The organism is Acidiferrobacteraceae bacterium (assembly GCA_037388825.1).
In the GTDB taxonomy this organism is placed as follows: domain Bacteria; phylum Pseudomonadota; class Gammaproteobacteria; order Acidiferrobacterales; family JAJDNE01; genus JARRJV01.
The window spans coordinates 1-49048 of the sequence record JARRJV010000018.1; the positions used below are offsets into that span (position 1 = coordinate 1).

52 protein-coding genes and 3 pseudogenes are annotated in these 49048 nt (G+C 60.4%); 45 read left to right on the forward strand and 10 right to left on the reverse strand.

The window, feature by feature from the left end; all coding sequences use genetic code 11:
• The first annotated feature begins 146 nt into the window (after nt 1-146).
• From P8X48_04695 to P8X48_04820, 26 genes and pseudogenes are all read left to right on the forward strand, one after another.
• The gene (locus P8X48_04695; GenBank protein MEJ2106616.1) at nt 147-650 is read left to right on the forward strand and encodes a DUF3305 domain-containing protein; all 504 of its coding nucleotides are present in this window, start codon (nt 147-149) and stop codon (nt 648-650) included.
• Nucleotides 647-1213: a DUF3306 domain-containing protein gene (locus tag P8X48_04700; GenBank protein MEJ2106617.1), complete on the forward strand. Its 567-nt coding sequence runs from the start codon at nt 647-649 to the stop codon at nt 1211-1213. Before P8X48_04695 ends, P8X48_04700 begins: the two co-directional genes overlap by 4 nt.
• Nucleotides 1210-2907, forward strand: a complete 1698-nt coding sequence (locus tag P8X48_04705) for a 4Fe-4S binding protein (GenBank protein MEJ2106618.1) — start codon at nt 1210-1212, stop codon at nt 2905-2907. Before P8X48_04700 ends, P8X48_04705 begins: the two co-directional genes overlap by 4 nt.
• Nucleotides 2908-3084: 177 nt before the next feature.
• Complete coding sequence (locus tag P8X48_04710; GenBank protein MEJ2106619.1) at nt 3085-3729, forward strand: molecular chaperone TorD family protein; 645 nt, start codon at nt 3085-3087, stop codon at nt 3727-3729.
• Between the two features lie 62 nt (nt 3730-3791).
• Complete coding sequence (locus P8X48_04715; GenBank protein ID MEJ2106620.1) at nt 3792-4007, forward strand: hypothetical protein; 216 nt, start codon at nt 3792-3794, stop codon at nt 4005-4007.
• Between the two features lie 60 nt (nt 4008-4067).
• Nucleotides 4068-6989: a formate dehydrogenase subunit alpha gene (locus tag P8X48_04720; protein MEJ2106621.1), complete on the forward strand. Its 2922-nt coding sequence runs from the start codon at nt 4068-4070 to the stop codon at nt 6987-6989.
• Between the two features lie 20 nt (nt 6990-7009).
• On the forward strand, nt 7010-7594 hold the full coding sequence (fdh3B, locus tag P8X48_04725; GenBank protein MEJ2106622.1) for a formate dehydrogenase FDH3 subunit beta: 585 nt from the start codon (nt 7010-7012) through the stop codon (nt 7592-7594).
• Nucleotides 7591-7833 (forward strand): hypothetical protein, encoded by a 243-nt coding sequence (locus P8X48_04730; GenBank protein ID MEJ2106623.1) that lies wholly within the window; start codon nt 7591-7593, stop codon nt 7831-7833. The genes fdh3B and P8X48_04730 overlap by 4 nt, the downstream gene beginning before the upstream one ends.
• A 51-nt stretch (nt 7834-7884) precedes the next feature.
• Nucleotides 7885-8070 carry a hypothetical protein gene (locus P8X48_04735; protein ID MEJ2106624.1) on the forward strand — a complete coding sequence of 62 codons (186 nt, stop codon included), beginning with the start codon at nt 7885-7887 and terminating at the stop codon, nt 8068-8070.
• A gap of 8 nt (nt 8071-8078) precedes the next feature.
• Nucleotides 8079-9176, forward strand: a complete 1098-nt coding sequence (locus P8X48_04740) for a formate dehydrogenase subunit gamma (GenBank protein MEJ2106625.1) — start codon at nt 8079-8081, stop codon at nt 9174-9176.
• 42 nt (nt 9177-9218) lie between these two features.
• The gene (locus P8X48_04745) at nt 9219-9452 is read left to right on the forward strand and encodes a MoaD/ThiS family protein (GenBank protein MEJ2106626.1); all 234 of its coding nucleotides are present in this window, start codon (nt 9219-9221) and stop codon (nt 9450-9452) included.
• Nucleotide 9453: 1 nt separating this feature from the next.
• The gene (locus P8X48_04750; GenBank protein ID MEJ2106627.1) at nt 9454-9915 is read left to right on the forward strand and encodes a molybdenum cofactor biosynthesis protein MoaE; all 462 of its coding nucleotides are present in this window, start codon (nt 9454-9456) and stop codon (nt 9913-9915) included.
• Between the two features lie 137 nt (nt 9916-10052).
• Nucleotides 10053-11411: a sigma 54-interacting transcriptional regulator gene (locus tag P8X48_04755; protein MEJ2106628.1), complete on the forward strand. Its 1359-nt coding sequence runs from the start codon at nt 10053-10055 to the stop codon at nt 11409-11411.
• A 285-nt stretch (nt 11412-11696) separates the two neighbouring features.
• A complete protein-coding gene (locus tag P8X48_04760; protein ID MEJ2106629.1) occupies nt 11697-12095 on the forward strand; it encodes a DsrE family protein in 399 nt (132 codons plus the stop codon).
• Nucleotides 12096-12118: 23 nt separating this feature from the next.
• Nucleotides 12119-12349, forward strand: a complete 231-nt coding sequence (locus P8X48_04765; GenBank protein ID MEJ2106630.1) for a sulfurtransferase TusA family protein — start codon at nt 12119-12121, stop codon at nt 12347-12349.
• A 92-nt stretch (nt 12350-12441) separates the two neighbouring features.
• Nucleotides 12442-13581: an FAD/NAD(P)-binding oxidoreductase gene (locus tag P8X48_04770; GenBank protein ID MEJ2106631.1), complete on the forward strand. Its 1140-nt coding sequence runs from the start codon at nt 12442-12444 to the stop codon at nt 13579-13581.
• Nucleotides 13582-13590: 9 nt separating this feature from the next.
• Complete coding sequence (locus tag P8X48_04775) at nt 13591-14100, forward strand: hypothetical protein (GenBank protein MEJ2106632.1); 510 nt, start codon at nt 13591-13593, stop codon at nt 14098-14100.
• A gap of 139 nt (nt 14101-14239) precedes the next feature.
• Complete coding sequence (locus tag P8X48_04780) at nt 14240-15454, forward strand: efflux RND transporter periplasmic adaptor subunit (GenBank protein ID MEJ2106633.1); 1215 nt, start codon at nt 14240-14242, stop codon at nt 15452-15454.
• On the forward strand, nt 15451-16173 hold the full coding sequence (locus tag P8X48_04785; protein ID MEJ2106634.1) for an ABC transporter ATP-binding protein: 723 nt from the start codon (nt 15451-15453) through the stop codon (nt 16171-16173). The genes P8X48_04780 and P8X48_04785 overlap by 4 nt, the downstream gene beginning before the upstream one ends.
• Before the next feature lie 50 nt (nt 16174-16223).
• Nucleotides 16224-16784: pseudogene (locus P8X48_04790) on the forward strand (ABC transporter permease).
• A gap of 183 nt (nt 16785-16967) precedes the next feature.
• On the forward strand, nt 16968-17282 hold the full coding sequence (locus P8X48_04795) for an FtsX-like permease family protein (protein ID MEJ2106635.1): 315 nt from the start codon (nt 16968-16970) through the stop codon (nt 17280-17282).
• A gap of 122 nt (nt 17283-17404) precedes the next feature.
• Nucleotides 17405-18313, forward strand: a complete 909-nt coding sequence (locus P8X48_04800; GenBank protein ID MEJ2106636.1) for a mechanosensitive ion channel family protein — start codon at nt 17405-17407, stop codon at nt 18311-18313.
• Nucleotides 18314-18320: 7 nt separating this feature from the next.
• Nucleotides 18321-18659 carry a hypothetical protein gene (locus tag P8X48_04805; GenBank protein ID MEJ2106637.1) on the forward strand — a complete coding sequence of 113 codons (339 nt, stop codon included), beginning with the start codon at nt 18321-18323 and terminating at the stop codon, nt 18657-18659.
• Between the two features lie 31 nt (nt 18660-18690).
• Nucleotides 18691-18972 carry a DUF202 domain-containing protein gene (locus P8X48_04810; GenBank protein MEJ2106638.1) on the forward strand — a complete coding sequence of 94 codons (282 nt, stop codon included), beginning with the start codon at nt 18691-18693 and terminating at the stop codon, nt 18970-18972.
• Nucleotides 18973-19018: 46 nt separating this feature from the next.
• On the forward strand, nt 19019-19444 hold the full coding sequence (locus tag P8X48_04815; protein ID MEJ2106639.1) for an MAPEG family protein: 426 nt from the start codon (nt 19019-19021) through the stop codon (nt 19442-19444).
• Nucleotides 19445-19560: 116 nt separating this feature from the next.
• A complete protein-coding gene (locus P8X48_04820; protein MEJ2106640.1) occupies nt 19561-19758 on the forward strand; it encodes a hypothetical protein in 198 nt (65 codons plus the stop codon).
• 147 nt (nt 19759-19905) lie between these two features.
• On the opposite strand, the gene P8X48_04825 is transcribed toward P8X48_04820, so the two are convergent.
• The 4 genes from P8X48_04825 to modA all read right to left on the reverse strand — a co-directional run bounded on the left by P8X48_04825 (nt 19906) and on the right by modA (nt 23113).
• Nucleotides 19906-20517, reverse strand: coding sequence for a peroxiredoxin-like family protein (locus tag P8X48_04825; protein ID MEJ2106641.1), 612 nt, complete (start codon nt 20515-20517; stop codon nt 19906-19908).
• 117 nt (nt 20518-20634) lie between these two features.
• Nucleotides 20635-21702, reverse strand: coding sequence for a molybdenum ABC transporter ATP-binding protein (gene modC, locus P8X48_04830; GenBank protein MEJ2106642.1), 1068 nt, complete (start codon nt 21700-21702; stop codon nt 20635-20637).
• Nucleotides 21699-22370, reverse strand: coding sequence for a molybdate ABC transporter permease subunit (gene modB, locus P8X48_04835; GenBank protein ID MEJ2106643.1), 672 nt, complete (start codon nt 22368-22370; stop codon nt 21699-21701). The genes modC and modB overlap by 4 nt, the downstream gene beginning before the upstream one ends.
• Entirely contained in the window at nt 22367-23113 is a 747-nt protein-coding gene (modA, locus tag P8X48_04840; GenBank protein MEJ2106644.1) for a molybdate ABC transporter substrate-binding protein, read from the reverse strand. Before modA ends, modB begins: the two co-directional genes overlap by 4 nt.
• A gap of 149 nt (nt 23114-23262) precedes the next feature.
• Here modA and P8X48_04845 point away from each other — a divergent pair, with 149 nt between their 5' ends.
• Entirely contained in the window at nt 23263-24045 is a 783-nt protein-coding gene (locus P8X48_04845; protein ID MEJ2106645.1) for an SDR family NAD(P)-dependent oxidoreductase, read from the forward strand.
• A 3-nt stretch (nt 24046-24048) separates the two neighbouring features.
• Here P8X48_04845 and P8X48_04850 read toward each other — a convergent pair whose 3' ends face one another.
• Genes P8X48_04850 through P8X48_04860 form a run of 3 tightly spaced genes read right to left on the reverse strand, consistent with a single transcriptional unit; the run spans nt 24049 to nt 25974 of the window.
• On the reverse strand, nt 24049-24396 hold the full coding sequence (locus tag P8X48_04850; GenBank protein ID MEJ2106646.1) for a 4a-hydroxytetrahydrobiopterin dehydratase: 348 nt from the start codon (nt 24394-24396) through the stop codon (nt 24049-24051).
• A gap of 8 nt (nt 24397-24404) precedes the next feature.
• Nucleotides 24405-24695 (reverse strand): hypothetical protein, encoded by a 291-nt coding sequence (locus P8X48_04855; protein MEJ2106647.1) that lies wholly within the window; start codon nt 24693-24695, stop codon nt 24405-24407.
• 28 nt (nt 24696-24723) lie between these two features.
• Nucleotides 24724-25974 (reverse strand): M48 family metallopeptidase, encoded by a 1251-nt coding sequence (locus P8X48_04860; GenBank protein ID MEJ2106648.1) that lies wholly within the window; start codon nt 25972-25974, stop codon nt 24724-24726.
• Between the two features lie 82 nt (nt 25975-26056).
• Between P8X48_04860 and orn the strand changes: the two genes are divergently transcribed.
• Together orn and P8X48_04870 are read left to right on the forward strand one after the other, a co-directional pair.
• The gene (gene orn, locus P8X48_04865) at nt 26057-26605 is read left to right on the forward strand and encodes an oligoribonuclease (GenBank protein ID MEJ2106649.1); all 549 of its coding nucleotides are present in this window, start codon (nt 26057-26059) and stop codon (nt 26603-26605) included.
• Nucleotides 26606-26743: 138 nt separating this feature from the next.
• Complete coding sequence (locus P8X48_04870) at nt 26744-27718, forward strand: LPP20 family lipoprotein (GenBank protein ID MEJ2106650.1); 975 nt, start codon at nt 26744-26746, stop codon at nt 27716-27718.
• Here the strand turns inward: P8X48_04870 and queG are convergent.
• The gene (gene queG, locus P8X48_04875; protein ID MEJ2106651.1) at nt 27715-28782 is read right to left on the reverse strand and encodes a tRNA epoxyqueuosine(34) reductase QueG; all 1068 of its coding nucleotides are present in this window, start codon (nt 28780-28782) and stop codon (nt 27715-27717) included. The two genes, P8X48_04870 and queG, sit on opposite strands and share 4 nt — an antisense overlap.
• Before the next feature lie 19 nt (nt 28783-28801).
• On the opposite strand from queG, the gene P8X48_04880 reads away from it, so the two are divergent.
• From P8X48_04880 to P8X48_04895, 4 genes are all read left to right on the forward strand, one after another.
• A complete protein-coding gene (locus P8X48_04880) occupies nt 28802-30316 on the forward strand; it encodes an NAD(P)H-hydrate dehydratase (GenBank protein ID MEJ2106652.1) in 1515 nt (504 codons plus the stop codon).
• Entirely contained in the window at nt 30309-30797 is a 489-nt protein-coding gene (tsaE, locus tag P8X48_04885; protein ID MEJ2106653.1) for a tRNA (adenosine(37)-N6)-threonylcarbamoyltransferase complex ATPase subunit type 1 TsaE, read from the forward strand. The genes P8X48_04880 and tsaE overlap by 8 nt, the downstream gene beginning before the upstream one ends.
• Entirely contained in the window at nt 30794-32125 is a 1332-nt protein-coding gene (locus P8X48_04890) for an N-acetylmuramoyl-L-alanine amidase (GenBank protein ID MEJ2106654.1), read from the forward strand. The genes tsaE and P8X48_04890 overlap by 4 nt, the downstream gene beginning before the upstream one ends.
• A gap of 87 nt (nt 32126-32212) precedes the next feature.
• The gene (locus tag P8X48_04895) at nt 32213-33574 is read left to right on the forward strand and encodes a sodium-dependent transporter (GenBank protein MEJ2106655.1); all 1362 of its coding nucleotides are present in this window, start codon (nt 32213-32215) and stop codon (nt 33572-33574) included.
• Between the two features lie 7 nt (nt 33575-33581).
• Here P8X48_04895 and glnD read toward each other — a convergent pair whose 3' ends face one another.
• Both glnD and map read right to left on the reverse strand, forming a co-directional pair.
• A complete protein-coding gene (gene glnD, locus P8X48_04900) occupies nt 33582-36236 on the reverse strand; it encodes a [protein-PII] uridylyltransferase (protein MEJ2106656.1) in 2655 nt (884 codons plus the stop codon).
• 61 nt (nt 36237-36297) lie between these two features.
• Nucleotides 36298-37068 carry a type I methionyl aminopeptidase gene (gene map / locus P8X48_04905; protein ID MEJ2106657.1) on the reverse strand — a complete coding sequence of 257 codons (771 nt, stop codon included), beginning with the start codon at nt 37066-37068 and terminating at the stop codon, nt 36298-36300.
• 262 nt (nt 37069-37330) lie between these two features.
• Here map and rpsB point away from each other — a divergent pair.
• The 12 genes and pseudogenes from rpsB to P8X48_04965 form a co-directional block, all read left to right on the forward strand.
• Nucleotides 37331-38005: pseudogene (gene rpsB, locus P8X48_04910) on the forward strand (30S ribosomal protein S2).
• 260 nt (nt 38006-38265) lie between these two features.
• Nucleotides 38266-39141, forward strand: coding sequence for a translation elongation factor Ts (gene tsf, locus P8X48_04915; GenBank protein MEJ2106658.1), 876 nt, complete (start codon nt 38266-38268; stop codon nt 39139-39141).
• Between the two features lie 2 nt (nt 39142-39143).
• The gene (locus P8X48_04920; GenBank protein MEJ2106659.1) at nt 39144-39731 is read left to right on the forward strand and encodes a uridine monophosphate kinase; all 588 of its coding nucleotides are present in this window, start codon (nt 39144-39146) and stop codon (nt 39729-39731) included.
• Nucleotides 39728-40294 (forward strand): ribosome recycling factor, encoded by a 567-nt coding sequence (gene frr, locus P8X48_04925; GenBank protein MEJ2106660.1) that lies wholly within the window; start codon nt 39728-39730, stop codon nt 40292-40294. Before P8X48_04920 ends, frr begins: the two co-directional genes overlap by 4 nt.
• A 50-nt stretch (nt 40295-40344) precedes the next feature.
• The gene (gene uppS, locus P8X48_04930; protein MEJ2106661.1) at nt 40345-41958 is read left to right on the forward strand and encodes a polyprenyl diphosphate synthase; all 1614 of its coding nucleotides are present in this window, start codon (nt 40345-40347) and stop codon (nt 41956-41958) included.
• Nucleotides 41955-43187, forward strand: coding sequence for a 1-deoxy-D-xylulose-5-phosphate reductoisomerase (gene ispC / locus P8X48_04935; protein MEJ2106662.1), 1233 nt, complete (start codon nt 41955-41957; stop codon nt 43185-43187). The genes uppS and ispC overlap by 4 nt, the downstream gene beginning before the upstream one ends.
• Nucleotides 43184-44095, forward strand: a complete 912-nt coding sequence (gene rseP / locus P8X48_04940; GenBank protein MEJ2106663.1) for an RIP metalloprotease RseP — start codon at nt 43184-43186, stop codon at nt 44093-44095. The genes ispC and rseP overlap by 4 nt, the downstream gene beginning before the upstream one ends.
• Nucleotides 44016-44513, forward strand: coding sequence for an RIP metalloprotease (locus tag P8X48_04945; GenBank protein ID MEJ2106664.1), 498 nt, complete (start codon nt 44016-44018; stop codon nt 44511-44513). Before rseP ends, P8X48_04945 begins: the two co-directional genes overlap by 80 nt.
• Complete coding sequence (gene bamA, locus P8X48_04950; protein ID MEJ2106665.1) at nt 44513-46846, forward strand: outer membrane protein assembly factor BamA; 2334 nt, start codon at nt 44513-44515, stop codon at nt 46844-46846. The genes P8X48_04945 and bamA overlap by 1 nt, the downstream gene beginning before the upstream one ends.
• A gap of 446 nt (nt 46847-47292) precedes the next feature.
• Nucleotides 47293-48180 (forward strand): annotated as a pseudogene (gene lpxD / locus P8X48_04955) (UDP-3-O-(3-hydroxymyristoyl)glucosamine N-acyltransferase).
• A gap of 5 nt (nt 48181-48185) precedes the next feature.
• Complete coding sequence (gene fabZ / locus P8X48_04960) at nt 48186-48638, forward strand: 3-hydroxyacyl-ACP dehydratase FabZ (protein ID MEJ2106666.1); 453 nt, start codon at nt 48186-48188, stop codon at nt 48636-48638.
• 4 nt (nt 48639-48642) lie between these two features.
• Nucleotides 48643-49048: acyl-[acyl-carrier-protein]--UDP-N-acetylglucosamine O-acyltransferase (locus P8X48_04965; GenBank protein MEJ2106667.1), on the forward strand; the 406-nt coding region annotated here is incomplete at its 3' end.

Consider the following 49048-nt stretch of genomic DNA (forward strand, 5'->3'; position numbering starts at 1 on the left):
CTGAGCAATATTGTCCCAGCGACGGCGGTGTCGGGTCGGCTCCAGCCGTGATTCGGCAGGGAAACCGAGCGAATATCCCGTGGTACGTAAATTGCTGTTTCATGGGCGAGCAGAATTCGTCCCGTACTACAACCGGGCATATCCGTATGAACCAGACAAGCGGCAGCGAGCGGGAGAGCTTTCCCGTTTCGGTGATCCTCGAGCGGCGCGAGATCGAACGCGGCCCGCTGACCGTGCCCCAGTGGGGAATTGTGGGTGTGGTGGCGGGCGATGAAGTCGCGGCGTCGGGCCCGCGGTGTACGATCGTCCATTCCGACTCCGAACGGACGGAGTACCTGTGGCCCGGTTTTCAGGTAGTGCTGTACAAGGATTGCGCCGACAGCTACTGGTACAACCTTACCGCGGCCGCGCCCTCTCTGTTCGTCATTTGCCATGAAGACGATGAATGCGAGTTGGCCCCGGTTCTGGTGAGTGCGAACTACGACGAGGCCGGGGCCTACATGGAGGCGGACGACCTTGTGTTGTCTGCGCCCATGCCGCCGGAGGTATACCAGTGGATCGAGCGCTACGTGGTCGAGAACTACGTTCCGCAGGCGCCGCGCAAACGGAAACGGGAACGATGGGCCATGAAGGAAAAGGGTGCACCATGAAGGACCATGGACAAAAGTCCCGGCCAACGGACGAACGCGGACCGCGCACGGACACCGCGAGCAACGGCCCGCTGGCCCGCTGGTCCCGACGCAAGGCGATGTCGCGGGCCCGGGCGGCGGGTCCCGCGACACAGGTCCAATCGCCGCACCCGCCATCCGATGAGGTCGCGAGTTCCGCGCCTTTGCCTTCGGACGCCGACATGCCGCCCGTGGAACAACTGGATGAACGGAGTGACTACGCCAGATTCCTTTCCCCAAGGGTGAGCGAGCGTCTACGGCGCCAGGCCCTGCGAAAACTATTTCATCTGCCACAGTTCAATCTCCCCGACGGACTCGACGACTATGCCGAGGACTACACGAAGTTCGCTCCGCTGGGCGATGCCTTGACCGCGGAATTGCGTTTGCAGAAGGAGCGCGTGCAAAAGCGCATGCGCGAGAGGCCTGCCCCGGCCAACCCGGAACCGGAGTCGGCGGCCGGGCAGCCGAATGGCGGCGCCAAGGTCGGATCGCCAGAGGATACTGCAGATGACACCGCCAGTGGCGACGGGGAGACGGCCGTATGAGTTCGATTGTGGAAAATTCGTCGGCGGTGCAGTCGGGCAATGCGCGCGCACGTTCCCTCGCCCTGGAAAAAGTCCGTTCGCTGGGCGCCACGGCCACATCGCCCGTCGACTATCATTCCGCCGGTCGTCTACTGATTCTTGGGGATGCATCCCGGGCGGTGCCGCTCGCCAAGCGCCTGCGCGAATCCCTGCAATGCACCTACCTGAACTCGCACGAGCCGGAGGCGGAGGGTGTCATCGTGCACGGCGATGCCGACGGGATTCGGGTGGTGGTTGCCGATCTGACCGGGCTGGACGGCTACCTGGGTGCATTCACGGCGACCGTGCGTGAACGGGAACAGGAAGCGAATCTCGCACAGTTACTCGGTGCGGGTGATGAATATTTCGACCTGGTACTGGATCTCGGTATGCCGCCACGTGTCGACCGGGAGATTCTCCCCCCAGGGTACTTTGCGCCCGGCGAAGACGAGGCCGCCGTCACGCGCGCCGTGGAAGATCTGCCCGGCCTGATCGGCGAGTTCGAGAAGCCAAAATATTTCCAGTACAACCCGGATATCTGTGCCCACGGCGCCAGCGGCATGGAGGCCTGCAGCCGCTGCCTCGATGCCTGTCCGACGGAGGCGATTGCGTCTGTCGGCGACAGGGTTGCTGTCGATCCCTACCTGTGCCAGGGCGGCGGCAGTTGCGCCACCGTTTGTCCTTCCGGTGCCATGAGTTTCACCTATCCGGCCGTCCGAGACCTGTTGGAGAAGGTTCGCGCGGTGTCGCGACACTTCCATGAGGCGGGCGGACGCGATCCCGTCATCCTGTTCCACGATCCCACGACCGCACGATCTTTGCCGGACGACGTGGGCCGAGTTCCCGGTCACATCATCCCGATCGAGGTGGAGGAGATCGGTGCCGTGGGCATAGACGCCTGGCTGGCCTCGCTTGCCTATGGATTCTGTCAGGTCTTGTTGTTGGTGCCACCGGCGATTCCACCACGGATACGCCATGCCTTGCAGGAACAGATGCTTTACGCCGGTGCGGTTCTGGAAGGCATCGGGTATTCCGCCAACCGCATCCGCCTGGTCGAGTCGCCGGTTGATAAAGACTTGTTGGCGCAATTGCAAAGCCTGACACCGGAACCCGGCATCCAGCCGGCAAGCTTCGCGCCTATGGATGAGAAACGAACCATCCTGCGTCTGGCGATCGATCATCTTTACCGGCATGCGCCCGCCCCGGTTTCCGTGGCTCCGGTACCGGCGGGCGCTTCTTTCGGAGAGATACTGGTGGACCAGGATGCGTGCACCTTGTGCATGGCCTGTGTCGGTGTCTGTCCAACCATGGCACTTTCCGATGGTCACGATGTACCCCAATTGCGTTTTGACGAATGGAACTGTGTGCAATGCGGCTTGTGCGAGAGTGCCTGCCCGGAAGAGGCGATCACGCGCAATCCGCGATTCATCTACGACCCGGAGTTGCGTCGCCGTACCCGGGTGCTGAACGAAGACGAGCCATTCTTCTGTGTGTCATGCGGCAAGCCTTTTGCCACGCGCAGCGTCATGGACAAGATGGCGAAGAAACTGAAGGATCACTACATGTTCCAGACGTTGGAAGCGAAGCGACGCATGCGCATGTGCGAGGACTGCCGGGTACGCGATCTGTTCCGGAAGGAAGCCGGGGGAGCAGGTCCGAAGCTGGGGGCACATTGACGCGGGACAGAATGGTCCCCGGTGCGACATTCTGACGCAGCACATCTTTCGGTGCACCCCGGACGGCGGTGCGAGCAACCATAACCCTCCCTCATTTCCGCTCTATTTCCGATTTCTGTGGCCTGGTTCTTGCTCCCTTTTGGCCATCGTTCATACGCAGGACAGGTGCGCGCAACGATGGAAACGCAAGGCGATCTCGCTAAGTCGGCCACTGAATACAGTCCGGCGCCGCAGACAGAAGGTGGTGACGACACCATGCGCGCGAACATGTACCGCCTGCTCGCAACATTGACATCGGCACCCGCCGCGGCGGAATTGCTCGAACGGCTGCGTCGAATCGCTGGCGAGGGAGTCTCGGGCAACGAAGACATGGGCACTGCATGGCGAACCCTCGGTCTCGCGAGTGCCCACGCCACGGTGGCGTCCGTTGACGACGAATACCACGATCTTTTTGTCGGCATTGGCCGTGGCGAAATCGTTCCCTATGGGTCCTGGTATCAAACCGGCTTTCTCATGGACCGGCCGCTTGCCTTTCTGCGCCGCGACCTTGCGATGCTCGGGATCCTGCGCCAGGACGGCAACCATGAACCCGAAGACCACATCAGTGCCCTGTGTGAAACCATGAGTCTGATGGCGGACGAAGATACCGGTTTCGCCATCAACGTACAGCGTAGATTTTTCCATGATCATCTGGAACCCTGGGTGGGCCGATTCTTCGCAGACATGCAGCGCGCGAAATCGGCCCGCTTCTATGCTGCGGTCGGCCAGTTGGGCGAACGGTTTTTCGATATCGAGCGGCGCTACCTTGAGATGCTGGCCTGAGCAAGGCACGGCCGGTGCGGATGGCGCCACCAAATCCATATAGCTCCGAGGAGGACGGCAACATGAAGACAAGATCAGGACACCGTAGCTTTGGCCGTCGGCAATTCCTGACTAATGGCATCGCCGCCATCGCGGGTGCCACCGCCCTCGCGTTGTTCAGCCGCGAAGATCCCGTGCGGGTAGTGGATGCATCCACGGCCGCCCCGGCACCGCCCTCGAACCAGGGATACCGGGTAACCCCGCACGTTCGGCACTACTACGAAAAGGCGCGATTCTAGAGCGTGGCCACCGATTCATAGGGCGACCGCGGAAAATTCGACGGAACAGGAGAAGACGCGATGAAGTTGATCAAGAAAGATGGAGCGGCCACGGCCCGCACAACGGGCGAATCCGGTCATCTGTTTGGCGAGATCATCGATCGACGCGCGTTTCTGAAGCGCTCGGGTCTTGCCGTTGGCGGGGCAGCACTGTCTACGGCCTTGCCGGTGGCAATGATGCGACGCGCGGAAGCGGAAGAAATGAATGCACCAAAGGCCGGGGTCAAGACCGAGGTCCGGCATTCGGTATGCACCCATTGTTCCGTCGGGTGCGGTGTTGTTGCCGAAATCCAGAACGGGGTGTGGACCGGCCAGGAGCCGGATTTCGATTCCCCGTTCAACCTTGGTGCCCACTGCGCCAAGGGCGCGTCGGTGCGTGAGCACGGATTCGGCGACAAGCGGATCAAATATCCGATGAAGTTGGTGGACGGCAAGTGGAAGCGCATCAGTTGGGACGACGCCATCAAGGAGATCGGTGACAAACTTTTGGATATCCGCAAGAAATCGGGACCCGATTCCTTGTGGATGGCCGGTTCCTCCAAGGCGAGCAACGAAGGCTCCTATCTGCAACGCAAGTTCGCAGCTTTCTGGGGGTCCAACAACATCGATCACCAGGCGCGCATCTGTCATTCGACCACGGTCGCCGGGGTGGCCAACACCTGGGGCTACGGCGCGATGACCAACTCGTTCAATGACATCCACAACGCCAAGTCCATGATCTTCATCGGCAGCAACGCCGCCGAGGCCCACCCGGTCGGTATGCAGCACATCCTGCGTGGTAAGGAGAACGGAGGCAAGGTGATCGTCGTTGATCCACGCTTCACGCGCACTGCGGCGCACGCGGATCAGTACATCCGCATCCGCCCGGGTACGGACGTGCCTTTCACCTGGGGCATTCTGTACCACATCTTCAAGAACGGCTGGCAGGACAAGAAGTACATCCGTGAGCGTGTCTACGGCATGGACGAAATCCAGGCCGAAGTGGCGAAATGGTCGCCGGACGTGATTGAGAACGTGGTCGGTGTTCCGGAAAAGGAAATGTACCAGGCGGCGAAGACCCTGGCCGAAAACCGGCCGGGAACGCTGGTGTGGTGTATGGGCGGTACGCAGCACCACATCGGCAACAACAATACGCGCGCTTACTGCATCCTGCAGCTGGCCCTGGGGAACATCGGGGTGACTGGTGGCGGCGCCAATATCTTCCGTGGCCACGACAACGTGCAGGGGGCAACGGACATTGGTCCCAACTGTCACACGCTGCCCGGATACTACGGCCTGTCCGAAGGCGCATGGAAGCACTGGGCGCGGGTATGGGACGTGGACTACGAATACCTGAAGGGTCGTTTCGACATGTCGCGCAAATACGATGCCGGCGGCGGAAAGATGGCCTACACCATGAATATTCCCGGCATGCCGGTATCGCGCTGGTTTGATGGCATCATGGAGGACACAAAGCACCTGCAGCAAAAGGATAATGTCCACGCGATTCTGTTCCAGGGTCATGCCATCAACAGCCAGACCCGTGCCCCGGATCAGAAGGCGGCGCTGGAGAAGGTCGACCTGGTCGTTGTTTCCGATCCGTACCCGACCGTTCTCAGTGTGCTCAGCGACCGCAAGAACGACACCTACCTGCTTCCCACGTGCACGCAGTTTGAGCAGTCCGGTTCGGTTACCGCGTCGAACCGTTCGCTGCAGTGGCGCGAGAAGGTGATCGACCCGCTGTTCGAGTCCAAGGTCGACGCCGAGATTCTCTATCTTCTGGCGAAGAAGCTGGGTTTTGCCGACCAGATGTTCAAGCACATCAAGGTGGAGAACAATGTACCTGTTGTCGAAGACGTGCTGCGGGAAGTGAACCGTGGCACGTGGACCATCGGCTATACCGGCCAGAGCCCGGAACGACTGAAGAAGCAGCTGGCGAACAAGCACACCTTCAACACGACAACGCTGAAGGCTGAAGGCGGACCGTGCGATGGCGAGTTCTACGGGCTGCCCTGGCCGAGCTGGGGTACGCCGGAAATGAACCATCCTGGAACCCCGATCCTGTACGACACCAGCAAACCGGTGGCGGAAGGCGGCCTCACGTTTCGCGCCCGCTTCGGCGTCGAACACAACGGGGTCAGCCTGTTGGCCAATGGCAGCTACAGCAAGGGGTCGCAGATCCGGGACGGATACCCGGAATTTACCTACGGCATCCTGCGCAAGTTGGGCTGGGACAAGGATCTGACCGCGAAGGAACTGGCGGTCATCCGCAAGATCGGCGGTGCCACTCCCGACAAGGTGAACTGGAAGGTCGATTTGTCCGGCGGCATCCAGCGGGTAGCCGTCAAGCATGGGTGCGCTCCCTTTGGCAACGCCAAGGCGCGCAGCATCGTGTGGCAGTTCCCGGATCCGGTGCCGATTCATCGCGAACCGCTCTATACCCCGCGCTACGATCTGGTCAAGAAATACCCGACCTATGCCGACCGCAAGGCGTTCTGGCGTTTGCCAACTCGCTATGCCTCCATCCAGGCCAAGGACTACTCGAAGGATTTCCCGCTGGTATTCATCAGCGGCCGCCTGACCGAATACGAAGGCGGCGGGGCAGAGACCCGGTCCAACAAGTGGCTGGCGGAGCTTCAACAGCACATGTTTGTCGAGATCAACCCCAGGGATGCGAACGACCGCAAGATCAAGGATGGGCAGATGGTATGGCTGGAGGGTCCTGAGGGCGGAAGGATTCTGATCATGGCCATGGTCACTCCGCGCGTCGCCAGTGGTGTGATCTGGACTCCGTTCCACTTCGGCGGCTGGTACGAAGGCAAGGATCTGTTCGACAAATATCCCGAGGGAACCGCCCCCTACGTCCGGGGAGAGGCGTGCAATACCGCCACTACCTACGGCTATGACTCGGTAACACAGATGCAGGAAACCAAGGCCACGCTCTGCCAGATCAAGGCGGCCTGACCGCAAAAGGAGAGAACCCTATGGCACGAATGAAATTTCTCTGCGATGCGGAACGCTGCATTGAATGCAATGGCTGCGTGACTGCATGCAAGAACGAAAACGAGGTTCCCTGGGGCGTCAATCGGCGGCGCGTTGTGACCCTGGATGACGGTGTTCCGGGGGAAAAATCCGTTTCGGTCGCGTGCATGCATTGCACCGATGCGCCCTGCGCGGCGGTCTGTCCGGTGGACTGCTTCTACACCACCGACGACGGTATCGTCCTGCACGACAAGGACCTGTGCATCGGCTGCGGCTATTGCTTCTACGCCTGCCCATTCGGTGCCCCGCAGTATCCACAGCAATCGGCCTTTGGGGTGCGCGGCAAGATGGACAAGTGCACCTTCTGCGCCGGTGGACCGGAAGCGGACAATTCCGACGCGGAGTACGAGAAGTACGGTTCCAATCGCATCGCCCAGGGCAAACTCCCCGCGTGCGCGGAGATGTGCGCCACCAAGGCCCTGCTGGCCGGTGACGGCGACATGGTCGCCGATATCTATCGCGAACGCGTGCTGAAGCGCGGCGGCCGGCCGAAGACCTGGGGCTGGGAAACGGCGTACAAGTCATGAGGACCAGGGCCACGCAATTGGGGACGGGTCCTCGCGGCGGGGGTGCGCCCTTGTTCCGCACGGCCATGCTGGCACTCCTGTGTCTGGGGCTGTCGGCATGTTACGAGTCACCGGGCGCGACGCATTTTCAGCCCGGTGTCTACAAAGGGGCATCGGATCCGTTGCTGGAAAAAGAGCGCATGCCCAAGCAACAGGAAGCATTGCGCGAGCGTTTCCGGATGGCATCGAAAGATCGCTAGGTGCGGCCTGACCCGATCGGGACGCGCAGGACGGCATAGAGAGGAATACAGATGAACGGCAAGAAGGTTAGCGGTCTGATTGCTGCGTTTCTCCTGGTCGGCGGGCTGACCGCCTGTAGCCGCGTCCGGGATCCGTGGGTCCCGAATGCGGGATACCTCAAGCAGGAGCGGCAGCGCCCGGCTCCACTCGCCATGCACCTGCGGGAGCGGGTGATGGAGACGCAGATCGATCGATAGGAGGCACGATGACCATATCCGCATCACAAGAGGGGATCGTTCGCACGCGACGGGCGGCCCGGCTGCGCACCCTGGGTCTATGGTCCTTCTTGCTGGTCATGGCCTTATCCCTGGCAGCTCCACTCGCGGTCTATGTCTCCGGCGGCCCGGTGCTGCAGGCGCAGGCGGCGGAACAGGCGAGCAATCCCCGGGCCAATTTCTGGCGCGTGGTGCGAGAGGGCCGGGCCGGGTATACCTCGGAAAGCGGTCCGTACACCACGAATACCCTGATTCAGAACGGGGGCCAGAACTGGCGCGGCCTGCGCAACGGACCGGTTGCCGGGTTCTCGCCGTGGGTGCTGGCGCTGATCGTGCTGGCCATTGGTCTGTACCACTTCATTCACGGTCCGCAACGGATCGAGGAATCCCTGTCCGGCCGGAAAATCGCCCGCTGGTCCCTGGGCGAGCGGGTAATGCACTGGTATGTGGCGACCCTGTTCGTGTTGCTGGCCCTGAGCGGGCTGAGTCTACTGTTCGGGCGCGCGGTGCTGATTCCGGTGATCGGCATACACGCATTCTCCGCCTACGCGGACTTCTCCAAGTTCATCCATAACTATCTGGGCCCGTTTTTCATCGTCGGCGTCGTGCTCGAGTTCTTTGCCTGGGTGCGATACAACATTTTCACCCGGGACGATATCGACTGGCTAAAGAGTCTGGGCGGCAACCTCGGTGGCGGCACCCATCCCCATGCCGGTCGCACCAACGGCGGCGAGAAGGTCTGGTTCTGGATCATCGCCACCATCGGCCTGATCGGGGTTTGTGTCACCGGATTGATCCTGGACTTCCCCAACTTCGGCCAGTCGCGGGAAACCATGCAGCTTTCCAGCATTCTTCATGCCGTGTTTTCGGTGATCTGGGTCGCGGTCGCCCTGGGGCACATCTATCTTGCAGTCTGGGGCGCGCCGGGCACGCTGGAGGGAATGGTGACCGGCGAGGTGAGTGAGGAATGGATGAAGAAGCACCATGACCTGTGGTACGAGCAGACGCGCGCAGGGGGCGGCGAAACCTCCAGCGCGTCATCCGGTGCAGGAAAGCCGCGTCCGGCGCCGCGCGGATCGCCGGGATAGCGAGCGTCCGCCGGGAGCGGAAAAGTTCGACGGAGGGGGTCTATGTCGTTGCAAGTGAAGTACTTCGCATCCCTGCGCGAAATGATGGGCCGCGACGGGGATACCCTCGATGATGTGGAAGTCGTATCCGTCGCCGAGATCTGGTCACGGATTGCGGGCGATCGCCCACAACCGGCGAATATGCTGGTGGCGGGGAACCAGGAGATCGCTGACCTGCGTGGCCTGGTGCGGGACGGTGACGAGGTCGCGTTCCTGCCGCCGGTCACGGGAGGTTGAGGTGACTGTACGGATCCTGTCCAACTCATTTCATCCCTGTGACGAGATGGAGCGGTATCAGGAACGGTTTCGCGGTCGTCGTGGCAGATACGGCGCGGCGGTCAGCTTCGTCGGGACGATGCGCGATTTCAACGCAGGCGCCACAGTTGAGTCCATGACCCTGGAACACTACCCGGGAATGACCGAGAAGCAGCTCCTGCGCTTGTGCGATGAGGCCCGGGCGCGTTGGCACATTGTTGACGTGCTGATCGTCCACCGAGTGGGGGTCGTTGTTCCGGGGGACCCCATCGTTCTGGTCGCAGTGTGGTCGGCCCATCGGGCGGAGGCCTTCGATGGCTGTCGCTACCTCATCGAGGAACTCAAAACCCGGGCTCCGTTCTGGAAGCGCGAGCAGATCGGCAAGACGGGGCATTGGGTGGCGCATAACACGCCACGATCGGATTCCGCTCGCAAGCTGTCCTGACCTGATTCCGCGATAGAGTCCCGCGTTCCCCCGCGGTGGACCCTCCCTGCCTATGCCCTGGCGATTGCCACCGGACGCAAACCCTGACAACATGACACCCCTGTCATTGCTGACAGGGTACGGTTGGAGGGGAGAGTATGAGCGATCACGAGACCAAACCCAGCTGCGAGCAGATCATCGATATTCTGCCTGACCCGTTTGTGGTCATTGACCGCAACTACCGCATCGTCGCGGCCAATCGTAACTACGTGGAACGCTTTGGTATGACCGCGGACGAGGTCATTGGCCAACGCTGCCACCGGGTATCCCACCATTCCGACGTACCCTGCAGCCAACACGGTGAGCACTGTCCCCTGGAAATGGTCTTCGAGTCCGGCGAACCGACCCAGGTCATGCACATCCACTACGACAAGGACGGCCGCGAGGAATACGTACAGCTGCAGGCAAACCCCATCCGCGACGAAGCGGGGGATGTGCTGTACATGGGCGAATACATCAACCCGGTGCAGCGCTACGACGATCGCGATACGATCCTTGCCGGCCGTTCGCGACCCATGCTGCGCATGATCAGCATGTTGCAGCGAGTGGCGCCGACCCAGACCACCGTGCTCCTGCTCGGTGAGAGCGGGGTCGGAAAGGAATGTGTCGCCCAGTATGTTCATCAGTATTCGGGCCGGCACACGGGTCCGTTCGTCGTGGTCGATTGCGCAAGCTTCGGTGAGACGCTGATCGAAAGCGAGTTGTTCGGTTACGAGAAAGGCGCGTTCACCGGGGCGACCTACAGGCGCAAAGGCTTGTTTGAGGCCGCCCACGGGGGCACCCTGTTCATTGACGAGGTGGGCGAGTTGCCCTTGTCGCTGCAAACCAAGCTGCTGCGGGTACTGGAAACCGGAACCGTGCGCCGGGTTGGCGGAACGGATTATATAAAAGTCGACGTGCGCGTGGTCGTGGCGACGCACCGGAATCTGCGCAAGATGGTGCAGGAAGGCGCCTTCCGGGAAGATCTGTATTATCGCCTGTCGGCGTTTCCCGTAAGCATCCCGGCGCTGCGCGATCGCAAGGACGATATCCCCTTGCTTGCCGAACACTTCCTGCACGGAATGGAGGAGGGAGTTCAATACATACCGCTGCCACCGGCGGTGATCGAGACACTGCTGGCCTATGACTATCCGGGCAACGTGCGCGAACTGCGCAATATCATTGAGCGCGCTGTTATCCTGGCAGCGGGCGGCGCGATGACGCCGGAGCACATCGTGCTGGAAGTTGGTGGTTCCATGGAGTCGGTTCCGCTGGCCGATGTTGCCCATCCGGTGGATCGCGATCCCGCCGTTCCGACGGGCGATCCGATACATCTTCTTCAGCGACGGAACATGCTTAGCGAGCAGACGGTGCTGGATGCCTTGCAGCGCGCCGGTGGACACCGGCGAGAGGCGGCACGGCTGCTCGGCGTGAGTGAGCGCACGGTCTATCGGTACATGCAAAAGCTCCGCGACTGACCGGTTTTCGCCCGGTACGCGAAGCCGGGTTCCCTTGCTTCTCGTCTGGCCATTCCTGCCACATCTGTCGTCGTTCCGTCAAAGTCTGCCATTTATGTCGCAGGCAGGCACGGCACTACGGAAATTTCACGCGGTTTCCCCCGGTTTTGTCCTGACCCGGGTATGGCAAGGACTTTGCTATCCATTTCCCCGGGAAGAAGCGTCTTGATGCCAGTCAACACGTTTTAGCCTCAATGGCTCTATAAAGGGCACTCCTGAAACACAAGTTTGTCTCAAGGGGTATGCATGACAGACAAGACCCTGTTCGTCGTCCTGTGTTCCGGCGAACACGAAAAGATACACATGGCTGCCATGATGGCGTCCGTGGCCGCGGTGTCGAATCGCAAGGTGGAGCTGTTCGTAAGCATGAACGCGATCTATGCCTTCGGTCGCGACACCGCGCCGGAAGAACGTTACCAGGGTGGCAGGTTTTCGAAACAGATGCTGGAAAAGAACGCCCCCGACACCATGACCCTGCTTGGGCAGGGCCGGATGTTGGGCGATATGAAGGCCTGGGCCTGTTCGATGGCGCTCGACGTTCTGGGCTGGACACCGGACAACCTGGTGGAAGACCTGTTTGACGGCGAGTTGGGCCTGACGAAATTCCTCTCCGACGCGGAAGAGGGTGACCTGATTGTTGTTTAGATAACAGATGCCGGGAGAACGAAATGGCTGAACGCCGCAAGATCGATGCCCGCGGGGCTTTCTGCCCCGGGCCGTTGATGGAACTGATCGCGACGTTGAAACTGTGCGAAGTCGGCGACGAGGTCGAAGTCTGGTCCTCGGATCGTGGCTCGGCCAAGGACATACCCGAGTGGGTCGCCAAGGTCGGACACGAAATGGTTTCCAACGAGGAACAGGACGGTTACTGGAGCATCGTCGTCAGGAAGGCGAAGTAGAACGAGACCGGGCAGACCGACGACCCGGCACTGAACGATATTGCGGAGGAAGAAGTAGTACACCATCACCAGATACGAGGAGGATGAGACATATGGCAACAAACATACTGATCGTCGGCGGAGGCCTTGCCGGCACCATTGTGGCAAATGGCCTTTGTCGCCAATTGTCGGAAGAAATGAAGTCGGGGCAAGTGGGCATCACCATCTTGGGCACCACTGACAAGCATATGTATCAGCCCGGTCTGCTCTACGTTCCCTTCGGTCGCATTCGTGAGACCGAACTGTTCCGTGATCAGCGCAAGGTGCTGAACCGACGCGTTGCCTTCTTTGTCGATCCGGCGAAGAACATCGACGTGGATGCCAAGCAGGTCACCACGGAATCGGGCAAGACCTTCAAGTATGACTACCTGGTCATCGCCACCGGTTCCCAGATCATGCCGCAGAACATTCCCGGCATGGAGGAAGGCGGTCACTGGTTCTACGATCTGGATGGCGCGCGCAAGATGCGCGAGGACCTGGCCAAGTTCGAGGGGGGCAAGGTCGTGGTCAACGTCAACGCCCCGCACAAGTGCCCGGTGGCGCCGCTGGAAATCACTTTCATGCTGTACGACTACTTCAAGGACAAGGGCATCCTCGACAAGTGCGAGATCACCTATACCTACCCCATCGGCCGCATTCACGCGCTCGAGCCCGTGGCCAACTGGGCGAAACCTGAGATGGACAGGCTTGGCATCAAGTACGAGACCTTCTTCAATACAAAGGAAGTCGACCCCAAGGGCAAGACCATTTCCTCCGAGGAAGGCACCTCGCTGCCGTACGATTTCCTGGTCACGATACCGCCGCACAACGGGCAGCAGGTAATCAAGGACTCCGGTCTTGGCGACGGCGGCTGGGTACCTACCAACACGAAGACGCTGCACAGGGAGGGTTCCACGGATGTCTTCGTCTGCGGCGATACGACCAATATCCCGATCTCCAAGGCCGGTTCCACCGCGCACTTCGAGGCCGACACCATCATCGACAACCTGACATCCCTTGTTCAGGAAGGTCGCATGGCGCGGGACTACGATGGCAAGGTGTTCTGCTTCGTGGAGACCGGGACCCGCACAGGGACCTATGTTTGGTTCAACTACACCACGCCGCCGAACCCCGGTCCGCCCTCGCAGATGATTCACTGGTTCAAGCTGGCCTACAACCGGCTGTACTGGTTGTCTGCACGCGGCTTGCTCTAGGAGGGAGACATGGACGATACGACTGCAACCAAAGCACCCGCGGAGATGGAACGCCTGTTCGGCGTGGTATCCGATGCCCTCACCGACGGCATGGTCGAGCGTGCGGCCACCACCTACGGCAGCGTGCTGGAGGTGGTGGACCATCTCGCCGAGCCCGACACCCTGGCGGCGGTGCACACTGTTCTCGATGAACTCACTACGCTACACCAGACGGGCGGGTTGACCTCGTTGTTCGAGATGATTCATTTCCTCAATGCGATGCGCAACGCGAGCACCGACGGCATCGTCGAACGGGGTGCAATCTTCATCGAACACATGGTCAACAACCTCGCCACCGAGGACATCGCCAACCTGGCCTCCAACGCCTCGGAGGCCATGCACGAGGCGCAGGAGGAAACCGCGAAGGTTCGCCATTCCGGCGGTGTGTTCTCTACCCTCGGTATGATCTCCAAACCGGAGACCCAGGCCTCGCTGCATTTCCTGCTGACATTTGCGCAGAAGCTGCAGGCAAAAACCTAGGCAGACTCCCCAAGGAAGACCCCCTCGGCCGACCGGACCCCATCCGGTCGGCCAATCTTTTTGCAGGTTCGACGCCCATTTACCTAGCTTTACCTGATTGACCTGTCCCTGCCCGGTTCGTGGGCATAAAATGCATTGCATGGACGAGCCTCGACCGCGCAGAATCCCGGATATCCGCCAGGTGCTGGCCGGCGGCGGCGCGACGGTGTGGAAGCAGCGGCCACCCTGGCTACTCCCCGCGGCGGCGCTGGCGATTATCCTTGTTGCCGGTGTGATCTGGTATGCCAATCGCAACGGCAGCGACTCTCAATACAAGAGTGCCGAAGTGTCCCGCGGAGATCTCACGGTGATGGTTACGGCAACGGGAACCCTGGAGCCGGTCAATCAGGTGGACGTGGGCAGCGAACTGTCCGGCACCATCCGCAGTGTCGAAGCGGATGTCAACGACCACGTGAAGCAGGGGCAGGTCCTTGCGCGCCTGGATACCGAACGGCTGAAGGCACGTGTTCACGAATCGCAGTCAGCCCTGGACGCAGCCAGGGCGAAGCTCGCGGAGAGCAAGGCAACCCTGGCCGAAAACCAGAAGAAGTACGAACGGCTCAAGGCCCTCGCCGAGAAACAGCTGTATTCCCAGCAGGAACTCGAGACGGCCCACGCGGCGAATCAGACGGACTTGTCCAAGGCCGTGATTGTCTCACCCGTGGACGGCATCGTGCTCAAGCGCAACGTGGAGCCGGGCCAAACCGTGGCTGCGTCGTTTCAGACACCGGTACTGTTTACCCTGGCTGAAGACCTGAGCAAGATGGAACTGCATGTGGACGTAGACGAGGCCGATGTCGGACAGGTGAAGGAGGGGCAGAAGGCCAGCTTCACGGTGGATGCCTATCCCGATCGCCATTTCCAGGCGCAGATTGTCAAGGTTCATTATGCGCCGAGTGTGGAGCAGGACGTGGTGACGTGTGAAGCCCTGCTCAGCGTGGACAACTCTGACCTGGTACTTCGGCCGGGAATGACCGCCACCGCCGAGATCGTGACCCGTGTTATTCACGACGCACTGCTGGTGCCTAACGGCGCATTGCGCTTCACACCGCCAGCTCCCGAGACAAAATCGCAAGGCAGTGGAATGCGTGGTCTGCTACCCCGTCCACATCGCCGGACGCCGGCGCAGCAGCAGGCGGCGAACGCCAAACCGGGCGCAAAGAAACAGCAGGTCTGGATTCTGCGCGATCACAAGCCGGTGCCGATCGCGGTCACGGTGGGCGCGACCGACGGCCGTATGACCGAAATCACCGGTGGCGAGTTGCAGGCCGGGATGAAGGTCCTCGTGGATGTAATCAAGACGTCGGACAAATGAGCGCCGATCCGCTCGAGTCACCACTAATCCAGCTCAGCGGCGTGACCAAGGTTTATGGCAGCGGGCACGCCGCCGTTCACGCCCTGCGAGGCATCGATTTGCAGGTGCGGGACGGAGAGTTCGTGGCCGTCATGGGTGCCAGCGGCTCGGGCAAGTCCACGTGCATGAACATACTCGGCTGTCTCGATACCCCGACGTCGGGAGTCTATCAGTTCCGGGACGTGGAGGTCGGGACGCTAAATCGCGATCAGCGTGCGCTTCTGAGGCGCAATTTCATTGGCTTCATCTTTCAGACGTATAACCTGCTTGCACGTACCACCGCACTGGAGAACGTGGAATTACCACTGGTCTATCGCGGTGTTTCGCCGACGGAAAGGCACCGGCTGGCGCAAGAGGCCCTGGAGTCCGTGGGACTGGGGAACTGGATCCATCACAAACCCAACGAGCTATCCGGGGGACAGCAGCAGCGAGTGGCCATTGCCCGCGCCATCGTGACCGATCCCCTGTTGTTGCTTGCGGATGAGCCCACGGGAAATCTGGATTCGACCAACAGCAACGAGATCATGAAGCTGTTAACCGGCTTCAACCGGGATCGTGGTCTGACCATCGTTATGGTTACTCATGAAAAGGACGTCGCCGCCTACGCCCAACGGATCGTGCACTTTCACGACGGCCACATCGCCTCCGACAGCCTCAAGGCACCCGGGGAGGTGCGCTGATGTTTGGCAATATCCTCTTGCTGGCCTTCCGCGAATTGCGCCGCAACGTGATGCGGTCCGCCCTGACCATCCTGGGAATTGTCATTGGCGTGGCGGCGGTCATTGTTATGGTGACTCTGGGCCGCGGTACGACACGACAGGTGGCGGCGGAGATCGCCAGCCTGGGCAGCAATCAGTTGCAGGTGCGTCCCGGTGAGCGCTCTCGTCCGGGCGGCGTGCATGCCACCGCGGAACAGTTTGTACTTGCGGACGCGGAGGCGATCGAACGGGATATCGCCGGGATTCGGGCCGTGGCGCCGATCGCGTCCACAACCCTGCTTGCAGTATACGGGAATGCCAACTGAAAGCTGGTCTGCGTCATCGGCAAGACCGTGCGGGAAAATCTCTTCGGTGGGCAGAATCCCCTGGACGCCTCGATTCGTCTCGGCAAGCTTTCGTGTGAGGTGGTCGGTGTTCTGTCGGCCAAGGGGCAGAGCACCTTCGGTCAGGATCAGGATGATCTTGTGGTGGTGCCGATCCGGGGATTTCAGCGGCGCATCGCCGGCAACCGGGATGTGAACACCATTTACATCACAGCGCAGTCCGGGGGTCTGATCCCCAAGGTGAAACAGGATGTTGAGGCGCTGATGCGTCAACGGCGGCACATCAAGTCCGGAGAAGAGGATGACTTCTATGTGCGGGATATCCAGGAGATTGCGGAGCGCGTGACCAGCACCACCGAAACCCTGACCGCACTGCTGGGTGCGGTTGCGGCCGTGAGCCTGCTGGTTGGCGGTATCGGCATCATGAACATTATGTTGGTATCAGTAACCGAACGAACCCGTGAAATCGGCATTCGGCTCGCCATCGGTGCCCTGGAGAGGGACGTGCTTCGCCAGTTTCTGGTCGAGGCAGTGGTCCTGGCCAGTATCGGCGGAATCACGGGAATTGTCCTTGGCCTTACCGGCAGTGCCGTGGCTTCACCCATGCTGGGCGTCCCATTCGTCTTCGATCCGATGATTACCCTCGTCGCCTTTCTGTTCTCGGCCGGCGTCGGCGTTGTCTTCGGCTATTTTCCGGCGCGCAAGGCGGCGCGCCTGAATCCCATCGACGCCCTGCGGCACGAGTAGGCCCGGTAGCGGGGTGTCTGGACGCGTTTGCCGGGTTCATCCGGTCCTGACACGACACGACCGCGGCAGTCCGTTAGAATCGTTGCGAACCCTACGAACAGATAAGGCGCGCAGGAGGACACATGCAGAAGATATTGGTCCGCTATATCGAGAACATCAACTGGGAAAACGTGATGCTGACCAGTTTCCGTATCCTCCTCGTGCTGGTCCTGCTGTGGATTGCCATGGGCGTGGCCAAAATCCTGCTCAAGCGCCTGAAGAAACTGCTCGTGTCCCGGGGTCAGGCGGGCGAGGAGCTGGCGAGCGAGACCGAGAAACGTGCCGAGACCCTGGTGCGCCTGCTGCAACGAGGTGTGGCCATCATGCTCTGGGTCGTTGGTGGCCTGGTGGTATTGCGCGAACTGGGGGTGGAGATTGGGCCGGTACTGGCCAGTGCCGGGATCGCCGGCCTGGCAGTGGGTTTCGGCGCCCAGAATCTCGTGCGCGACGTGATCTCGGGGTTCTTCGTGATCCTGGAGAACCAGGTTCGTGTCGGTGACGTCGCCGTGGTCAACGGAACCGGCGGCCTGGTGGAGGCGGTGAACTTCCGCACCATCGTCCTGCGCGATCTTTCTGGCGTGGTGCACGTATTCCCCAACGGTGAGGTGAAGACCCTTGCAAACGTGACGCGCGAATGGTCGGCCTATGTCTTCGATATCGGGATCGCCTACAAGGAAGATGTCGATCAGGTTATGGAGCTGATGCGCAAGGTCGGTGCGGAGTTGCGGCAGGACGAACAGTTCGGGCCAATGATGGTGGAGGATGTCGAGGTCTTCGGCGTCGACGACTTCGCCGATTCGGCGGTGATCATCAAGGGCCGCCTGCGCACGAAGCCGATCAAGCAATGGGACGTTGGCCGCGAATACCGTCGCCGGCTGAAGCATGCCTTCGATGAGGCCGGGATCGAGATCCCGTTCCCGCATCGCTCAATCTATTTCGGCGAGGAGAGCAAGCCCATTCTTGCCGAGCTGGTCAACCGGAAGTCGACGTAAGCGGAACATGGCACGATTTGGCGTGGCACTGGCGGCTTGGGGCACGGACCGGTTCACGGACGCGCTGCGCGATGAAATTGAGAAACTTGGGCCCGAGCAATTGCCGCTGCAACAGGGTCTGCGAGCCACGAGCCAAGTCAGCAACAAACCCATTCAGGCGACCGTTCTGGACATTGTGGAGGAACCAGGTCTTGTACGGGCACGCGCCGGTATTTTCTATTCGGGCATCATAGCCGGTTGTAGCTGTGCCGACGATCCAACACCCGTGCCGGAAACACCCGAGTACTGCGAGGTGTTGCTGAAGATCGACAAACGTACGGGCGATACGCTGATCGCATTGGTGTAGGGAAGGGTTGCGGGGGCGACCGGGAGGTTGGATGGAACAGGCACCGACGGAAACCACTTATATGCGGGACAAGATGGCGCGCATTCGCACGCTGCTGGCCAATGAGCGAACCTTGTTGGCCTATGCCCGCACAGCCATCATGCTGGCAGCCTCCGGCGTCACCCTGATCAAACTCCTCTACCACGAGGCGGGATTCCGGTATCTTGGGTTTGCGCTGGTCGCTGCATCGCTTGTGGTTATGGTGCTCGGCTATATGCGCTTCCGCAAGATGGATGTGCATATTCGTGAGCCGGGTTCAATCGACTGGCCCTAGCTCGAAGCCAGAGGGAACAAGAACAACAAGAGAGGAAGCGATAAGGATGAAGCAGGAGTGGATCTTCGTGCCCATGCTGGCACAGGTGCTGCTGACCGCGCTGGTTTGGGCCTGGATGAACATCACGCGCGTCAGCGCCATGCTCGCCCGCGGGATCGAACCCCAACAACTGGCCAGTCGCGAACAACACTCTGTGATCGCGGGCGTCGCCGGGCCCTCGGATAATCTGCAGAACCTGTTTGAAGTTCCGGTGTTGTTCTTCACCGGCGTACTGGCTGCCTACGTGACCGCATTGGCGGACGATCGACTGCTGGTACTGGCCTGGCTATACGTAGGCCTGCGCTGGCTGCACAGCGTGATCCACATCAGCTACCACCGGGTGACGCACCGCTATGGAGTGCATGTGCTTTCCACCCTGGTGCTGTGGGGCTTCTGGACGGTGTTGGCCGCGCGGATTCTCTACCGGCTGTAGTGGGTCAGGGCGTCGCGAAAAAGTGGCGAAAAGACAGGATCTTCTGTCAAAAAAGTTTCATCTTGGCCGGGTACCTTTTTGTCACAAGGAACCGAGACAAAAGGTACAGAACTGCTATGGCCAGATATTCCCTGCATTCCATCCTCACGAACAAGGACATTACCGTCGAGGATCTTCAGGACCAGATCGCGTTTCTGGAGGGTCGCCTGCGCACCATGGCCGACGGTGACAGCGCCTACGAAAAACTCCTCATCCGCTACTATGGCGATATGCTGCTGGATCGCAAGGCGCTGCTTCGTGGCTTGAGTGCATAGCCAGCACGGCCAGGAATCCAATCAGAATCCGAAGACTGCCGCGGGCAGGACGGGCTCCAACCCGGACCCCTATGCCGTGGCGCTGTGCTGCTCCATTGAGTGGGGGGCGAGATCCGCTCGTCGGTCACGGCATACCCGGGCAGGAAGCTATCCGAGGATGATCATTTCCTCGTCTTCATCCTCGACCGGGACTTCATCTTCGGCGGAAACGGGTTCCGTGCCATATTGTTTGGCGGCAAAGGTCTCGAGGATTTTCACCGGGATGTGATCGGCGGCGTCCTTGCCATAGTAGATTCCCTTCACCTTCAAATCGGGAGAGATCAGAAAATCAGCGGGCATCTGTGCGATCTTGCCGCGCATGCGCGGCATGAAACCGAGCATCATGGCCCGCATCATGGTCGGCATGCGCATCACCATGCTCGCCATCAGTCCGGCAAACGACGAGCGAACGTTATACAGCTGGTAGACAGTTGTATCGGGATCGGCGATCAGCGGGAACGGCCGTTGTTTCTTGCCGATGTACTTGACGATACGGTCCTGAGGCGAGCTGAAGAAGGCGAGCATCACAAGTCCTTTCTTCTTCAGATCGGGATAGCGGCGGGTGAGTTCGTACACCCGCAGATTGCAGAACGGGCAGGTTGCATCGCGAAAGAATGACAACAGGATGTTTTTTCCACGCAGTGATTCCAGCGTATATATATTTCCGTAGATGTCCTCGACTTTGAAATCCGGCGCGCGTTGCCCCAACCTAATCTTCATTCTCCGCCCCCGTTTGTGAATTGCACGACTGCCCTCTGCACTACATAAAGTATAGGAGTGGACAACGGAATTGGCTGGTGTTTTGGCAAAATTACCGGTCAAAAATCCGGACGGATCCTAGTCCAGCACCGCCACGCTTTTGATCTGGGCGAAGGTATGAGCTCCGGGTGACAGTCCGAGTCGCGCCACGGAACGGCGGGTAATGCGGGCCAGCAAGATGTCCTTGCCGGTACGCAGTCGCACCATTGTCTGGGCCGGACCTTCATCGGCGAGGGACTCGACTTCAACGGGGATGATGTTCAGGATGCTGCTGAGCCGGGGTGGTTCTGCCGTCAGGCTGACGTCGCGCGCGAGCACACGCAGGCGAATCCGGCGTCCCACAGGAAGGTCGGGGCGGGGCACCCAAATGTCTGTGCCGGCAAGCTCCAGACTCGACAACTGAAATTCCTCATCGTGTCCGGATACGGTGGCCTCGATGATGGACTCGGCGGTATCACCGTGGGCAAGGGAGAGATCCGTACGCGTCAGCAGTTCGCGCACGGGGCCGGAGGCAACAATACGGCCCGTTTTCATGAGCAGCATGTGATCCGCCAGGCGCGCGACCTCATCCGTGGAATGGCTCACGTAGATCAGTGGCAATGCGAGGCGTTCGTGCAGGGAGTCGAGGTAGGGGAGGATTTCGTTCCGGCTCGCCTGATCCAGTGCCGCCAGGGGTTCGTCCAGCAACAACAGGCGTGGGCTGGCGAGGAGGGCGCGACCAATGGCCACGCGCTGGCGTTCCCCACCCGATAGCCTGCCGATACCGCGCGGGAGCAGGGGTTCAAGGGCAAGCAACCCGGTGACTTCGTCAAATTCGATGCGCCGGTCGGCGGACGGAACGCGGCGGTAGCCGTACTCCAGGTTTGCGCGTACGGAGAGATGAGGAAACAGGTTTGAATCCTGGAACACATAGGCGAGTGCGCGCCGATGCGGCGGTACGAAATGCTTTTGGTCCTGCCAGGTCGTGCCGCCCACACGCAGCATGCCGTTGCGGCAGGGCTCCAGGCCGGCGATGGACCGCAGCAGGGTCGTCTTTCCGCTGGCAGATGGTCCGAACAGGGCGGTGACGCCGGAGGCGGGGGCCGTAAACTCGGCGTCGAGGACGAATTCGCCGCGGGTGAGTCTGAAGCGGGCCTCGATACTCATGGCTTCCATGTCCTGGCGCGCCGGTTGAGCGTGTAGACCACAATCAGCAGCAACAAAGAGGTCACAAGCAACAGAGCGGCAAGGGAATGGGCACGGCCATAGTCCAGGGCCTCGACGTGATCGTAGATGGCGATGGACACCACCCGTGTGCGGCCCGGAATATTGCCGCCCACCATGAGTACGACGCCGAACTCTCCCAGGGTATGGGCAAAGCTCAGGGCGGCGGCGGTGAAATAGGCGGGACGCGCGAGCGGAAGGGCGACGGTAAAGAAACGGTCCAGCGGTCCGGCGCGTAGCGTGGCGGCCGCCTCCAGTGGCTGGCTGCCCAGAGCGGAAAAGGCATCGCGCAGTGGCTGCACGGCGAACGGCAGGGAGTAGACCAGCGAGCCGATCAGCAAACCTGTGAAGCTGAAGGCGAGCGAAGGCAGGCCCAGGCCCGCCAGCGGGCCATGTGGCCCGAGGAAGAGCAGCAGGTAGAAACCCAATACTGTTGGTGGCAGTACGAGTGGAAGCGCCACCATTGCATCGGCGACGGGACGCGCGCGGTGCGCGGTGCGCGCCAGCCACCAGGCAACTGGCGTAGCCAGTGGTAACAACAGCAGTGTGGTCAACAGGGACAACTCCAGCGTGATGCGCAGGGCAGTGAGGTCGTCGCTCGTGAAAATCACGGCAAACCTCCGGGTGTGTCGTAGCCGCGATCACGAATGATTTTTTTGGCGTCCTCGCTTCCCAGATACGACAAGAAGGCACGCGCCGGCACGGTGGCCTGGATCAGTATCGCCTGCTGCTCGATCGGGGGGTACAGCGATTGCGGAATCAACCAGTAGGACCCGGATGTCTTGTGACCGTGACGATACAGCTGGGAGAGGGCGATGAAGCCCAATTCGGCATTCCCGCCGGCGACGAACTGGTAGGTCTGGGCAATGTTCTCGCCGTAGACGAGCCGCGATTGAAGCACCGACCACAGGTTCAGTTTCTGCAGCACCGCGCGCGCGGCGGCGCCATAAGGCGCAAGCCGTGGATTGGCGAGGGCCAGGTGCGAGAATGCCTCGCCATGTAGCACGCCCCCCTGGTCATCGACGAACCCGGGTCGCGGACTCCACAACGCCAACCGGCCTCGCGCATAGGTGAAACGCGATCCGCGAATGCCATCTCTCGATTCCTCCAGCAGGCGTGGGCGGCGGACATCGGCGGCGAGAAACAGATCGAAGGGCGCGCCGTTTCGAATCTGCGCGTAGAGTTTGCCGGTGGAACCGGGAATCATATGGACCCGATAGTGATATGCCAGCTCAAAGTGATTCGACAGGACACGTAGTGTGGACACAAAGTTCGATGCCACAGCGATGCGGACGGCATCTCTCTCCCCGCGGGCGCTTCCCGGGAGCCCGACCAAGAACAACACTGCGGCCATGGCGCAATTGCGGAAGATGCAACTCATGTTTGGCGCACAGTTCATTCCGCTATGGTAAATGCTGGGATGGCGTAGTGACAGCTATGCCGCGTTGAAACCGCGTTGGGGTATGAGTACGCTTGAGACACGGGGTGGCGACAGATATCAGTATGGGAAAAAAGGTCTTGATCACGGGGGCGCGCGGTGGTTTCGGCCTAGAGGCAGCGCTGATGCTGGCGCGACGCGGCCACGAAGTAATTGCCACCGTCCATCACGAAAAGAACATTGCGACCGTGGAGGCCGCCGCCTCCGCGGCCGGTGTCTCCCTGGCCGTGGAGAAGCGTGATATTCTGGTCCCGCACGACCGGGAAGCCATGCTGGCACACGAACCCGACGTACTGGTCAACAACGCCGCCGTTGGTGAGTCCGGTCCCCTGGTGGAGGTTCCGCCCGAGCGTATCCGTGGTGTGGTTGAGACCAACGTCTTTGCCACGATCTACCTCACCCAGGCCTGCCTGCGCGCCATGATCGATCGTGGTCACGGCACGGTAGTGATTGTGAGTTCGCTTGGCGGGCGTCTGGCCATGCCGATGCTGGGTCCCTATGTGATGACCAAGTTCGCGCTGGAGGCGGCGGTGGATGCCCTGCGCCTGGAGCTGCGGCCGTTCCCGGTCGACATCAGTCTGATTGAACCCGGTGCCCATGCCACCGGATTCAACGAGAAGATGCAGGCGAAGAAATATGAATGGATGGGCGCGGATTCGCGCTACCGCGATCATATGAAGACCGTGCACTTCTGGGAACAGGTCACCTTCCGCACGCAGATGGAAAATCTGGCACCGGTGGCGCGGCAGGTCGTGCGCGCGGTGGAGGCACGTCGGCCACGGGCACGCTACGCCACGCCGTGGTGGCAGGGCCTGGGGGTGCGCGTCCTGCGTGCCTTTGGCTGGTAGGGCCTATTCCCCGATCAGGCCGTTGACCTTGGCCGCGCAGATGAAATCATTGACGGACAGGCCCTTGATGGCATGGGTGCTGTAACGCACGTCGCAGGTCTTGTACCCGACCTCGAAATCGGGGTGATGGTCTTCCACATGGGCGATCCACGCCAGTGCATTGACGAACGCCATGGTCTCGTAGAAGTTTTTGAAAATATAGGTACGACTGATCTCCTTGCTGTCTCCGGAGATGGTCCAGCCGGGCGTCTGCCGGAGAAAGACCTCGGCATCGTCCCGCGTCAGTGGCTCGACGCCACCCTCGCAGGCCTGGCAGCGCATGCGTTTGAGATCGGACGTCTCTTCAGCCACGGATCCTCCTACTTCTCAAAGTGATAGAACTGGTCGTTCAGATACTTCACGACATCGGTAACCTGGTCGGGCTTGAAATGGGCACCCGTGTTGTTGCTGCACATCTGAACCCGCTTTTCCAGGGCGCCCGCATCGGTGATCTTGCGGTCGCTGCGGGAGTAGACCTCGGTGCCGTGGCAGGCGGTGCAATGGGCCTTGACCAGCTTTTCTCCCTTGGCGGCATTGCCCAGGAGCACGCTGTCGGCTTGCGCCGTGGCGGTCAGTCCGAAAACCAGAATTGCCAGCAGGAACTTGTTCATCGTGTGCCTCCATTCACCTTGCGGTGGGTCAATGGCGTTGTTGAAGATGGGCGATGCGTACCGGTGCCGGGGGATGGCTGTCGTAGAAAATGGAATGCAGCGGGTCCGGGGTCAAAGTCTTGGCATTCTCGCTGTAGAGCTTGACGAGGGCGTTGACCAGGTCCCCGGCGTTCGCATGGCGACTGGCGAAGTCGTCAGCTTCGAATTCGTGCTTGCGCGAACCCCAGGCCATGAGCGGGCTGAAAAAGAACATGAACACCGGCATGGAAAGAATGAACAGAGCCAGGCCGATGTGGTTGATGTGGTCGGGCACGGTATGCATCCCCAGGCCCGTGTAGAACCACGCCTGTTGACCCAGCCAGCCCAGCAGGGCCAGTCCCGCGAAAGACAGACCGAAGGAAAGAGCGATGCGCTTGGTGATGTGATGCAGTTTGAAGTGCCCCAGTTCATGGGCCAGCACGGCTTCCACCTCAGGCGCGGAAAGGCTCTTCAGCAGGGTGTCGAAGAACACCACGCGCTTGCTGCGACCAAGGCCCGTGAAGTAGGCATTGCCATGGGCGCTGCGCCGCGATCCGTCCATGACGAAAATCCCGCGGCTGCGGAAGCCCGTACGTTTCAGCAGGGCCTGGATACGATCGCGGATCCCGCCTTCCTGTAGCGGCGTGAAGCGATTGAACAGGGGGGCGATCAGGGCCGGATAGGCCCACACGGCCAGCAGATTGAAACCGCTCCACAGGAACCAGGTGTACAGCCACCATCGGCTGCCGGTGTTGTTCATGAACCAGAGTACGGCGTAGAGCAGCGGTGTACCGATGACGAGCAGGAGCACTGCGTTTTTCGCGAGATCGGTCACGAAGGTTCCGATTGTGGTCTTGTTGAAACCGAAGCGCTGTTCAATGTGGAAGGTGTTGTACCAGCTGAAGGGCAGATCCAGCAGAGCGCCGATAATGAACAGGCTTAACAGGGTTGCGGTGCCCTGGATCAGGTTGCTGAATCCGCTGGTCGTCCACAGGATGTCGAGCCACTGCAGTCCGCCACCCAGGGTCCAGAGAAGCAGAATGACGGCGCTGTAGATGGAAGACACCATACCGATGCGGTTTCGCACAATGGTGTAGTCCGCAGCCTTTTGATGGGCATCCAGGTCGATGCGGTCGCGAAAGGCCTGCGGCACTTCTGCGCGATGGGCGCGAACATAAGCGATCTGGCGCCGGGCCAGCCACAGTTCCGCAGCCACCGACAGGGTCAGGAAAGCGAGAAAAATCAGGGAGAACGTATTCATGTCACGCGGATGGTATCATCAGAAAAAATCCCGGGCACCCCGGGAATCCCGTAGAGAGTGCCTGTAAATACCGGAGTCAAATATGCCGCAAGACGCCAATGCCCTCATCTGGATCGATCTGGAGATGACAGGGCTGGACACCATCAACGACCGGATTATCGAGGTGGCGACCATCGTCACGGACAGCGAGCTGAACGTCGTCGCCGAAGGTCCGGTGCTGGCGGTTCATCAAAGTGACGAGGTGCTGGCCGGCATGGACGACTGGAATACCAATACCCACACCAAAACCGGTCTCGTGGAACGGGTTCGTTCCTCGGCCCTGGACGAGGCGGAGGTTGAACGTCAGACGATCGTATTTCTTGCGGAGCATGTGGGCAAGAACAGGTCGCCCATGTGTGGCAACAGCATCTGCCAGGACCGACGATTCCTCGCACGTTACATGCCGGATCTGGAAGCCTATTTCCACTACCGCAATCTTGACGTGAGCAGCCTGAAGGAGCTGGCAAAACGCTGGAAACCGGAGATTCTGCCCGGCTTCACGAAACGGAACACCCATCGCGCCCTGGATGACATCCGCGAATCGGTGGACGAGCTGAAATACTACCGGCAACATTTTCTCTTGCCGGCCTGAGGCCGTCTGCCCATGGTTCCGGGCTTCCTATTCGTCCTGGTGTCGTGGGTCCAATTTGGTCTATACAAAAAAGTGTGACGGATGGGGCTGCACGAACTCGCAAGACTCTTACTATACGGTCAGCCGATGGAGACAAGAATGAAACGATTCGCAGCGACTTGTACCGTTCTCGCCCTGCTAAGCGCCTGTGCCTCACATGCCCCGCAACCCAAATGGACCCTGACGGGTCGCAGCGACGCCTATCCCGTGGCCGAATACCTCACCGGCACGGGGGTAGCAAACAAGCTGGCAGTCGCGCGCCAGCGGGCCCGATCCAATCTGTCAAAGGTCTTCGAAGTGGAAATCGACTCCGGCACCAAGAATGGTGGGCCGTACGCCAATGCCGCCATGGCCAAGGACATTATCAAGGACCATGACAAGAAGGTGATTCAGGGCATTCGCGTTGCCGAGACCTGGAAAAATCCGGAGACCCATGTGGCGCATGCCCTGGCGGTACTGTCACGCAAACAGGCGGCCGACAATCTGCGGGCAGAAATCACCCGGCTGGATGACAGTACGGACATCTGGTTGCAGCGTTCTCACGCCGACGCCGATGTCTTGCACAAGATCCGGTATGCGCAGCTGGCCCTGAATGCGCAGGTGGCGCGTGGCGCCTATGATCGTTCCCTGCGGGCCGTTGCGGTCGACAAGCAGGGAGTGAAACCGCGTTGGGAGCTTTCACTTCTGAATGACAATCTCGACGGTCTGGTCAAGCTGGTACGCGTACAGCCCCAGGTCCCAAACGATGCGGACCCCCGGTTGATCGAACAGGTCGAGCGAGCCCTGGCCCACGCCGGGTTCCTGGTGGATGCGGGAAAGGATGCGGATTTCGTACTGGATACACGGCTCAACTTCCAGGATCTGGGTTTTCGCGACAACTGGCAGTGGCAACGGGGCGTGCTGTCCGTGGTATTGAAGCAACGGGAAGGAAACACCGTGCGGGGCAGCTACCAATGGGCCATCAAGGCCGCCGGATCCAGTGCCAACGATGCGCGCGAACGGATCGTGAAACAGGTCGGGATGCTGCTGAACAAGGAATTGCGCGACGTAATCGTGCGTATCGCAACCCACTAGTCTCGCCGCACCTGGGCCCAGGCCACGTGTTCGCGTACCAGTGCCGAGGGATGGTTGGCGCGGTTCGCCAGGGCGGCATCGATCTCCAAGGACGGCCCGGCATTGCCCATCGCCACGGCGATGTTGCGTAACCAGCGTTCGTGCCCGATACGGCGGATGGCGGACCCTTCGGTCCGCGACAGAAACTCCCCCTCTGACCAGGCACACAGTTCCGCCAGTCGCGGTGCGTCCAGACCTTCGCGAGGCAGGAAATCGGTTTCCTCGGTCGGCCTTGCGAAGCGGTTCCACGGGCACACAAGTTGGCAGTCATCACAGCCATAGATGCGATTGCCCATCAGGGGTCGAAGTCCTTCCGGAATCGAGCCATGGTGTTCGATGGTGAGGTAGGAAATGCATCGGCGGGCGTCCAGGGTGTAGGGCGCAAGAATCGCGCTGGTCGGACACACGTCCAGACAGGCGTGACAGTCTCCGCAGTGGTTGCTGGCCGGTGTATCGACGGGCAGGGGTAAATCGGTATAGATCTCCCCGAGAAAGAACCAGGATCCGGCGTCGCGTGCGATGAGGTTCGTGTGCTTGCCGATCCAGCCCAGGCCGGCCTTTTCCGCCAATGCCTTTTCCAGAACCGGTGCGCTGTCGGTGAACACCCGGTAGCCATGGGCCCCGGCCGCCGCCTGCACGCGATCCGCCAGGGTTTGCAGTCGGCGGCGCAGGAGCTTGTGGTAGTCGCGCCCGAGGGCGTAGCGCGACACAGCACCCAGTTCCTTTTGTTCCAGGACCTCTTCCATGGATGTCACCTCCGGTGGCAGATAGTCCATGCGCGCCGAGATCACGCGCTGCGTGCCGGCGACGAGGTCCGCCGGACGGCTGCGCCGGGTGCCATGGCGTTGCATATAGTCCATGTCGCCGTGGTAGCCCGCTGCCAGCCATGCCAGCAGGTGTGACTCTGCCTGGGAGAGGTCAACATCGCTGATTCCCACCTGCTGAAAGCCCAGCTCTGTTCCCCAGGCACGGATTTGCTGGGCCAGGGATCGGGTCTCCAGGGTCGGATTTCTTCCGGATCGCATAAGCACCTATGATATAGCGATGTACGACCATGGCACAGGAGAGGGTCTGGGTCCGATTCCGCGGGCCCTGTACCGGGCCGATCAGACGCGGGAGCTGGACCGAATTGCCATGGAGGAATTCGGTCTGGGTGATGGCGCGCTGATGGAGCGCGCCGGCGCGGCCGCTTTCGCCTTCCTGCGCCGCCGCTGGCCGGGGGCGAAGCAGGTGGTGGTGGTGTGCGGGCGAGGAAACAACGGCGGCGATGGCTACGTTCTCGCACGCCTGGGGAGGGAAGCGGGCCTGACGGCACAGGTCCTGATGGTGGCGGGGGCGCCAAATTCAGGAGATGCGGCCAGCGCCCACGATCGTGCGCGGGCCGCGGGCGTCGCCATGGCCGACTTTGACGAGGCTGCCCTTGGAGGTGTCGACGTGATCGTGGATGCCGTACTGGGCACCGGTGTGGAACGGACCGTGGAGGGCGAGTGGGCCCGGGCCCTGGAGGCGATCGGCGAGGCCACGTCCCCGGTTCTGGCCCTGGATGTTCCCAGCGGTCTGCATGCCGATAGCGGGCGTGTACTGGGAACTGCCGTGCAGGCCGATGCCACCATGAGTTTCATCGGGCTCAAGGCAGGCCTGTTCACGGCCGATGGCCCGGACTGTGCCGGGCAGATCCTGTTCGATGATCTGGGCGTACCGGAAGAGATCTATCGGCGGGTGGACCCCTATGTCCTGCGCATCGGCCACGGTTCTCTGGATGGCGTGTTGCCGCGTCGGCGCCGCAATTCACACAAGGGCAGTTTCGGGACTGTGTTGGTGATCGGCGGCGGGCCGGGGATGCCGGGGGCCGCCTGTCTCGCCGGAGAGGCGGCCTACCGCGTCGGCGCGGGCAGAGTCCTGCTGGGTACCCACGGAAGCCATGCCCCTTACATCAACGCCATGCATCCGGAGCTCATCGGGCATGACCTGAGCGAACCGGATGCGCTTGCAGATCTCGCTCGTGTCGCCGATGTGATCGCTATCGGGCCGGGACTCGGTCAGTCGTCCTGGGCGCAACGATTGTTTGCGTGCACCCTGGAGTCAGATCGTCCCAAGGTCGTGGATGCCGATGCCCTCAACTTGCTGGCCCGCGAGCCGATGCAACGAGACGACTGGGTGCTGACGCCCCACCCGGGGGAGGCGGGGCGCCTGCTCGCCACCGCTACGGCATCGGTGCAGGCGGACCGCTACGGTAGTGCCGAGAGTCTGGCGCAGACCTACGGCGGCGTAGCCGTGCTCAAGGGGGCAGGCACGGTGGTGGCCGCCGCGGACGGGCTCAGCGTATGTGATCGTGGAGGTCCGGTCCTGGCCAGTGCGGGAACCGGGGATGTGCTCACTGGCGCGGTAGCGGGACTCCTGGCCCAGGGTGTGGCCCCGGCCCCGGCTGCGCGCATGGCGGTGTGGGTCCACGCCTGCGCCGGCGAGATGCTGGCCGCCGGAGGCGAGCGCGGCGGTCTGGCCCGCGAATTGTTACCCCTTTTGCGTGAACCCCTGCGGCAGCTGCAAACCCATGACTGATTCCCCATGGCAGCTGCTTGTGTTGACCGCCGGCGCCATGGAAGACCTGGGCATTGCCATGGCGCCGCACTGCGGGGCAGTCCGGCGGATCTATTTCCACGGCGAACTGGGCTGCGGCAAAACCACGTTGATCCGCGGCCTGTTGCGCGGGTTGGGGTTTGGCGGTGCTGTCCGTAGTCCAACCTTCACGCTGGTTGAGCCGTACACCATGGACGAGCGCGAAATCTTCCACTTCGACCTGTATCGCCTGAACGATGCCGAGGAACTGGAGTTTATTGGCGCGCGCGAATATTTGCAGGGAGAAGGCCTGTGCCTGGTGGAGTGGGCAGAACGGGGAAAGGGCTTTTTGCCTGCACCGGACGTGGACGTTATGATTCGCAAGGTGGAGGAAGGTCGCGAAGTGCAGTTCGAGTCGCGGAGTGAGGCAGGGGCAGAGTTGATCCGGGGCCTGGCGAGGAATCGCGGAGCAGCCGGCCAGTGAAGACCCTCGCCGTCTGTGTACTCCTGTTGGGGGTTGTGCTGCCGGTCCCGGCGGCGCAGGCGTCACCGGTTTCCGTTCAGAATGTCCGCAAGTGGCAGGCGCCGGACTATACTCGCCTGGTATTTGACCTGAGCGGGCCGGTGGAACAGAAGGTTTTTGCACTGCACGATCCGGAGCGGGTCGTCATCGACCTGCAGTCGGCCCATCTCAACCAGCCCTTGCCCAAGCTTCAATTCGATGGTCCCGTGATCGACAGCCTGCGCACCGGAGCTCACGATTCCGATCTTCGGGTCGTGGTCGACCTGAAGAAGCCCGCCCAGACCAATGCCTTTGTGCTCAAGCCCTATGGCCAGTATGGCTACCGCCTGGTCATTGATTTCAAACACACCGGGGCGAAACCGGATACGGCCGCGGCGAAACCGCAGCCGGTACCGAAATCGACGCCACCGCCTGCCCGCAAGGGGGATATCGTCATCGCTGTCGATGCCGGGCACGGTGGAGATGATCCCGGAGCCACCGGTCGGCGCTACCGCACCCACGAGAAGGACGTGGTTCTGGCCATTGCCCGGGATCTCGCGCGGCGCATCGACCGCGAACCGGGCATGCGTGCCTATATGACCCGTCGCGGAGACTATTTCGTGGGACTGGCCGAGCGCCGCCAGCTTGCGAAAGGTCACCATGCGGATCTGTTTATTTCCATTCACGCTGACTCACTGCCGGGAAGTCGTGCCCGGGGGTCCTCGGTGTATGCCCTGTCCCAGCGCGGCGCCACTACCGTTCAGGCCCGGGCCCTTGCCAACCGTGAGAATACATCGGACCTGATCGGTGGTATCGATGTGGGCCAGGAGGATCCGGTTCTCAATACCACGCTGGCGGACCTGATCATTACCTACACGGTGAAGTCCAGTCTGGAACTGGGGCGGGATATTCTCAGTCACTTGCGACCGGTGGGACATATCCATGTCGCCAAGGTAGACCAGGCCGCCTTCGCGGTACTGAAGATGGGCAGGATTCCGTCGGTGCTGGTGGAGACCGCGTTCCTTTCCAATCCTGCTGATGAGAAGCTGCTTCGGACCCGCTACTACCAGCGACGCCTCGCTGACGGGATCTTCAAGGGCATTCGCCAGTATGTACAACATAGCGGCCTGCGCCCGCGGCGGGCCGCCACCGTAACAGCCACCCGCCGATCGCGATTTCATGTCGTGCAAAGGGGCGAGACCCTGTCGGGGATCGCGCATCGATACCACCTGAAAGTCGACACCCTGCGTGCCGCCAACGGCCTGCGTGGCGATACGCTCATGGCCGGCGTGCGATTGAGAATTCCGTGACCGGATTGCCGATGGCGCAGGCTTTTCGCTATCCTTCGGCGCGAGCAATCACAATGACGAGACAAAACACCAAGGGGGGTTGCCTGTATGGCTGAGCGTCGCTCTTCGATCCACGGCGAATGGTCCTCGCGAATTGCGTTCGTACTTGCCGCCACGGGCTCGGCCGTGGGTCTGGGCAACATCTGGAAGTTCCCCTACATCACCGGCGAGCATGGCGGTGGTGCATTCGTGCTGGTCTATCTGATGTGTATCGCCTTCATCGGCATCCCCATCATGATGGCGGAGGTTCTCATTGGTCGTCGGGGCCGCCGCAGTCCGATCAACACCATGCGCGTGTTGGCGGAAGAAGAGGGCAAGAGTCGCTACTGGCAGTACCTGGGCTGGTCCGGAGTGATCGCCGGTTTCCTGATTCTTTCGTACTACAGCGTCATTGCCGGCATGGCGGTGGCCTACATTGTGCGCACGGCAAGCGGCATGTTCAGCGGTGCCACGGCACAGCAAGTGGCGAAGGTGTTCGCCGACTTCACGGGTGACCCGGAAAAGCTGTTTGCCTGGCACACCCTGTTCATGGTGCTGACTCTGGCGGTGGTCGCGCGTGGCGTGCGCAGCGGACTGGAACAGGCGGTACGATGGCTGATGCCGGCCCTGTTTATCCTGTTGCTGGTCCTGGTTGGCTACGCCATGAGCACCGCGGACTTCGGTGCCGGTCTCAGGTTCATGTTCGCGCCGAACTTCCACAAGCTTGACTGGAATGGCGTGCTCATCGCCATGGGCCATGCCTTCTTCACGCTCAGCCTTGGGATGGGAGCCATCATGGTGTACGGATCCTATATGCCCCATGGCGCGTCGATCGCCCGCACTTCGGTCGCGATTGCGTTCATGGATACCCTGGTGGCGCTTTTGGCAGGGATGGCAATTTTTCCGATCGTGTTTGCGAACGGCCTCGCGCCGGACGCGGGCCCGGGTCTGATTTTCAAGACCCTGCCGGTGGCCTTCGGCCACATGTGGGGTGGATCCTTCTTTGGCGTGCTGTTCTTCTTCCTTCTGACCTTCGCCGCCTGGACATCAGCCATTTCCCTGATCGAGCCGGCCGTGGCATGGCTGGTGGAAAACCACGGCATGTCACGAGTCAATGCCGTGGTATTCGCCGGGGGCATCAGCTGGGTGCTGGGGCTCGGGACGGTTTTTTCCTACAACCTGTGGGCACACAAGACCCTGTTCGGCAAGACCTTCTTTGACCTGCTCGACTATCTCACAGCGAACATCATGCTGCCGCTCGGCGGCCTTGCGATTGCCGTGTTTGCGGCGTGGGTCATGTCGCGCGGATCGACGGAAGAGGAGCTGGCTGTCAAGGCGCCGTGGGTCTACCGGCTCTGGCGTATCGTAACCCGGTACGTGACACCGGTCGCGATCACCATCATCTTCCTGAATGTTATCGGTGTGATCTGAGCGGGCCTTATTGATCCAGCCGCACTTCGATCGCGTGCCGGAGTTCCTGTAGCAGGTTTTCTTCGACGAGCGGTTTTCCGTCCCGGTCCGTGACGAAGAACACATCCTCGGCCCGCTCTCCATAGGTGGCAACCTTTGCGCCGACCAGCCGAACCTTGCAGTCAAGCAGGGCCAGGGTGATCTGGTGCAACAATCCCGGACGATCCTGGGTGGTGACGTCGATGATCGTCTGTTGCCCGTTGGACGAGGGGCTGAACAGGATCCTGGATTCCACCGGGAAGTGTTGAAGTTGTCTGGAAACCCTACGTGCTCCGGTGGTCGAGATGGTCTCGCCCTGCACCAGATCCGCGTGGAGATTGCGGCGAATCTCCCGGAGTAGCCTGGCCTCGCGTACCGGCTTGCCCTCATGGTCGAGCAGAACGAAAACGTCCAGCACAAAGCCGGTTCGCGCCGTATGCATGCGGGCGTCGACCACCGACAGGCCCAGTTCATCCAGCGAGCCCGTAATGGCGCTGAAGAGCCCTTCCCGATTCTGGGCAAACACCAGCGCCACCGTGCCTCCCAGGTCGGTGTCATAACGCATGGCCACGACCGGCATCTCGGTGATCCGCGCATCGGCAATCACCTGGGCATGCCAGGCGAGATTTTCGGTGTCGTGGCGGAGGAAATAGTCGTTCTCCATCTGTGACCAGAAACCCTCGACCTGCTTCCTGGAGGTCTTTGTATCCTTGAGCAGGCGCAGCACTTCATCCTTGACGTCGCGGATATGGGCATCGATGTCGATCGGAGTGCCGAAACCACGTCGCAACAGGCGCGTGGCAGCAAGGTACAACTGGGCCAACAGGTTGCCTTTCCAGTCGTTCCACACGCCGGGACTGGTTCCGCGGATATCGGCAACGGTCAGCAGATACAGGTTGTCCAGGTGTTCCTGGTCGCCGACCTGGCGGGCGAAGGCCTGGACCACCTCGGGGTCATGGATGTCCTGACGTTGGGCCACCGCCGACATGAGCAGGTGGTGGTGGACCAGCCAGGAGATAAAGCGTGTGTCGTAGTCACTCAGGTCATGTTTGACACAGAAGCGCTGGACCTCTTTCTCGCCGAGCACGGAATGGTCTCCGCCCCGGCCCTTGGCGATGTCATGGAAAAGAGCGGCGACGTACAGGCGTTCGGGCTTGACCAGTCGCTTCGAGATGGCGCTCGCCAGCGGGAACTCATGCCCACGTTCCGGGATCATAAAGCGGCGAACATTTCGCAGAACGAAGAGAGTGTGTTCGTCGACCGTGTATACGTGAAACAGATCGTGCTGCATCTGTCCGACTATGCGTCCGAATACAGGGAGGTAGGCGCCCAGGACACCGTAGGCGTTCATACGTCGCAGGGCGTCGGTGATGCCGGATTTCTGCCGCAGAATTTCCATGAACAGGCTGCGGCAGACGATGTTGTCCCGGAACTGGTCGTCGATCCGGCCGATATTGCTGCGAAGTTGCCGGATCGTGTCGGCCCGCACGCCTTTTGCGCGCGGGTGCTGTTCGATCACGAGAAACAGTTCCAGCATGGCGTAGGGGGTGCGCTCGAACACGCGCGGCGAGGTCGTTTCGACGAACCCGCCACGAAGACGGAAACGTCGATTGACGGGCAACACGGAAACCTTTCCCTTGGTCAATATGGTTTCCTGGAAATGCTGCAACAGGATTTCGTTGAGGAGAGACAGTTCCTTGATCGTGCGGTAGTAGTCCTTCATGAATTGTTCGACAGCCAGGCTTCCCTTCTTTGGCTTGTAGCCGTCCTGTTCCGCCAGCAGGCGTTGCTGGTCGAACAGCAACCGGTCTTCGCGTCGTCCGGCGAGATAATGCAGTCCACAGCGGATATGCCATAGATAGTTCCGTCCCTTGATCAGGGAACGGTATTCGGCCTCGGTAAGAAAACCATGCTGCACCAGGTCGTGCAGGGAGCGGGTACCGAATTCGCGCTGGGTGACCCAGCTGATCATCTGGATGTCGCGCAGACCCCCGGGGCCTTCCTTGATGTTGGGTTCCAGGTTGTAGGCGGTATCGTGAAAGCGGTGGTGGCGGGCTATCTGTTCCTGCCACTTGGCCTCAAAGAACTTGCGGCTGCGCCACAACTTTGCCGGTCCGGTGGCCGCCTGCATCTTCTGGAGGAGTTCCGGGTCTCCGTGCAGCAGGCGGGTTTCCATCAAATTGGTCGCGACGGTGATGTCCTTACGTGCTTCGCGCACGCAGTCCTTCAGCGAACGGACGCTGTGACCCACTTCCAGACCCATGTCCCACAGAAAGCGAAGAAAGGTCTCGAGAAAGGCTTCGGGTTTGCCGCGCAGGGGTTTGGCGGACAACAGCATAATGTCGATGTCCGATGCGGGATGTAGTTCGCCCCGGCCATATCCGCCCACAGCCACCAGCGAAACGGAATCGCTGTCTCCCAGCAGGGGCAGGTGCTGTTCCCAGGCGCGTACCAGTAACTGGTCAACCAGCCAGGCTGTGGTTTCGACGACGCGGTCGGCCCGCTCTCCCGCGAGGTAGGCCTGCTTCAGGATCTCACGGCCGCGTTGGAGCGCGCTGCGAAATGCGCTCAGCGGTGTGTCCGCTTTTGCCAGCAGTTCGGAAAAATTCCGGGAGTCGAAGAGCTCGGATTTCTTGAGGGCCATTTTGGGTACGATTTCCTGTACCCGATACGCTAGCCGATCCCGGTCCCGGGCGCCAGAAGGGTCAGGGCTGATCCCCCTCACAGACCGTGAGGACCTCATGGCCGTCGTCTGTGACCAGGATGGTATGTTCCCATTGTGCGGATAGGGAATGGTCCGCCGTGACCACGGTCCAGTCGTCCCGCAGGAGTTTCACCTCCTTGCGACCGACATTGATCATGGGCTCGATCGTGAAGGTCATTCCCGGGACCAGTTCGACCCCGGTACCGGGGCGACCGTAGTGCAGCACCTGGGGCTCCTCGTGGAACTCCCGGCCGACGCCGTGGCCGCAATATTCCCGTACGACCGAGAAATTGTTGGATTCCGCATGCTGCTGAATGACGTGACCGATGTCTCCCAGCCGTGTACCGGGTTTGACCTGCTCGATCCCGAGCAGCATGCACTCACGCGAAACCTCGGCTACCCGGCGCGCCAGGACGGAGGGCTCGCCGGCGAAGAACATCTTGCTGGTGTCGCCGTGGAAACCATCCTTGATGACGGTGACATCAATATTAATGATATCGCCCTTCTTGAGCTTCTTGCCCGGGGAGGGGATTCCGTGACAGACCTGGTGGTTGACCGAGGTGCAGATCGATTTCGGGAAGCCCTTGTAGTTGAGTGGGGCGGGGATGGCCTTCTGGACGTCCACGATGTAGTCGTGGCAGATCTGGTCCAGCTCGTCGGTGGTGATCCCCGCCTGGACACGGGGCGCGATCATCTTCAGCACGTCCGCGGCCAGTCGGCCCGCGATCCGCATTTTTTCGATCTCGTCCGGCGTCTTGATGCTGATTCCCATGAAGCTGCAACCTGATCGGGTTTTGGGTCGGGATTTATAGCACGATTCAGCCGCAGGGACCGAGTGTCTCCCTGCGTTCCGTGTGGCTATCGTCCTGAGGGCGTCAAAGTTGTTCCCAGAGCGGGGATATGTTATACAAGCGCCCGCTTTTTAAGTATTTTTTTCACTATCACGCACATGGACCGCCACGTGCGCCCGGGTGCCCTGAAAGGGGTCGGCGCGCGGGGTCCATGGAAGCCTAAAACCCGAAACGGAGACGAATATGAGCAAGATCAGCATGCGAGATATGCTCGCTGCCGGTGTCCATTTTGGCCACCAAACCCGCTTCTGGCACCCCAAGATGCGCCCCTTTATTTTCGGCGAGCGCAACAAGATCCACATCATCAATCTTGAGAAGACGGTCCCGCTGCTGGACGATGCCATGAACTTCCTGGGCAAGCTGGCGGCCAAGGGCGGCACGGTGCTGTTTGTTGGCACCAAGCGCCAGGCCCAGGAGATCGTACGCGAAGAGGCGAACCGCTGCGGCTCCCCCTACGTGGATCGCCGCTGGCTGGGTGGAATGCTGACCAACTACCAGACGGTCAAGAAATCCATCTCCCGCCTAAAGGAACTGGAAGCGACCCTGGATGAAGGCGCCGGCGCCAAGCTCAGCAAGAAAGAGTTGCTGATGCTGAGCCGCGAACGGGAAAAACTCGACCGCACCCTGTCCGGTATCAAGAACATGCCCGGGCTTCCCGATGCGCTGTTCGTGATCGACGTAGGTCACGAATACATCGCCGTGAAGGAAGCCGGCAAGCTCGGGATTCCGGTCGTGGCGGTGGTTGATACCAACTGCAAGCCCGATGGTGTCGACTACGTTATCCCCGGCAACGACGATGCCATCCGCGCCATTCGCCTGTACACCAAGCTGGTATCCGATGCCGTGCTGGAAGGCCGCAAGCTGGCCAAGCCGGCCATGCCCGCGGGCGAGGATGAGTACGTCGAGGTCGAGGAAGAGCAACCCAAGGTCAAGGTGAAGGCCAAGCGCCGTGCCAGCAAGTCCGAGGAAGCAGAGGCCGCACCTGAGGCCGGTCCGGAAGGCGAGCAGGCAGAACCGACCGAGTAAGGGAGCGCCCTTTCTTCATCAGGATCCCTCCGCGACGTGACCGCGCGGTGGACGGGTCCGTTCAAGCAGCGCAGAGAATTCAGAGGTAGAACATGGCGATCAGTGCATCACAGGTTAAGGAACTGCGCGAGTCCACAGGACTCGGCATGATGGAGTGCAAGAAGGCGCTGGAAGAGACCGGTGGGGACATGGACGCGGCGGTGGAACTCCTGCGCAAGAAGGCCGGCGCCAAGGTGGAGAAAAAGGCAGGCCGTACGACCGCCGAGGGAGTAGTCAGCATTGCCGACGCTGGCCAGGTCCACGCACTTGTGGAAGTGAACAGCGAAACCGACTTCGTCGCAAAGGGCGATGCGTTCCAGGCGTTTGCCGCGGATGTCGCCGCCTGCGTGGCTGCCAACCGTCCATCCGACAATGACGCGCTCATGGACCTTCCGTTCAAGGAGGGCGCGGGCACGGTCGCGGCGGCGCGCGAGGAGATTGTGCAGAAGCTCGGCGAAAACATCAGTATTCGCCGGTTCGTGCTGTTCGAAGGCGCGAACGTCGGCACCTATGTGCACACGAACCAGAAGATCGGCGTGATGGTAGACGTCGAAGGCGGTGACGGGGAACTGGCGCGGGACATCGCCATGCACATCGCCGCGAGTCGCCCGTCCTACGTTGCACCGGAAGACGTACCGGAAGAGGTGATCGCCAAGGAGCGCGAGATCTTCACCGCCCAGGCGCAGGAGAGTGGAAAGCCCGCCGAGATCATCGAGAAGATGGTCGAAGGCCGCGTGCGTAAGCAACTTGCCGAAATGTGTCTGCTCGGCCAGCCTTTCGTGAAGGACTCGGACATGACCATCGAGAAGCTGCTCAAGTCCAGGGGTGCCACGGTGTCGGGGTTCGTGCGCTTTGAAGTGGGCGAAGGTATTGAAAAGCGGCAGGAAGACTTTGCCGCCGAGGTTATGGCCCAAGTCAAAGGCAGCTGATCATGGCCGCCGCGCCCTCCGCTTCACCCGCCTACCGACGCATTCTGCTGAAGCTGAGCGGCGAGGCACTGATGGGCGAGGACGCCTACGGCATCAATCGTGAGATCGTCGATCGCATCTGTGCCGAAATCCGCGACGTGGTCTCCGCCGGCTCCCAGGTGGCAATCGTGGTCGGTGCCGGCAATATCTTTCGTGGCATGAACGCCGATGGCCTGGACCGGGCGACCGCCGACTACATGGGGATGCTGGGCACGGTCATGAATGCCCTGGCGCTGCAGTCGGCCCTGGAGGGTCTCGGCGTCCCGGCCCGCGCCCAGTCCGCCATCCCGATGGCTCCCGTCATCGACTCCTACGACCGGCACCGCGCCATTGCTCACCTTGAGCAGGGGCGAGTCGTCGTCTTCGGCGGGGGTACCGGAAATCCATTCTTCACGACCGATACGGCGGCCAGCCTTCGCGGGCTCGAAATCAATGCCGACATCGTGGTCAAGGCGACGAAAGTGGACGGTGTCTACGACCGGGACCCGGTCCGGCATCCCGACGCAGTACGGTATGATGTACTCAGCTACGACGAGGTAGAAGAACAATGACTGCAGATGCGAATGAGGTTCTCGGTGATGCGGAAGCGCGGATGAAGAAATCCGTGGAATCGCACAAGGGGGAGTTGAGCAAGATCCGCACCGGGCGGGCGAGTGTGGCGCTCCTGGACCATATCAAGGTCGATTTCTACGGTAGCCCCGCTCCGCTTAGCCAGGTGGGCAGCATTTCGGTCGCCGATGCACGGACCCTTGCGATCAAGTTGTGGGACAAGTCTATGGTCGGCCCGGTGGAGAAGGCGATCCTGGAATCGGATCTGGGCCTGAACCCCGCTGTCGCTGGCGAAGTGATCCGGATTCCGGTTCCTCCGCTGACCGAGGAGCGCCGCAAGGAGCTTGCCAAACTGGTCCGCGGTGAAGGTGAGAACGGAAAGATCGCCATTCGCAACATCCGGCGCGATGCCAACCAGCATCTCAAGGATCTCGTGAAAGACAAGGAGATCTCGGAAGATGAAGAGAAGCGGAAAGAAGCCGCGATCCAGAAACTGACCGACAAGTACATTGCGGAGATCGATCGTCTGGTCGAGGAAAAGGAAAAGGACATCATGGAACTGTAGTCCCGTCATTGTGCATCTCAGGGTATTCAGCAAACACCACGCCAAAACACATGAACGAACATGATCCCGCTTTGGAACCCGAGCACCGCAACCCGGCGGACAAGCTGCCGGTGCACGTAGCTGTACTCATGGATGGACATGGACGATGGGCCCGGCGCCGGGCCCTTCCCCGGGTGGCGGGTCATCGCAAGGGCGCCGAGAGTGTGCGCCGCCTCATCACCGCCTGCGTAAGGAAGAACATTCCTTATCTCACCCTATTTGCTTTCAGCAGTGAAAACTGGGCGCGCCCGGAAACGGAAGTGAAGCGCCTGATGGAGCTTTTTCTGGATGCCCTGTACAAGGAAATGGATGAGCTCCACAAGAACGGAGTTCAGTTTCGTGTGATCGGTGAGCGCAGCGCGCTGGACGGGGAAATCAACGCAGGAATTGACCGCGCGGAGGAAATGACGCGGGACAACCAGCGCCTGCATCTTTCCGTTGCCATCAACTACGGCGGGCGTGCGGACATTGCACAGGCGTGTCGCCGTATTGCCACGGCTGTTTCGGAGGGCAGGCAGGCGCCCGGCGATGTTGACGAAGAATCAGTCGCGGTGAATCTCGCAACCGCCGGTCTCCCCGATCCGGATTTGTTCATCCGCAGCGGCGGCGAGCAGCGCATCAGCAATTTTCTCCTTTGGCAACTCGCGTATACCGAGCTCTATTTCTGCGATGTGTTGTGGCCGGACTTTGGCGAGAGTGACCTTGAACGGGCCCTGGACTTCTACGCCGGGCGCCACCGGCGGTTTGACGTACCGGCGAGCAGGTGGAGGCAGGTTAGTCCCATGTTCTGGAAACGGGCTCTTACCGCAGTTCTCCTGGCACCGCCCGTTTTGCTGGCGCTCTGGTTTCTGCCGCCGTACGCCATTGTGGCCCTGGTTGGCGTAGCGACCGTGCTTGCGGCCATCGAACTTGCCCGCCTGATCCCGTTTTCAGGGCCGGTTCCACATTGGATCTATGTCGGGCTGGTACTTGCATTGGGTCTTGGTGGTAGTCTGGCGGTGGTCTACGGTTCGCCTTCCTTTGCCCGGATTGTTCTGGCCATTGCGTTCGCGTGGTGGGTCTACATGGCCGGCCACCTCCTGTGGCGTCGAGACCCCCTGGGTGGGTTGTATTCCAGTACAGGTGGAAAGGCGGTTGCCGGATTGTTGGTACTGGTGCCGGCATGGATTGCGATTGTCCAACTGCACGATCTCGATCATCCCGGTCATCCGCGTCACCTCGTCTACCTTCTGTTTCTGGTGTGGATCGCAGACTCCGCCGCCTATCTCGCGGGCAAGCAATTCGGTCGCCACAAGCTGGCTCCCGTTGTCAGCCCGGGAAAAACGGTGGAAGGGGCCATCGGCGCACTGGGGATCGGAGCCCTGTTTGCGGCAGCAATCGGGGCGGGATTTTGGCACTACCGCGGAACGACGCTGCTGGTGTGGACTGCCCTGGGAGTTGTGACGGTTGCTTTTTCCATCGCGGGCGACCTGACGGAAAGCGTGTTCAAGAGAATTGCCGGCCAGAAGGATAGTGGAACCCTTTTGCCGGGGCACGGCGGGATGTTCGATCGCATCGATGCCCTGACCGCGGCCGCACCGATATTTGGTTTGGGGTGCGTTCTCATGGAAAAGGTTGTGCAATGAGTGAGCAGTCCAGGCGGACCGATCAATCCCGCGCCGTGACCGTGCTGGGATCAACCGGAAGTATTGGGGTCAGTACCCTGGATGTACTGGCGCGACATCCCGATCGTTTTCATATCGCAGCCCTGAGCGGGTTCACGCAGGTGGAACGGCTGTTCGAGCAATGTCGTCGCTACCGGCCTTCCCTGGCGGTGATGGCTGATGCCTCGGCCGCGCGCAGACTGCGGACCCTACTCAGTCAGGCGGGCCTGGACATCGAGGTTGCCGAGGGAGAGGGGGGCCTGGAACGCGCGGCGACCGCGCCCTCGGATATCGTGATGGCGGCGATCGTCGGTGCGGCCGGTCTGGCTCCGACCCTTGCCGCCGTGCGTGCCGGCAAGCGGGTGCTGATCGCGAACAAGGAGCCGCTGGTGATGTGCGGCCATTTGTTCATCGAGGAAGCAGCCCGTTCGGGAGCCGAGTTGTTGCCCATAGACAGTGAGCACAATGCAGTGTTCCAGTGTCTTCCGCCAGATCACCGGACGGGACAGCGGGACCCCGGCGTTCGCCGTATTCTGCTGACCTGTTCCGGAGGTCCCTTCCGCAATACGCCGCAGTCGGAGTTGGCGGCGGTAACCCCGGAGCAGGCCTGTGCTCACCCGAACTGGAGCATGGGGCGAAAGATTTCGGTCGATTCAGCGACGCTCATGAACAAGGGCCTGGAGCTGATCGAGGCCTGTTGGCTGTTTGGCGTAGCACCGGATGATGTGGAGATCGTTATTCATCCGCAAAGTGTCATTCATTCCATGGTCGAATACGACGATGGTTCGGTATTGGCGCAGATGGGGAACCCGGATATGCGTACGCCGATCGCACACGCACTTGGGTGGCCGGAACGGATTTCGTCCGGTGTTTCGCCGCTGGATCTTGTTGAGGTGGCACGGCTCGAATTTGAACGCCCGGACTTCTCGCGCTTCCCAGCCCTGGGTCTGGCGGCGCAGGCCGCCCGGTCGGGCGGGACTTCGCCAGCGATCCTCAATGCAGCCAATGAAATTGCGGTTGGAGCATTCCTCGACCGACGGATCGGATTTCTGGATATTTCGCGCGTGATTCAAGCGGTGATGGAGGCAGTGCCCTCCAATGGGGCGGATGATCTCGCTATGATACTGGACGCCGATCGGCGCGGACGGGATGCGGCATTCACGACGATCGAAACCATGCGGCCCGACAGTGCTGCCAGGGGTATGCATTGATTAATGGTATCTATACAGTTCTGGCGTTTCTGGTGGCCATTGCGGTCCTGATCGTCGTTCATGAATTTGGGCACTATTGGGTGGCGCGGAAGCTGGGCGTCAAGGTGCTCCGCTTTTCCATAGGGTTTGGCAAGCCAATCTACAGCCGATACTTCGGAGAGACGGAGTTTGTGATCTCTGCGATTCCGGTCGGCGGATATGTCCGCATGCTGGGTGAGCATGACGACGACGTGGCGGAGGCCGACAAGGACCGCGCGTTCAATCGCAAGCCGGTGACGACACGGATGGCCGTAGCGTTCGCGGGACCCCTGTTCAATCTGCTGTTTGCGGTCCTTGCCTACTGGGTCGTGAATATGGCGGGAACGCCCGGATTGCAGCCTGTCGTTGGCAAGGTGAGTGAGCCATCGATCGCCTATGCGGCCGGATTCCGCAGCGGCGATCGATTGTTGAAAGTCGACGGGAAGGCCGTTCAAACCTGGGGGCAGTATCGTACCTATATATACAGGCGGGCGCTGGAGCGCGGCACGGTCCGGTTCCGGGTGCGCACCCCTGCCGGGAAAGTCGTCGATCGCGCGATCGACATGAATCGGGTACCGATCTCCAGGATCGACGAGAACCTGATTACCCGGGGTCTTGGCCTGTATGGCTACTATCCGGAGATCCCGGCAGTACTTGGGACGGTCATGAAAGGACCGGCAAGAAATGCCGGACTACTCCCGGGTGACCGGATACTGGAGATCGATGGGCAATCCGTGCGCGACTGGAACGATCTGGCGACGAGGATTCACGGACGGCCCGGCAAGAAGACGCACCTGCTCGTGTCCCGGGATGGCCAGAAACTGCAGGTCGACGTCACACCCGACGAAAAGAAGATCGCCGATCAGACCGTCGGTCAAACTTCCGGATGATCTCCGGGCGACGCTTCGTTTTGGACCGGTCGAGGCCTTCGGCAATGCCGTCAACCAGACCTGGAACATGTCGGTACTGGCGCTCGAAATGATATATCGTATGGCCCGGCTGGAGGTGTCTTCACGCAACGTAGGCGGTCCATTGATGATCGCGGAGTATGCCGGCTATTCGGCGCAGATCGGCTGGGACGGGTTCGTTCTGTTTCTGGCGTTCTTCAGCGTGAGTCTTGGCGTCCTGAATCTCCTGCCTGTACCGGTACTGGACGGCGGCAACTTGTTGTACAACCTGTTTGAACTTGTTCTGCGAAAGCCGCTTCCGGAAAGGGTACAGATTTGGGGTCAACAGATCGGCATTGCTCTTCTTGTGGCCTTGACCGTATTGGCTTTCTACAACGATCTGACAAGAATTTTCAAATAATGTGTAACTCCAGAAAACGAATTCCGCGGACCTGGGTCCGGGCGCAGATCCTTTTGCTTGCGCTTGGCCTGATATCATTCTCTGCTGTTGCCCACGCCATGCAACCCTTCACGGTCAAAGAGATTCGCGTGGAAGGACTGCAGCGCATCGCCGTAGGCACAGTTTTCAACTATCTGCCGATCTCGGTCAATGACAGGGTGACCGACGAGAAGGTCCAGGAGTCCATTCGTGCGTTGTTCAAGACCGGGTACTTCAAGGATGTCCAGCTGCAACGACAGGGCAATACCCTTGTTGTGCGGGTCGTGGAACGACCATCCATTGCATCCATTACGATCAAGGGCAGCAAGAAGTTCCCGGAAGACGACCTGAAGAAAAGGCTGAAGGAGATCAATTTCGCCGAAGGTCGCGCATTCGACCCGAGTGTTTTTGATCAGGTGGAGCTCAATCTGCGGCGGCAGTATTTCAGCGAGGGGTACTACTCCGTAAAGGTAAAGCACAAGGTTAAACCGCTGGAACGCAATCGTGTCGCCGTGGAATTCGACATATCCGAAGGCCGGATTGCGGTAATTCAATCGATCCGCGTCGTCGGAAACCGGCGCTACAAGGAAAAGGAGTTGCTGAAACTGTTTCATTTGCGCAAGGAGGCAGATGTTCACCTGCCATTCAGCAAACGGGATCGATATTCCAAACAGGATCTGCAGGGAGATCTGGAAAAGTTGCGCAGCTTTTATCTCGATCATGGCTATCTGGATTTCTCACTGGATTCCACCCAGGTGTCCATAAGCAACGACAAGGAGCACATCTACATCACGATCAATATCACCGAGGGACGGCAGTACCGGATCTCCGGGTACCGGATTTCCGGGGATACGATCATTCCCCGCAAGCAGGTTGAGAAGCTGATCACGCTTCGCAAAGGCGACATCTTTTCGCGCAAGGTGATTCAGGAGATCAGTACGGGTATTGGCGGGAAGCTCGGAGACCTCGGCTACGCCCAGGCGAAAATCAATCCGGTGCCTACGAAAGATCGGGACAAGGGTACGGTATTCCTTGACTTCTTTGTCAATCCGGGGCGGCGTGTATACGTACGCCGTATCAACATCACCGGGAATCGCGTGACACGCGACGATGTTATACGCAGGGAGTTGCGGCAACTGGAGGGAAGCTGGCTTTCGGTCAGTCGCCTTCGTCGGTCGAAAGAACGTCTGCAGCGGCTCGGGTACTTCGACTCGGTCGATATTACAACGCCACTCGTACCCGGTACGACGGATCAGGTTGATATCGACATCAAGGTAAAAGAGAGGTCGACGGGTTCGATCAGTGCCGGGGCCGGGTATTCGGACGCCAACGGGTTCTTCGTGACGCTTGGTTATTCCGAGCGAAATGCATTCGGTACCGGAAAGCAAGTTACTGTCAACTTTGACAACAGCCAGGCGACCACAACCTACGAGTTCCGCTACGTCAATCCTTACTATACGGTTAACGGCGTAAGCCGCGGCTTTGATATCTATTCCCGCTACGTCGATGCAAGCGTTACCGGCGTTGGTTCGTACAACACGCAGACAAACGGCGTGGGCGTCTTTTACGGGATACCGATCAGCGAAGAAAGAAAGCTGTCGGCAGGCCTGGCGTATGAGTCGGTCCGACTGGAGACCACCAGCACCAGCGCGCAGGTTGCCCAGAACTTTGTGAGTGCCTATGGCGACCAGGTATCAATCTACAAGGGGACGGTCGGGTGGTCCCAGGATACCCTGAATGATTTTCTGTTTCCGACCAAGGGCGGCTTGTACAAAGTGAGCGCAGAAGTCGGCATACCGGGAGCCGACGTCGAATATATGAAAGGGACAGTGTCCGGAAGCTATTACATTCCGCTCGCGCAGAAGCAAAGTACGATCCGCGTTCATGGGGAACTCGGCTACGGAAGCGGGCTTGGAGCGACAACATCCCTTCCGTTCTTCAAGAACTACTATGCCGGCGGCACGAACAGTGTTCGCGGTTTCCGTGCCCGCGGGCTTGGTCCACTTGATACAACTTCCGGGGAACCCATTGGGGGCAACAAGCTCGTTCTTGGTAACGCGGAATACTTTTTCCCGGTTCCGGGCCAGCCAAAAGATGGCAGTTCCATGCGCTTGAGTCTGTTCCTGGATGCCGGTATGGTTTATGGCTCGTCGGACCCGGTCGACCTGGGGCAAATACGATACTCCGCCGGAATTGCTTTCAACTGGTTCACGGCGGTGTTCCCGATATCACTCAGCTACGGCATTCCATTGAATGCGCAACCTGGCGATCTGGAAGATCGGTTGCAGTTCAATATTGGACTGCCAACCCAGTAGGGCGAGAATTGTATATATGAATGTCTTTACGCGAAACGCCGGCGTGTGGCTCACGGTTGTCCTGCTTTTGTTTGCGGGTACTGCTACCGCACGGGCAACGGAGCTGACGATCGGCTACGTCGACGCCGTGAAGGTTCTGGACCAGGCGCCGCAGGGAAAGTCCGCCTTGAAACGACTTGAGGCGGAGTTCGCGCCCCGTGACAAGAAGCTGGTAGAGTTGCGGGAAAAAATCAAGCAGCTCGAGGATGATCTTGAAAAAAATGCCCTGGTGTTGAAGGAATCCGAGCGACGCAGTCGTGAGCGGGATCTTCTTACCTACAAACGGGATCTCAACCGGGCGACTCAGGAATTCCGCGAAGATTACAACCTGCGACGCAATGAGGAACTTGCTTCACTGCAGAAACTGGTTTACCGCACCATCGTAGAGATCGCCAAACAACAAAACTTCGATCTCATCCTGCAGGGCTGGCGCGGTGATCCTCAAGGAGAGCGACCGGGATCGTTTCCGGGGAAGTGCAATCGTTGTTCCCGATCCGCATCTTGCCTACGCGAAGATCGCGCAGCTGCTTCATCCCTTGCCATTTCCCGGCGCGGAGATTCATCAGGACGCCGTTGTCGATGCGGGGGCGAGCGTCGCCGGTACTGCCTATATCGGGCCCGCGGCGGTTGTAGAGGCGGGGGCGGTTGTCGGTGAGCGCGCGTACATCGGGCCGGGCTGCATTATCGGTCGCAACGCAAAGATCGGGGAGGACAGTTGGCTGTATCCGCGGGTGGTCGTGGCCAATGATTGTGTTATCGGAAATCGCTGTGTGATCCAGGCCGGTGCCGTGATTGGCGGAGACGGTTTTGGGTACGCTCAGGACGAGCGGCGTCGCTGGATTCGCATTCCACAAGTGGGGCGGGCCATTCTTGGTGACGATGTAGAAGTTGGAGCCAACTCGACAGTGGATCGAGGTGCGCAGGGAGATACCGTGATTGGAAATGGCGTGAAGATCGATAATCTTTGCCAGATTGCCCACAATGTGGAGGTGGGCGAGAATAGCATCATGGCAGGGCACTCGGGTATCGCAGGTAGTTCCAAGATTGGAAAACGCTTCGCAATCGGCGGGCAGGCGGGCGTGCATGGACATATCACGGTGGCGGATGATGTTACGCTTGCGGGTCGCTCAAACCTTGCGAAATCGGTGCGGGAGCCGGGGGTGTACTCCTCGGCGATTCGAGCCGAGAAGCTGGAAGCCTGGCAGCGAATTGCGGCACGCATCAGACAGCTGGAATCTTACGCCAAGCGTCTGGAACAGATCGAGAAGAGACTGAACCAAGAGGAACAGGAGTAAGTACGTTGGAGCAACCCGAGATCGATATTTACCAGATCATGGAGCTGTTGCCGCATCGATATCCGATGCTGCTCATCGACCGGATTCTGGAGTTCCGCGCGAACGAATCATTGGTGGCGCTAAAGAACGTAACCATGAATGAGCCCTTCTTCCAGGGTCACTTTCCGGGGAAGCCCATCATGCCGGGCGTCCTGATCCTGGAGGCCATGGCCCAGGCGGCGGCGCTCCTCTTTCGGGCGGATGAAGAAGAGAGCCAGCCCGGGCCCGGTGCGATCTATCTCTTCGTGGGAATCGACAAGGCTCGCTTCAAGCGCCCGGTGACGCCCGGCGACCAGCTTGTATTCAACGTATCGATCCTGAGGCGGATGCGAAGAATCTGGAAGTTCGACGCCGTTGCGAAAGTCGATGACGAAGTGTGTTGTACCGCGGAACTCATGTGTACGTACAAGGAACAATGAATTCGTGATTCATCCGCAGGCAATCGTGGATTCGGCTGCGAGTATCGGAGAAGGGGTCGAAATCGGGCCCTTTTCCATTATCGGTCCGGACGTAGAGATTGGCGATGGAACCTGGATCGGGCCCCATGTCGTGATCAATGGACCGACGACAATCGGGCGCGAGAACCGTATTTACCAGTTCGCATCGCTCGGGGAGGCGCCGCAGCACTCCGGCTACAAGGGTGAGCCGACACGGCTGGTGATCGGAGACCGTAATCTGATTCGGGAGTACGTCACCATGAACCGGGGGACCCCGGTTGGTCGAGGAGTGACCTCGTTGGGCGACGACAATTTCCTCATGGAATACATCCATATCGCCCACGACTGTAGCGTGGTGAACCATACGACATTCGCCAATGGATCCAGTCTCG

What these genes read in the sequence shown, in the direction of transcription:
- P8X48_04695 (MEJ2106616.1), top strand. Translation starts at nt 147, where the DNA reads ATGAACCAGACAAGCGGCAGCGAGCGGGAGAGCTTTCCCGTTTCGGTG.
- P8X48_04700 (MEJ2106617.1), top strand. Translation starts at nt 647, where the DNA reads ATGAAGGACCATGGACAAAAGTCCCGGCCAACGGACGAACGCGGACCG.
- P8X48_04705 (MEJ2106618.1), top strand. Translation starts at nt 1,210, where the DNA reads ATGAGTTCGATTGTGGAAAATTCGTCGGCGGTGCAGTCGGGCAATGCG.
- P8X48_04710 (MEJ2106619.1), top strand. Translation starts at nt 3,085, where the DNA reads ATGGAAACGCAAGGCGATCTCGCTAAGTCGGCCACTGAATACAGTCCG.
- P8X48_04715 (MEJ2106620.1), top strand. Translation starts at nt 3,792, where the DNA reads ATGAAGACAAGATCAGGACACCGTAGCTTTGGCCGTCGGCAATTCCTG.
- P8X48_04720 (MEJ2106621.1), top strand. Translation starts at nt 4,068, where the DNA reads ATGAAGTTGATCAAGAAAGATGGAGCGGCCACGGCCCGCACAACGGGC.
- fdh3B (MEJ2106622.1), top strand. Translation starts at nt 7,010, where the DNA reads ATGGCACGAATGAAATTTCTCTGCGATGCGGAACGCTGCATTGAATGC.
- P8X48_04730 (MEJ2106623.1), top strand. Translation starts at nt 7,591, where the DNA reads ATGAGGACCAGGGCCACGCAATTGGGGACGGGTCCTCGCGGCGGGGGT.
- P8X48_04735 (MEJ2106624.1), top strand. Translation starts at nt 7,885, where the DNA reads ATGAACGGCAAGAAGGTTAGCGGTCTGATTGCTGCGTTTCTCCTGGTC.
- P8X48_04740 (MEJ2106625.1), top strand. Translation starts at nt 8,079, where the DNA reads ATGACCATATCCGCATCACAAGAGGGGATCGTTCGCACGCGACGGGCG.
- P8X48_04745 (MEJ2106626.1), top strand. Translation starts at nt 9,219, where the DNA reads ATGTCGTTGCAAGTGAAGTACTTCGCATCCCTGCGCGAAATGATGGGC.
- P8X48_04755 (MEJ2106628.1), top strand. Translation starts at nt 10,053, where the DNA reads ATGAGCGATCACGAGACCAAACCCAGCTGCGAGCAGATCATCGATATT.
- P8X48_04760 (MEJ2106629.1), top strand. Translation starts at nt 11,697, where the DNA reads ATGACAGACAAGACCCTGTTCGTCGTCCTGTGTTCCGGCGAACACGAA.
- P8X48_04765 (MEJ2106630.1), top strand. Translation starts at nt 12,119, where the DNA reads ATGGCTGAACGCCGCAAGATCGATGCCCGCGGGGCTTTCTGCCCCGGG.
- P8X48_04770 (MEJ2106631.1), top strand. Translation starts at nt 12,442, where the DNA reads ATGGCAACAAACATACTGATCGTCGGCGGAGGCCTTGCCGGCACCATT.
- P8X48_04775 (MEJ2106632.1), top strand. Translation starts at nt 13,591, where the DNA reads ATGGACGATACGACTGCAACCAAAGCACCCGCGGAGATGGAACGCCTG.
- P8X48_04780 (MEJ2106633.1), top strand. Translation starts at nt 14,240, where the DNA reads ATGGACGAGCCTCGACCGCGCAGAATCCCGGATATCCGCCAGGTGCTG.
- P8X48_04785 (MEJ2106634.1), top strand. Translation starts at nt 15,451, where the DNA reads ATGAGCGCCGATCCGCTCGAGTCACCACTAATCCAGCTCAGCGGCGTG.
- P8X48_04795 (MEJ2106635.1), top strand. Translation starts at nt 16,968, where the DNA reads ATGTTGGTATCAGTAACCGAACGAACCCGTGAAATCGGCATTCGGCTC.
- P8X48_04800 (MEJ2106636.1), top strand. Translation starts at nt 17,405, where the DNA reads ATGCAGAAGATATTGGTCCGCTATATCGAGAACATCAACTGGGAAAAC.
- P8X48_04805 (MEJ2106637.1), top strand. Translation starts at nt 18,321, where the DNA reads ATGGCACGATTTGGCGTGGCACTGGCGGCTTGGGGCACGGACCGGTTC.
- P8X48_04810 (MEJ2106638.1), top strand. Translation starts at nt 18,691, where the DNA reads ATGGAACAGGCACCGACGGAAACCACTTATATGCGGGACAAGATGGCG.
- P8X48_04815 (MEJ2106639.1), top strand. Translation starts at nt 19,019, where the DNA reads ATGAAGCAGGAGTGGATCTTCGTGCCCATGCTGGCACAGGTGCTGCTG.
- P8X48_04820 (MEJ2106640.1), top strand. Translation starts at nt 19,561, where the DNA reads ATGGCCAGATATTCCCTGCATTCCATCCTCACGAACAAGGACATTACC.
- P8X48_04825 (MEJ2106641.1), bottom strand. Translation starts at nt 20,517, where the DNA reads ATGAAGATTAGGTTGGGGCAACGCGCGCCGGATTTCAAAGTCGAGGAC.
- modC (MEJ2106642.1), bottom strand. Translation starts at nt 21,702, where the DNA reads ATGAGTATCGAGGCCCGCTTCAGACTCACCCGCGGCGAATTCGTCCTC.
- modA (MEJ2106644.1), bottom strand. Translation starts at nt 23,113, where the DNA reads ATGGCCGCAGTGTTGTTCTTGGTCGGGCTCCCGGGAAGCGCCCGCGGG.
- P8X48_04845 (MEJ2106645.1), top strand. Translation starts at nt 23,263, where the DNA reads ATGGGAAAAAAGGTCTTGATCACGGGGGCGCGCGGTGGTTTCGGCCTA.
- P8X48_04855 (MEJ2106647.1), bottom strand. Translation starts at nt 24,695, where the DNA reads ATGAACAAGTTCCTGCTGGCAATTCTGGTTTTCGGACTGACCGCCACG.
- P8X48_04860 (MEJ2106648.1), bottom strand. Translation starts at nt 25,974, where the DNA reads ATGAATACGTTCTCCCTGATTTTTCTCGCTTTCCTGACCCTGTCGGTG.
- orn (MEJ2106649.1), top strand. Translation starts at nt 26,057, where the DNA reads ATGCCGCAAGACGCCAATGCCCTCATCTGGATCGATCTGGAGATGACA.
- P8X48_04870 (MEJ2106650.1), top strand. Translation starts at nt 26,744, where the DNA reads ATGAAACGATTCGCAGCGACTTGTACCGTTCTCGCCCTGCTAAGCGCC.
- queG (MEJ2106651.1), bottom strand. Translation starts at nt 28,782, where the DNA reads ATGCGATCCGGAAGAAATCCGACCCTGGAGACCCGATCCCTGGCCCAG.
- P8X48_04880 (MEJ2106652.1), top strand. Translation starts at nt 28,802, where the DNA reads ATGTACGACCATGGCACAGGAGAGGGTCTGGGTCCGATTCCGCGGGCC.
- tsaE (MEJ2106653.1), top strand. Translation starts at nt 30,309, where the DNA reads ATGACTGATTCCCCATGGCAGCTGCTTGTGTTGACCGCCGGCGCCATG.
- P8X48_04895 (MEJ2106655.1), top strand. Translation starts at nt 32,213, where the DNA reads ATGGCTGAGCGTCGCTCTTCGATCCACGGCGAATGGTCCTCGCGAATT.
- glnD (MEJ2106656.1), bottom strand. Translation starts at nt 36,236, where the DNA reads ATGGCCCTCAAGAAATCCGAGCTCTTCGACTCCCGGAATTTTTCCGAA.
- map (MEJ2106657.1), bottom strand. Translation starts at nt 37,068, where the DNA reads ATGGGAATCAGCATCAAGACGCCGGACGAGATCGAAAAAATGCGGATC.
- tsf (MEJ2106658.1), top strand. Translation starts at nt 38,266, where the DNA reads ATGGCGATCAGTGCATCACAGGTTAAGGAACTGCGCGAGTCCACAGGA.
- P8X48_04920 (MEJ2106659.1), top strand. Translation starts at nt 39,144, where the DNA reads ATGGCCGCCGCGCCCTCCGCTTCACCCGCCTACCGACGCATTCTGCTG.
- frr (MEJ2106660.1), top strand. Translation starts at nt 39,728, where the DNA reads ATGACTGCAGATGCGAATGAGGTTCTCGGTGATGCGGAAGCGCGGATG.
- uppS (MEJ2106661.1), top strand. Translation starts at nt 40,345, where the DNA reads ATGAACGAACATGATCCCGCTTTGGAACCCGAGCACCGCAACCCGGCG.
- ispC (MEJ2106662.1), top strand. Translation starts at nt 41,955, where the DNA reads ATGAGTGAGCAGTCCAGGCGGACCGATCAATCCCGCGCCGTGACCGTG.
- P8X48_04945 (MEJ2106664.1), top strand. Translation starts at nt 44,016, where the DNA reads ATGGCCAGAAACTGCAGGTCGACGTCACACCCGACGAAAAGAAGATCG.
- bamA (MEJ2106665.1), top strand. Translation starts at nt 44,513, where the DNA reads ATGTGTAACTCCAGAAAACGAATTCCGCGGACCTGGGTCCGGGCGCAG.